The organism is Synechococcus sp. L2F (assembly GCF_024345695.1).
Classification (GTDB): domain Bacteria; phylum Cyanobacteriota; class Cyanobacteriia; order PCC-6307; family Cyanobiaceae; genus MW101C3.
Window position 1 is genome coordinate 114089 of record NZ_JAGQBP010000005.1, and the last position, 53095, is coordinate 167183.

Consider the following 53095-nt stretch of genomic DNA (forward strand, 5'->3'; position numbering starts at 1 on the left):
CAGCTTGTGGCGGGCAGCCTCAGGAGTCAGGGCCTGGGTGTCGTCGTAGGCCTGGCGGGCATCCAGCCAGCGCTCCAGATCCGTGGTCCCATCCTGAGCCGGAACGTGTACGCGGATGGCATCGGTGTCGGTGTCCATGCCGATCAGCAGCAGATCCACCGAAGCGCCGCAACAGAAGCTGTTCTCCACCGCCTGCTGGAAGTCGCGGAGGCGGGCAAGGGCAGAAGCGGCGGCCAGCACATCATTGGAGCCGTGGGCGGCGCAGCCTTCGTGCAGCGGATCGCGGGAACTGAAGTGATACATCGCCACCTTGAGGTAGCGGGTGGGCTCGTGGGCGGGATTCGGCCGACCCTCGCGGTAACGCAGGTGCTCAGTCTTCACCCAGCGATCCACCGTGTTCTCCACATCCAGCAGGGCGCCGGCGTGGGGGCGGCGACGCACGGAGCTGAACGGCAGGCGCAGCGCGTAGGTGATGGCGTGGGCCAGACGCCCATCAGCGCAGGGAGTGACATCGAGCAGATGGAACCCACACGCCAGCAGAAAGGCATTGAAGGCCTCAGCCGCGGCGGTTCCATCCTGGGCTTCGAGTGGGTCTTCACGGAAGAAAGCCCCACTGACCTGTTCATAGGTTTCGAACACGCACCATGCGAACAGAGTGCGCATGTCGAGCTGCTGCACCCAGGCCGATTCCAGGATGGGCAGGGGCAGCTCAAAGCCCAGCTCGGCGGCAGCGTGCTGCTGGGCCTGGGCGATGAAATCGGGTTCGTGCTGAAGCGCCGAGAGCCGTTTGAGTACCGGCACGATCCGGTCGAAGGCCCCCTTCACCTGGGCGTCGTAGGCGTGCAGGCGTTCGTTGGCAGCGGAATCGGTGAGCGGGTGAAGCGCCCCCGCCGGCAGTGGACGGCGGCCGCGCATGGGCCGGGCGGGACGGAACGGGCCGCGGGCACCCGCCTTGGCGCGGGCGAGAGACAGCGGATCGGCAGCCCGGAGGATGGGTTCGGGAGCGAGCGAACGCAACTCCTGTGGAGCCGCCCGCATGAGTGACTCGGGCGCGATCGCCTGGATACCGGTCTGGTCCTGACGGCGCCGCGGAGCCGTGGGAGCCAGAGGCCTCTCAACGGAGGGATAGCGGCGCGAAGAAGCCAACGTCAGCAGTCAAGCGAAGGGACGAAACGAAGCATCAACCGCGGGCACCACCGGAAACGGTGATCAGGGAGCCCTTGTCCGTGCCACCGCTGGAGCCGGTCACGCGGCTCACCGGCTGGGCAATCTCATCGTTGCGCTTCGGCTGAACAGGAGCCATGGCGGACATCGGGCCGGTGCGGGTGGGATTGCGGCGGCGTGCCGAGGCTCCCTCCGTGCCGGTGACACGCTTGCCCCGGTCCCAGTCATCGCCGGTGATGTGCAGCCCGGCAGAGATACCTTCGCCAGTCACCCGTGAGAGCGGGCGTTCGGCTTCTGCCGGTTCAGCGAGCGGGGGAGCAGAAACCACCGCAGGGCCGGGGGCCATGCGCCGGGCCATCGGGATGGTGGCGGCGACGCTGGGGCTGGTGGGGCGGTCGAAGCGGAACTGTTCGGTGCCGGTGACTTTGTCACCGGCCAGATCAAAAGGGCCGGTGATCCTGGCGCTGGTTTCGTAGCGGGTTCCGGTCACAGCATGGCTTCGTTCCCGCTGCTGATGGGCGGCGCGGGCCGGCGACTGAACGCTGAACTGTTGCCAGGGCTGGGTGTCGAGCGGCTGAGGGAAATCGGCCTCATGGCCTTCGGCGGCACCGCAGGCCTCGTTGAACTGGTCGGCGCCCACGTACGGGGTGCCGGTGACTGGCTCACAGGCACCCTTGGAGGCGCCGGTCATGATGCCGCCGATGCCGGGTTGAAGGCCACTGAGGCGAGGTCCTGGGGTGCCCATGCCGACGGGGACTCTCTGGCGGATCGTGCGGACCGCTTCGGGTGCACACCAGCCGGAAGCCTGCTCAAGGCCGGCATAGGGAGTGCCGGTGACGGCCTTGCAGGTGCCGGGCTCATCGCCAGTGACCTTGGAGGAGCGGCCGGTGTTGGTGCCGGAGACGATCTGCTGCTTGCCGGTGAGGCTGAAGCCCACCTTGGCCGCTTCCGGCTCGGGGCGCGCCCCGCAGAAACCTTCGTACTGCTGGCTGCCGATGTATTCATCACCGGTGACCCGGCGGCAGGTGCCCGGCTCGTTGCCGGTGACCTTTTCGGAGCGGCCCACGAGAGTGCCGGTGATGCCCGTGCCCCTGAGGGTGTGCACCTGGCCCACCTTCGGCGGCGCCTGACCGGGGCTGGCGATCGAGTCGTTGCCGACGTACTGGGTGCCGGTGGTGCGTACCGAGGCGCCGTGCTCATCACCGGTGACCTTCTCGGAGCGACCCACCATCACACCGGAGACCGGGCGGCCACCGAGGGTCTGGCTGAGGCCCACCTTGCGGGGACTGGGGGAACCGGTGGTGCCGCAGTAAGCCGCCGCCTGGTTAGCGGAGATGTATTCGGTGCCAGTGATCGACTTGCAGGTACCGGGCTCGTCGCCGGTGACCTTCTCAGAGCGGCCGACTTCGTTGCCGGTGACGCGGTTGCCATGGGTGGTGGCGGTGACGCGCACCTTGGCTGGCTGCAGGGGGGTGGGTTCGTTCTGGCAGAACAGGCGGAAGACGTCGGCGCCCATGTATTCGGTGCCGGTGACCGGCCGGCAGGTGCTGGCCTCGTTACCGGTGGTCTTCTCGGAACGATTGGCCTGGGTGCCGGTGACCACCTGACCTCGGGTGGTTTCACTGGCGCCCACCTTCCAGGTGGCGTCCTGAGCGCCGACGGGCCGGTTGGCACCACGACGGGGACCGCAGGGCCGCGAGGTGCCACCGCAAGGACCCACGGCGCCGGCACCGTTCTTACTCTTGAGGTCGCGAAGGCGCTGGGCGAGTTCGCGGCTGCTCATCTCGGGGTTGCCTTGCCGCACGACGGCGGCTGTGCCGTTGGAGCCATTGGTGGCGGCGGATTTTCCGTGCTTGGAGAGGGCTTCGCGGCGGGCCAGGCCCCGGGCACGGCTGGGGTTGTGCTGGGCCACCCGGCGGTTGCCGGAAAGGCGGCGATCGTCGCTGCGGCTGGCAGAGCTAGTGGAACCAAGGCCGGCGGTGCGGCCGCTGCCGAGTGACCACTGGTCTGAAGCCGCAGGGCGTTCAGCCGCAGCAGCGGCGGCGTCTGTCTTGCCCTTGCACTTGCAATCGGCTGGCTTGGCGGCAGCAGAGGTGGAAGGCGCTTCCTTGCGGGTGCGATCGCGGCTTGTGTCGGCGCGCTTTCCCTTCTTGCTGAGGGCTTCGCGGCGGGCCAGCACCAGATCCCGGCTGGGGTTGGCGATGCGCGACGGAATCGAGCGCTGGCTGGATCCACTGGGAGCGGCGCCGAGCTGTTCAAAGCGAGGCGAGCGGCGCTCGGGAGCGGAGACAACGGCAGCAGGTTTGGGCGGGGCCGCTTCCACAGTGCGGGCTGGGCGAGCTTCGGCAGCACCACGCACCCGGTTGGGGCTGGAGGAATAACGCTTCTCAGCAGACTTTCCGGCGGTGGAAAGTGCCAATCGACGTGCCAGTGCCGCTTCGCGACTGGATTGAGTTGCCATATCCGCCCGGTAAGGAAAGTGCCAGTGAACGTTCGTTGCGCGCAGCGTCAGACCGATCGACCGTGCGATGCGGTACTGAACAGAACTGGGAGCGTTTGGAGTGAAAGGAAGGGGAGGAGGTCCCGCCGAAGCGGGACCCACACCGCTTCAGCGCGCTTCGAAAACCACGAAGCAGGAACCCTGGCTCTGGGTGTAGGCGTCGTAGCCCACCAGACGCACGTGGTGATCGGGGTAGGCACGATGGCAGGCCTCGAGCTCACTCACGATCACGCCCAGATCCTTCTCGCCGAAGAAGGGGAGCTTCCAGTACGACCAGTAGGTGGCCATGGAACGGCTGGGGTGGACATGCTCAACGAGCGGGCTCCAACCCTGGGCAATGATGTAAGCGATCTGGTCGTAGATCTCGTCCTGGGACATCGGCGGAAGAAAGCCGAAGGTCTCCAGGGTGGCGACTGTTTGATAGTCACCCACGGTGCTCTTGAAGGGCATGGGGGTCCTTGAAGTGGAGGGGAAGGTTCAGAGGAGCTCCGCAGTGGCGGTGAAACAGGTTCACCGCCAGAACGGACTGGGGAAAATCAGCCGACGTCGAGCTTGTCGACGGTGTCGAACTCGAACTTGATTTCCTTCCAGGTTTCGAGAGCGATGGCCAGCTCAGGGCTGTGCTTGGCGGCTTCCATGAGGATGTCGCGGCTCTCCTTCTCGATCTCGCGACCGGCGTTGCGTGCCTTGACGCAGGCCTCGAGGGCCACACGGTTGGCGGCGGCGCCAGCGGCGGAACCCCAGGGGTGGCCGTGGGTGCCACCACCGAACTGCAGCACGGAATCGTCGCCGAAGATCGCCACCAGTGCGGGCATGTGCCACACGTGGATACCGCCGGAGGCCACGGCGAAGACGCCGGGCATGGAGCCCCAGTCCTGATCGAAGAAGTTGCCGCGGCTGCGATCTTCAGGAACGAAGGATTCACGCAGCTGGTCGATGAAGCCCAGGGTGGTCTGGCGATCACCTTCAAGCTTGCCCACCACGGTGCCGGTGTGCAGCTGGTCACCACCGGAGAGACGCAGGCACTTGGCCAGCACCCGGAAGTGGATGCCGTGCTTGGGATGGCGGTCGATCACCGCGTGCATGGCGCGGTGAATGTGCAGCAGCATGCCGTTCTTACGGCACCACTTCGACAGACCGGTGTTGGCAGTGAAGCCACCGGTGATGTAGTCGTGCATGATGATCGGCTGACCCAGTTCTTTGGCGAACTCGGCCCGCTCGTACATCTCTTCAGGAGTGGCGGCGGTGCAGTTGAGGTAGTGACCTTTGCGCTCGCCGGTTTCCTGTTCCGCCGATTTCACGGCTTCTGCCACGAACTCGAAACGGTTCTGCCAGCGCTGGAAGGGCTGGGAGTTGATGTTTTCGTCGTCCTTGGTGAAGTCAAGACCGCCGCGGAGGCACTCATAGACCACCCGGCCGTAGTTCTTGCCGGAAAGGCCGAGCTTGGGCTTGATGGTGCAACCGAGCAGAGGACGGCCGTACTTGTTCATCCGGTCGCGCTCGACGCAGATGCCGTTCGGCGGGCCGGGGCAGGTCTTGATGAAGGCCATCGGGAAGCGGATGTCTTCCAGACGCAGGTGGCGCAGGGCCTTGAAGCCGAACACGTTGCCCACCAGGGAGGTGAGCACGTTGGTGATCGAACCTTCCTCGAACAGATCGAGGGGATAGGCAATGAAGGCATAGAAGGATTCCTTGTCGCCAGGAACGTCTTCGATGCGGTAGCAACGGCCCTTGTAGAAGTCGAGATCGGTGAGGAGCTCGGACCACACGGTGGACCAGGTGCCGGTGGAAGATTCAGCGGCCACGGCGGCAGCCACTTCTTCTTTGGGAACGCCTTCCTGGCCGGTGACCTTGAAGCAGGCCAGCAGGTCGGTGTCGAGGGGAACGTAGTCGGGAGTCCAGTACGTATCTCTGTACTCCTTGACCCCGGCGTCGTACTTCTTGCTCATGGGGGAAATCTCGTGGTGGGTCGGGTGGGAAGGGGAAAGCTGGGCAGCCCTCGATTCAGGGGCGGTTCAGCTCTCAGTCCTTGGAGCCCAGACCAAAGCTGCTGTTGAGCGCCGGTTCGACTTCACGGTGCGGGCGGGCAATGATGTGGGCTGCCACGAGGCCGTCGCCGACACGCTCGCAGGCGTCAGCGCCAGCGCGAACAGCAGCGTTGACAGCGCCGGTTTCACCGCGCACCAGCACGGTGACGTAGCCGCCGCCGACGAACTCACGACCGATCAGACGCACTTCTGCGGCTTTGGTCATCGCGTCGGCCGCTTCGATCGCGGGCACCAGGCCGCGGGTCTCGATCATGCCGAGGGCGATGCCCATGGTTTCATTCGCCATTGACGACTCCGGAACTGTGAGGAGGAGGTTCGCTAGGAACACTGCTCTTCGGGGTACCCCTGCGTCAAGCGATTTGGGTGGCCCTTCCCATCACCGTCCATGGTGAACCCGATAAGCGCTGCTCATGGGTTCCAGGTCGTTACGCCCTGTGAAGGAAACCGCTGATGTGGCCAGCTTTCCTCTCTCTTTGACGCCGGACGGATTAACCAGGAAGGGACCAACACCCGTGCCCATGGCCTCGACGCCAACCCTGCCGCCCTTGTTGCGTGAAAGCGGCCAGCGGGAGGTCTTTTGTGGTCTCACCTCGATCGTGTGGCTGCATCGCCGCATGCCGGATGCCTTCTTTCTGGTGGTGGGCTCCCGCACCTGCGCGCACCTGGTGCAGTCGGCGGCAGGGGTGATGATCTTTGCTGAACCCCGCTTCGGCACAGCGATCCTGGGGGAAAGGGATCTGGCTGGCCTGGCCGATGCCAATGAAGAGCTCGACCGGGTGGTGAACGACCTGCTGGAGCGCCGGCCCGAAATCCGCACCCTGTTCCTGGTGGGCTCCTGCCCGTCGGAAGTGATCAAGCTTGACCTGGCCAAGGCCGCGGAGCGGATCAACACCCGCATGCGCGGCCGTGTCCGGGTGGTGAACTACTCAGGCAGCGGCATCGAAACCACCTTCACTCAGGGCGAAGACGGCGCCCTGAGTGCGCTGGTTCCCTTGCTGCCCAGCAGCGATGAAAGCCAGCTGCTGCTGGTGGGAACCCTGGCCGATGGCGTCGAGGACCGCTTCCTCACCCTGTTCGAGCGCCTGGGGGTCGGGCCGGTGCGCAGCCTGCCGCCACGCCAGTCGACAGATCTCCCCGCCGTTGGGCCCGGCACCAAGCTGTTGCTCGCCCAGCCCTTTCTCAGCGACACGGTTCGGGCACTGGAGCGTCGCGGCGCCACCCGCCTCGCCAGCCCTTACCCCCTGGGAGTGGAGGGCAGCCGCGCCTGGATGGCCGCCGCCGCCGCCGCCTTCGGTGTCGACCCCGGCCTCGTGGCGGAGGTGCTTGATCCGCTGGTGGAGCGGGGCCGCCGGGCACTGGCTCCACTGCGGCAGCAACTCGAAGGCAAGCGTCTCTTCCTGATGCCCGACTCCCAGCTGGAGATCCCGTTGGCCCGCTTCCTCAGCCGCGAATGCGGCATGGAGCTGGTGGAGGTGGGCACCCCCTATCTCGATCGCCCCCTGATGACGGAAGAGCTGGCCCTGCTGCCGGAGGGCACGCAGCTCAGCGAAGGCCAGGACCTGGAGCGGCAGCTGGAGCGGGTGCGCGCCGCCCGTCCCGATCTTGTGGTCTGCGGGCTGGGGATCGCCAATCCGCTGGAAGCGGAGGGCATCGCCACGAAGTGGTCGATCGAGCTCGTCTTCAGCCCCATCCACGGCATCGACCAGGCTGCCGATCTCGCCGAATTGTTCGCCCGTCCGCTGCACCGCCGCCAACTCCTGAAATGGAACTGACCCTCTGGACCTACGAAGGCCCCCCTCATGTGGGCGCGATGCGGATCGCCGCCTCGATGGAAGGGCTGCACTACGTGCTGCATGCGCCCCAGGGCGACACCTACGCCGACCTTCTGTTCACGATGATCGAGCGGCGAGATCGCCGTCCCCCCGTCACGTACACCACCTTCCAGGCCCGCGACCTCGGCGGTGACACAGCTGAACTGGTCAAGCGTTCGATCCAGCAGGCGGTGGATCGCTTCCAGCCCGAAGCCCTGCTGGTGGGCGAGAGCTGCACGGCGGAACTGATCCAGGACCAGCCGGGTGCACTTGCCGGTGGGATGAATCTCGGCGTGCCGGTGGTGAACCTGGAACTGCCCGCCTATTCAAAGAAAGAGAACTGGGGGGCAGCCGAAACCCTCTATCAGCTCTGCCGCAGCCTGCTGCGCGAGCAGGTGCCGGCGCCCGGAACTCCGCGGCCCTCACCCGATCGCTGGCGGGCCGAAGGCCGTCGGCCGCGGGTGAATCTGCTCGGACCGAGCCTGCTGGGGTTCCGCTGCCGCGACGACATCAAGGAGATCCGCGGCCTGCTGAGCGAACACGGCATCGATGTGAACGTCGTGGCACCGATGGGCGCCAGGCCTGCCGATCTGTTGCGCTTGCCGGAAGCTGACGCCAATGTCTGCCTGTATCCGGAAGTGGCCGGGCCACTCTGCAGCTGGCTGGAGCGCCAGTTCGGCACGCCGGTGGTGCGCACCGTGCCCATCGGTGTGGGAGCCACGCGGCGGTTTCTTGACGAACTGAGCACCGTGCTCGATCTGGAAGCGCCCGAAGCCAACGAGGCCGACCTGCGCTCCAGGATGCCGTGGTACTCGCGCTCGGTGGATTCCACTTACCTCACCGGCAAGCGGGTGTTCATCTTTGCCGATGCCACCCACGCGATCGCCGCTGCGCGCATCGCCGCCGATGAGCTCGGCTTCACGGTGGTGGGCCTGGGCACCTACAGCCGCGAGCTGGCCCGCGAGGTGCGGGCCGCAGCCAAGGACCTGGGGCTGGAAGCCCTGATCACCGATGACTACCTCGCCGTGGAGAAGGCGATGGGAGAGGCCGCACCGGAGCTGGTGCTGGGCACCCAGATGGAACGCCACAGCGCCAAACGGCTGGGCATTCCCTGTGCGGTGATCAGCGCTCCGCTGCATGTGCAGGACGTGCCGGCCCGTTACGCCCCGCAGATGGGCTGGGAAGGGGCGAACGTGATCTTTGATTCCTGGGTGCACCCGCTGATGATGGGTCTGGAGGAACACCTGATCGGCATGTTCCGCCACGACTTCGAATTCGTCGAAGGGCATCGCAGTCATCTGGCTGAGGGAGCGCCTCCCCGTCAGGCTGCGGCAGCCGAGCCTGTCCTGGCCGCGGTGGCCGGGCCGTCCCTGGCAGCGGCGACCAACGGCGCCGCTGCAGCGGGCGCCACGGCCACACTGGCACCTCCCTCAGTGTCCGAAGGCGTCGCGGTCTGGAGCGCCGACGGCGAAGCCGCCCTGCGCAAGATCCCCTTTTTCGTGCGTGGCAAGGTGAAAACCAACACCGAAACCTTCGCCCGTGAACACGGGTTGGTGGCGATCACCGAAGAGGTCCTCTATGACGCCAAGGCGCATTACAGCAAGTGAGGGAATGAGCGCAGAGCAGCCGGGAGATGTTTCGGTTTGCACCATGCGCGAACACGCCTGGCCGTGCTGACCTTGCATGGAACCAAGCCATTGTTCGGCCCCGTTTCAAGGCAAGGATCGCGCTGATGACAGCCACGCTCACGACTCCCACCAATCGCGTTGAAGACGGCGAAGGCAGCCTGCAGGTGCACCAGGACGCCTCGATGAACATCGAGACCGGCGCCCTGGTGATTGCGGTGTACGGCAAGGGGGGGATCGGGAAATCCACCACCTCCTCCAACCTCTCGGCCGCCTTTTCGAAGCTCGGCAAGCGGGTGCTGCAGATCGGCTGCGATCCCAAGCACGACAGCACCTTCACCCTCACCAAGAAGATGGTGCCCACGGTGATCGACATCCTCGAAACCGTGGACTTCCACAGTGAGGAGTTGCGGCCTGAAGATTTCGTCTTCGAGGGCTACAACGGCGTGATGTGCGTGGAGTCGGGTGGGCCGCCGGCTGGCACCGGCTGCGGGGGTTACGTCACCGGCCAGACGGTGAAACTGCTCAAGGAGCACCACCTGCTGGAAGACACCGATGTGGTGATCTTCGACGTACTGGGCGATGTGGTCTGCGGTGGGTTCGCCGCACCCCTTCAGCATGCCCATTACTGCCTGATCGTCACGGCGAACGACTTCGACTCGATCTTCGCCATGAACCGGATCATGCAGGCGATCAATGCCAAAGCCAAGAACTACAAGGTGCGGCTCGGTGGTGTGATTGCCAACCGCTCGGAGGAAACTGACCAGATCGATAAGTTCAACGAGCGCACGGGCCTGCGCACGATGGCCCACTTCAAAACCGTTGATGCCATCAGGAAATCACGCCTGAAGAAGTGCACCATCTTTGAGATGGAACCCAGCCCGGAAGTGGAGGCGGTGCAACAGGAGTACCTGAGCCTTGCTCAGAAGATGCTCAGCGATGTGGAACCGCTGGAGGCCGAATCCCTCAAGGATCGGGACATCTTCGATCTGCTCGGCTTCGACTGAGTACTGATCGCCGGCGGCACACCCCCTGTCGCCGGCATGACACGTTCCCGCAGCGATGACTCCGCCGGTTCAGACCCGGTTCACACTTCGGCAGCCGCCCGTTCCACCAGGCGGCGGGCCACTGCCTGCACACCCGTGTGGGCATAGGTGTCGGTAAAGGCGTCCAGGAACACGGCGAACTGATCCAGTCGCCCCTGCCACGGTCCCAGCGTTGATTCCATCGCCCGCACGGCAGATTGGCCGGTGAGGGCGAGTTCAGCCGTGAATCCGCCGGCCCAGCCCAGCCACTGGTCCACGCCCCGGCGCAGAAAGCTGAGGTGGGCCTGATCGCCGCGCCCCGGAATCAGACCGGCCATCTGCCGGTAGGAGGGCAGCCGCTGCAGATCTTTCTGGCCAGCCGCCCCCAGCAGGGCATCCAGGCGTTGCAGGGCCTGATCACCGAGCGGCAGCAGGGCATCGAAGCAGATCAAGGCAGCCATTCGCACCCTCGCTTCACCGGCGTAGTCGGCCAGGGCAGCGCCGAAGGCGCCGAAGCTGTCGCCGGGCAGGCCATTGACCTGGGTGAAGGCCAGCAACTCCGCCGCCACCTTCAGGCTCAGATCCACCGCCTGCAGGGTGTCGCCAGGCGGGGTCAGATCGGCCAGGCGCTTGAGCAAGGGCAGACCAGCGCTCACGTTGGCGAGCAGCCGCACCCCACCCGCCGCGTGCTGGGAGCGGTTCACGGCGTCGTACAGGCTGAGCGCACGGCCATAGCCCTCGGCGCGGGCACGGCTCAGCAGATCGGCGCGGGAACGGATGCGGGCGATCAGGGCAGGATCGTCGTCGCCGATCACCTCCTTGATCAGATCCTCAGCGCTGCGGAGGTTGGTCCACCCCCCGGGCACCAGGGTGCTGATGCCCTGGAGCGCCAGCACGGTGAGGCCCCGACGGGGCAGACGCTCAAGGCGCTCAAGCACAGTGGGGCGGGCCATCAGCGCACCAGAGCAAGGGATGGGACCGTGGCGGCAGGGCTTGACGAGGGGCCGAGCCGCCTGGGCCGCACAGAAGCGAGGGCCTTGAGGTCAAAGCTCTCCAGCAGCTCATGGCGCGCCTGCGCATCGAGGCCGACGCCCTGGCCGATCACCTTCACCTGAAAGCGGGCACCCACCAGCACGGCGCTGGCCTGGCTGCCCTGCTCCACCAGGGGCCAGCCGGCCAGGGTGTCAGCAGCGGCGGCGAACTTCTCGCGGGCCTCGGGGGCGGTGGTGGTGTCGGAGATCGCCAACAGCGCCACCACTTCGCCACTGCGCTTCAGCCTGGCCTCGCTGAAGCCACGCTTCTCCTGGCTGAACACCAGCTCTTCGCCCGGCGAGGCCGCCGGGAACAGGCGGTTGAAGGCCGTGCCGTTGACCACCTGCTGGGCGGGCACATCGCCCACCGTGCCGCCGGGGAGCCAGTCGGAGAAGGGGAGCAGCACCACAGCCCCCACCACCAGGGCGGCAGCGAGGCCAAGGGCAAGGATCCAGCGCAGGAAGCGGGGCATCGACAGGCTGGGCGAAGAACAGAGAAGGAAGGGGAAGCGGAGCTGGGCGGCGGCTCAGCTCAGGCCCACCAGTTGCAGGGAAAGGTCCCAGGTCTGGGCAGCGATGGCGGGATCGCTGGCTTTCTCCGAGAGCTCCTGCACGAACTGCTTGCCGCCCTGCTTCTGCCGGTTGCCCCAGCTCCAGTGGGCACCGGACACGGCGAAGGCTGGATCGGCCACCACTTGCGCCACCCTGACGCCGGCCAGCTCCTGGCTGACATAGCCGCCGGTGATGTTCTTCTGAAACCAGGGGAAGATCTTCTGAAAAAGGGGATAGCTGTTGCGGAACAGCGGCGTATCCGCCACACACCCCGGATAGAGCGAACTGAACACGATGCCGGTGCGTTCGTGCATGCGCCGGTGCAGCTCCTGCGTGGTGATCATGTTGCAGAGCTTGCTGTCCTTGTAGGCCTTGCCCGGCTTGAATGGCTTGCCGCTGGCCATGGTGATCGGGGCCTTGAACCCTGCCTTGAAGCCGGAGAGATCGCCCAGATCGGCGGGCGCCGGGATCGGGATCTTGCCGCCCAGCTCCTTGGAGTTCGCCGTGACCGTGCCCAGGATCACCAGGCGGCGCGACGGATGGGTGGAGCGCTGCAGATCCTCGAGCAACAGCTGTATCAGCAGGAAGTGGCCCAGATGGTTGGTGGCCATCGACAGCTCGTAACCCTGGGGCGAACGCAGCGGCTGCTTGAGCAGTGGCAGGTACACCGCCGCATTGCATACCAGCGCATCGAGCGGCCGCCCGGTGGCACGGAACGCCTGCACCAGCCCCCGGACGCTGTCGAGATCGCCGAGGTCCACCTGCAGGTGGGTGACGCTGGCCTCCGGAAGGCCCAGAGCCGTGGCGGCCGCGCGGGCCTTGGCGGTGTCGCGGCAGGCCATCACCACATGCCAGCCGCAGCCCACCAATGCCTTGGCGGCATAAAGACCCACGCCCGACGACGCACCTGTGACCATCACCGTGCCGGGCTGGCCGGTGGTGACTGCGGTGCCGGCCGTTGAAGAGGCGGAGGTCTGCTCTGTCGCCATGGGTTGAAGGGACGCGGTGCGCCTCAACCTAAGGAGGGAGCCTCAGGTCTCCGGGGCTTTACCGGCGAGATTCAACAGAAGGAAACGCGCAACGAGCGCCCCAGGGGAAGGGAGGAAGCAGGGTCAACCGCCTGCTGGAGCGGGCTTCGACGCCGGTGTGGACTGGGCGGCTGATGAATTCTTGAGCTGGGAATCTTCCCAGACGATCCGCAGCCGATTGGGAGCGATCCATTGATCCTGCTCACGAATCAAACGCTGTTCGCCGTCCTTGGAAAAGAGCTGATCGAAGCGTTGCTGAACTTTGCGGAGTTTATTTTTTTCGATATCGAGAATGGCGCTGATTTCGCCGTGGCTGTCAAGCCGCTGCTGGTAAGCCCCAGCCAGGTGGACCAGGCTCACGGAGGCCAGCAGGCCAAAGCCGAGCTTCACCGCCAGGCCGATCACGCTGCAGAGAAGCTCCTGGCGTTCACTCGAGGCCTGCCAGCCGTCGGGGTGCAGGTCTGCGGTGGTGCTGGAGGCGGCGGAGCTCAGGCGGGTGACAACCCCGGCTGGGGCGGCAGATCGTCCGTGGCCAATGCGAGGGAGATCTTTTCCCCCTGCAGGAGGCTTGGCACGGCTGGCCCGGCGCGGGCTATCGGTGGGAGCCTGACGGGAGCGCAGGGCGGAAGCCAATGGGGGCGGCGCAGGGGTTGCCGTCTTGTAGCAGGCGGAACGCCCCCTGCCAAGGCCTGAAGCTTCAGGAGTTGTAGAGGCTGACGCTCAGACGGATGGCCAGCACGCCGGCGTGGGCCGCCACAACCAGCGCGATCAGAACTTCAACCTGGCTCAGAGAGGTGACCATGGCCGACGAAAACAAGCGTTTGACGCCACCATTGTTGGCTCAACCCTGCCATGGGCCCGACCCAACCGTTGGGCTGTCACAGCTCTTGATCTCCTCCGTTCCCTCCCTGCTGCCCATCTCCGCCGATCAGATCCGGGCCCTCGACACCTCACCCCTGATGGCCTGGAGTTCGCTCTCCGCCGCCCAGCTGATCGAGCAGGCGGGCAGCCTGCAGCTCAGTTTCGACTGGCCCCGTCCGCAGGAAGATCCGCGCGAGCTGTCGGAAGTGCCGGAAGTGCGGCTCTGGAACCTGCGGGCCGACGCCCTGCATCCCTGGCTGCCATTCGTGCTCGATCGCGGCAGCGGCCAGCTGTGCCGGCACGTGGCCATGCTGTTGCCCCATGGCTTCAGCCGCAACGAGGGGATTCGCTTCGCGCCGGAGAGCCTGGAGCTCTGGATCACCCACCGGCTTTTTCTGCTCGACGACTGGAGCCGCCGGCACGACCTGCACTGTCGCCAGGGCCTGGGGCAGATGGCGGCAGTGCTCGGCTTTGATCTCGATCCCTCCTTCTGGGCCGCACTGCCGGAGCGCTGAAGCCTCAGGCGAGCAGCAACTGCAAGCCGCGCCGTCCGCTGTCCAGTGCCAGCGCCACCGTGATCGTGCGCAGCATCAGCACCAGGCGGGCCTCGCTCACCGTGTCCAGCCGCGCCGCCGACCAGCGGGCGGCCATGGCGGCTGAGCCCCCAAGCAACAGGGCCATCACCGCATCGGCACGCCCACCGGAGAGCAACTCCACCGAGGCGGCCGAGGCGGAGCAGAGCACCGCCAGGGTGCTGAGCCGGATGGCCGCATGCAACGGCATCCTCAGGCCCTTCACCATCAGCGGCACCATCATCAGCCCGCCGCCCACACCGAGCAGGCCCCCGGCAAAGCCAGCCAGCCCTCCCACCGTCACCAGCCCTGGCAGGGGAACGGGTGGCTCCTCTGCGCCGGCTGAGGCCCCCCGACGGGGTTCGATCGTGAGGGCCAGCACGGCGTACATCAGCGCCTGCAGGGCCAGCAGGTGCCAGCCCTGCAGCAGCCCGCCCAGGCGGCTGAACGCGACGCCGCTGACGGCCGCCGCCACGCCGATCGCCAGGCAGGGCCGCACGGCGAGGTGGCCCTGCCGCAGATGCGACCAGGTCCCACCCAAGGTGGTGGGCACGATCGCCACGGTGCTGGTGGCCAGGGCCTCATGCGGCGGCAGACCGTTCAGCAGCAGCATCGGAGCGAATACCAGCCCACCACCGATGCCGAGCAGGCCCGACAGCAATCCGGCCACCACCCCCATCAGCAGCAGGGGCAGAAGTGGCAGCAGGTCGATCAGCATGGTGACGCCCTGACGCCCAGCCACTGACCCCTGCATCTTCCCTGACGCCCACCCTGCCCACGGATTGGCGCTGGATCCCGCCCCTGACCAGCAGCGGTGATCGCCAGATGGCTATCGATGATCTGCTGCTCGACGGCCTGGTGCAGGGTTCTGGCCAGGGGGTGCTGCGTCTGTACCACTGGGACCGGCCGACCTTGTCCTTGGGGCACCACCAGCACCGGCTGGAACCCCACTGGCAGGCGCTGGTGGATGCCGGCCGCCTGTCCATGGTGCGCCGCCCCAGCGGCGGGAGAGCCGTGCTGCATGACGGCTGCCTCACCTACGCGCTGCACTGGCCAGCGGCCAGCGGAAGCCGCGCCCAGACCTACTGCCGCGCCGTCCAGTGGTTGCGGCAGGCACTGGCGGGCTGGGGCCATCCCCTTCACCCTGGGCAGCAGGCCGCCAGCCGTCAGCGCAGCAGCTGTTTCGCCACGAGCACGGCGGCCGACCTGGTGGAGGCGACTGGGGCCAAGCGGGTGGGCAGCGCCCAGCTCTGGCGGCGTGGGCACCTGCTGCAGCACGGCACGCTGCTGCTGCGGCCCTCAAGCACCCGCTGGCAGGAGGTGTTCGGGCAGGAGCCCCCGGCCGCGCTGGCCCCACTGCCGGTGGAGGGTGAGGCGCTGATCGAGGGCCTGCGGCAAGCCGCCCAGCAGGATCTGGGCGGCAGCTGGAGCAGCCGGCCGCTCAGCGGCAGGGAATGGGACGAGGTGGAGCAGCGCCGCGGCAACTTCGCCGTGCGCAGCGACGGCAGCGGTCGGAAGGCGGCTGAAGCGAAGGGGGCGGAGGCGGCCGTGGTGGTGAGGGATGGGCCTCAGCGCGGCACGTCACCGCCGGCCGATTCCAACGCCATGCCGCGGGCCACCTGAGCGATGGCCATACCGAGCGGGTAAGTGCCCTGACGACGGGCCGCCTCAAGCAGCGCCGGAGGCAGGCGTACCCCCAGACGCTTGAGCACGACTTCAGAAAGCTCAGGCCGCTCGATCGTGCCAGTGGGCAGGCCGGAGACCCCCAGCACCAGCAAGCGATCGACGCCGGGCTCATCCAGTTGGACGGCGGCCTGCCAGAGGGGAGCGTCCTCCCGGATCGAGGGGAGCGTGGAGAGGGGCTGCTGGTGGTCGCCCACCCGTTCCTGATCCCAGCGCTGAACAGGCAACGACTGGAGGGGGTCGTCGTTGATCACGCCCTGCCAACGGCCCTGCTCACAGATCAGCACCCAATCGGCCGGTTGGATTGTTTCCTCCTTGCGGCGCAACTGGCTGAGCTCCCGCAACGAGCAGCTGGACTCGAGCACCCGAAAACGACGCCGGGCGGCTTCACTCACCTTGAGATCGCGCAGGGCCTGCTGCAACGAGAGCAACTGCAGCTGATTGCGGGAGGCACCAAGACCAAACCAGCCCAGCACAATCAACCAGAACGCCCCGAAACCTCCCCCTCGCAGCACCAGCAGGGTGCCCATGCCCACCGCCATCAGGGAGAGGAAGCGGCCGATCGCCGCCGCCACCTGAATGCCGCGCCGCTGGCTGCCGGTGAACTGCCACACCAGCGCCTTGACGATCAGGCCGCCGTCCAGCGGCAGCCCAGGCAGCAGATTGAACAGCGCCAGGATCAGGTTGAGCACCCCGAGCTGGGTGACCATCTCGCCCAGCAGGGGCGACAGATGGGCAGCCGGATGGGCCCCCGCCAGCAGCAGCCCCGCCAGGATCAGACTCACGAACGGTCCGGCAGCCGCCACCTGAAGCGCACCGATCGCGGTGCTGCATTCCCGCTCCACGGTGGCCACCCCACCGAGCAGGAAGAGTGTGATGCTGCGCACCTTGACGCCGTGAGCGATCGCCACCAGCGAATGCCCCAGCTCGTGGAGCAGCACCGATACGAACAGCAGCACGGCCGTTGCAGAGGCCAGCAGCCACAACGCCACTGGGGAGGCGCGCCCCACCAGGGAGACGGAATACTGTTGTTGGAAGCCTGCCGTAGCCAGACCCAGCACGATGAACCAGCTGGGATGGATCCGCAGCGGGATGCCGCGGATCTTGAACAACATCCAACCCTCGCCCACGCCGTTATCCAGTAGTGCCCCAGGGCTGACCCAAGGCCGTCGAAGCCCGATCCTAGAAACCTGGCGGATGGGCAGGCTGCGATGACCCCACTTCTCAAGATCTGCGGACTTCGCAGCCCGGACCAGGCATACGCCGTGGCGGCGTTGGGGGTGGAGGCGATCGGCGTGATCGCGGTGCCAGGGTCACCACGGTGGCTGGAGCCCCAGCAGCGCGCTGCGGTGTTCAGCGCCGCACGCCAGGCCAATCCCGCCTGCCTGGGGGTGCTGGTGGTGGCCGAACCCGAGGACGCGATCCAGGAGCAGCTGGATCCCCTCATCGGTGGGCATCAGTTGCTGCAGCTGCACGGCAACGAGACACCCGAGCGCTGCCGGATGCTCAGCGAAACGCTGGGGTGCCAGGTGTGGAAGGCGCTGCGGATTCGCAGCCCGGAGGATCTGCAGCGGGCCGAGGACTACCGCGAGGTGGTGGCCGCCCTGCTGCTCGATGCCTGGGTGCCGGATCAACTGGGCGGCAGCGGCCGCCGCCTGCCGGTGGCCTGGCTGGAAGGGTTTGCCCCCGGCTGCCCCTGGTGGTTGGCGGGGGGCCTGAGTCCGGGCAACGTGGGTGAGGTGCTGGAGCAGCTTCAGCCCGACGGTCTTGATGCGTCCAGTGGGGTGGAACTCGCACCGGGGGACAAGGACCTGGCCCGGGTGGCAGCTCTGGTGGAGGCCGTGAAGGGAAGCGGAAACGCAGCAGGCGGGAGCTGATGCTGGCGGTTGGCCCCAAAGCGGGCGAGCATCACGGGGTAGCCATCCCCCCTTCCCCTTGAGACCCATTCCATCGTTTTCACTGGCCCCGCTGCTGCTGCTGACGGCCCTGACCGGGAGTCAGGCGGCCGTGGCACAGGGCATGATCGCTGGCTGCCGGTTGGTGGGCGCCGACCTGCAGTGCGTGCCTGGGCTGACCACAACACCTGAGCAGCAGATCCGGATCATGCAGGGTCAGATCAGCGCCGACACGGCCATGGAAGGGGTTGTGGATCAGCAGATCACAGGACTCAGCCAGTTACTGCTGCAGGGGGAAACCGCCATTGGCTCCGTGCTGACTGCTCAGCTGATTGCCACCACCCTGGCCACCCTCAGCACCCCGGAGTTCCACTGGTACGTGAAGCGGCCGGGGGAGAGCACCTGGATCCTGATTCCCGGAGCGCAGGGAGGCGCTTACACCATCAAGCCGGCTGATGCCGGCAGCTTGCTGATGGTGGTAGCTGTAACCACGGAAAACGGGCAGGTGAAGCGCGAAGCGTCGCCCCCACTCGGCCCCTTGGGCCAATGATCTGAGCTCAGCTGGTGAGCATTGACTCCTGCTGCTTCACCAGCTCAAAGAATTCCTGCTTCAAGCTGGGATCGTGGCGAAAATCGCCGCGCACCACGGAGTTCACCATGCTGGTCTGGGGCTCCTTGACGCCGCGCCACTTCATGCAGTAGTGCTGTGCCTTAACCAGGATCGCCAGACCCTGGGGCTGGCAGAGACGCTCAATCTCATCGGCCAGGATCATGACGGCCTCCTCCTGGATGTGGGGACGGGAGAACACCCAATCGGCCACACGAGCGAATTTGGAGAGGCCGATCACCCGATCGCCTGGCTTGATGCCGATCCAGCAACTGCCAAGAATCGGAACCAGGTGATGGGAGCAAGCCGAACGCACCGAGATCGGACCGACGGTGTAGATCTCGTCGAGCTTTTTGACGTTGGGGAAGCTGGCAATCTTGGGCTGCTTGTGATAGCGGCCTTTGAACACCTCGTGTAGGTACATGCGAGCGACACGCTCTGCCGTTTCCTCGGTGTTGTGGTCGTTATCGATATCGATCACCAGACTGCGCAACATCTCGCGCACTTTTCCTGCCACCTCGATCTCGAGCTGCTCAAGCTCCCCCTCTTGGAGATGATCGGCCAGGTTGTCATTAGCGAAGAAGGAGACCCCGGCCTGCTGCAGGCGCTCACGAATGCGCAAGCTGACAGGTGCCGGACCCACTTCAGGCGTAAGGGCACGATCCAGCGGGGTGGAGGAAAATGTGGAGGTCATGGAAGACTCAAAGAACACCGGTTGCGGGCATCAGGGTGAGATCCTCCACCAGTTGAGACGGAGGCTGCTGGGCCAGAAACAGCAGAGCTTCAGCGGCCTGATCTGCTGAAAGCATGGCACGCCGATCGAAGGAAGCGTGGACGGTTTCCGTCCCCCACAGGGGGGTATCCACGGCACCGAGGGTGAGCGTGCTCACCCGGATGCCATGGCTACGTTCCTCTTCGGCGAGGCAGCGGCTGAACGATTCAAGCGCTGCCTTGGTGGCGCAATAAGCGCCCCACTCGGGGAAGGCGCGGCGGGCTGCGTGGCTGCTCACGTTGATGATCTGTCCTCCACCGATCTGACGCATGGCGGGAAGCACCGACTGGCAGACCTGGAAGACGCTGGTGAGATTCAACTGCCACAACCATTGCCAGTGCTCCAGTGTCATGGCGGCAAGCTCGCCGGTGTAAGCCGCGCCAGCGTTGTTGATCAACACGTTCGGCGCCGCATGGCTTGCCAGCAGTGCGGCGACGGCCGGCGCGATGGCGCTGGGATCAGCAAAATCCACGGTGGCAATCCCCACCTGCCTTCCCCTTTGCCGGAAGGGTTCAGCCACGGCTTCCAGATCCTGGAGCGTGCGTGCCATCAGCAGCAGATCCCAGCCAGCGCCGGCAAAGGAGCGAGCTGCAGCAGCTCCGATGCCCCTGGAGGCACCCGTGATCAAAACCGACGGCAAACCGAAACCGCTCCTGCTGAAACCCTAAGAACCCACGGTGGAATCCGTGGTACCGGCACCGAGCACCCGGCCCATGCGACGGAACTTGTCGTAGCGCTGCTGCAGAAGCTCCGCCTCGCTGAGCTGGCCCAGTACGGCCAACTGCTCGATCAAGGCGCTCCGGAGTGTGTCCGCCGCCTGCATCGGCCCCCAGTGATTGCCGCCTGAGGGCTCATTGAGCACAACATCGATCAACCCGAGTTGCAGCAGATCCGCTGCCGTGATCTTCAAGGCGGTGGCAGCGACAGGGGCTTTGGCCGCATCACGCCAGAGGATGGACGCGCAGGCCTCAGGGCTAGCCACGGTATAGACGCTGTGCTCGAACATCAGCAGCCGATCGGCCACGCCGATGCCCAACGCACCACCGGAGCCACCTTCACCGATCACGGTGGCGATCACCGGCACCCGCAGCCGGAACATCTCGCGCAGATTGACGGCGATCGCTTCCCCCTGGCCGAGCTCCTCGGCCAGAACCCCTGCATAGGCGCCCGGAGTGTCGATGAAGGCGAGGATCGGCAGCCGGAAACGATCGGCGTGCTCCATCAGCCGCATCGCCTTGCGATAGCCGCCAGGGGAAGCCATCCCGAAGTTGCGGGCCACGTTCTCCTTGGTGTCGCGGCCCTTCTGATGGCCGATCAGCACCACGGGCTGATCACCGATGCGGCCGACTCCACCCACCAGAGCCTGGTCGTCGGAGCCTCGGCGATCGCCATGCAGCTCCAGCCACTCATCGGTGATCACCTGGATGTAATCCAGGGTGCTGGGACGCTGCGGGTGGCGGGCCACCTGGATCTTCTGCGCCGGAGTGAGGGCGCTGAAGATGTCCTCGCGGCGTCGGGCGGCAAGGGTTTCCAACTGAAGAAGTTGCTGGCTGACATCCACTTCGGAATCCTTTGCCAGCTGCCGGATCTGCTCGATCTGCTCCTCGAGCTCCACGAGCGGCTTCTCGAAATCAAGCAGGGGGCGTCGGGCCATGGGGTAGGGGGAGGCGGGAGTAGCGAGCCGAAAGGGTCAGGCGACGGCGGCGGCCAGTGGCTGCGGGACCACCGGCTCGAGGCCGAGCGGTTGGAAGCCATGGCGGAGGGACGCGTTGCCAATCTGTTCCATCGACTCGACGCTGATGTTGTTGCGGCCCCAGCTGAAGTTGGTATGCCAGCCTTCGAATTCCAGCAGCATCGCCTCTGCGAAACAGGCAAACATCTGGCGCTTGGGATTCTCCATTTCGGCAACTTCCATCATCTGCCAGTCGATGTCGTTGAAGAACTCCACCACGCCACCTTTTAGCACGTGCACACCATCACCGGCCGCCTTGGTGTCGAGGTTCTTTGGGTAGCCGCCATCGATCATTAGACAGGGGTGCTGCAGACGCTCACGATCGATCGTGAGCGTCTGGGGCAGGCTGGCAACCCAGACCACCACATTCGCCTCTGCCAGGGCGTCTTCAAGCGGAAGAATGCGGCCGCCTCCGAGCTCGCTCTGCAGATCCAGCAGGCGTTGACGCTGCCGGGCCACCAGCAGGAGCTCACCCACGCCGGTGCGCTGGCTCAGCCAGCGGCACACCCCACTGCCGATGTCGCCGGTGGCGCCCACCACCGCCACCTTGGCGGTGGAGAGATCAATGCCGAGATGCGGAGCGTTGGTTTCAACCTGGCGGCAGATCACCCAGGCGGTGTGGGTGTTTCCAGTGGTGAAACGCTCCCACTCCAGGGTGGTGGAGCGAATCTGCTGAAACTTGGAGAGATCAAAGTTCTCGAAGATGATCGAGGTGAAGCCGCCCAGCGCCGTGATCGCAATGCCGCTCTTCTGGGCGAGCTCCATGGCGTTCTGAACTTTGCGCGTGGCCGTCTTGAAGCGGCTCAGCATCTCCGGCACGAAGCAGGAGTCGATGTAGACCCCTTGGATGGTTTTGCCCGTGAGGCTGGTGACACAGACCGTTTCCAGCAGCTGAGGCGGCGCGCTGCACCACACGTCCAGATCGCCGGCGGCGAACTCGTCGTAGCCGAGAGCTCCGGCCTTGCGACGCGCCTCTTCGAAGCTGCTGGAGTGACCGATCAGACCGAACATGGGAGATGCGTACCCTCAGGCTGAGGGGAAGGTGGCGGGGGCCACAGGGTTGCGCACGCTACATCGGCGGTTGCGAACCGAGGCAGCTGCAGGGTCCATGTACAGACGGAGGGCCGAACCCCGATCCAGCCACCAGACCCCCTCCTTGAATCAGCCGATCAGGGCGGCAGCGGCCATGCGGGCGATCTCGCGGGTGGAGAAGCCGATCTCGGTGAGCGCTTCCTGGTAGGCGATCAGGAAATCTTCGATCAGGCTTTCTTTCTCCATGCCGAGCACGGCTGCGTCACCAGCAACCTCTTCGAGCATGCGGCGCACGAGAGGGAGATTGTCGCGGTTGGCTTGCTCAAGCTCAGCGCGGGAGGCTTCAAGGTTGGCTTTCAGCCACTCCTGGCCGTAGTTCAGGTGGGTGTATTCATCACGCACCACACCCTCAGTGATCTTGCGGGCGAAAGGATCAGCGACCGGAATGTAAATGTGATAGGCCGAGATAGCGAAGGCCTCAATCAGCAGGGCCTGAATCAGCAGACAGGTCACCACCTTGCCTTCAGCCAGGGCCGCCTGGAAGTTGCCGTGCAGCGGCAGGAAGAAGCTCTTGGCGAAGGGCATGTCTGCCGTGACGCTCAGATTGCGGGCACAGGCCTGGAAGCCCTTCATGTGCTTCAGCTCCATCCGCGCCAGGCGGGCCAGTTCCTCCGCCTCATCGGGAAGCAGGGTGCCAAGGGAGATGTAGTTGTCGTGGGCTTCCTGCTCACCCTCGATCACAATCGCGTTGATGCGGCTGTAGGCGTCTTTGTAGAGGTCGGTGGTGAAGTCCGGCAGTCCGGCAAGATCGGCCCCGGCCTCCTCGCCGGCTCCAAGGGATGACGTCTGAACGTCAAGGCTGGCCGCCGGAGTGTCGAGCGCAGGCATCGAGGACAAATCGTGAAGGCTTCGACTGTAACCACCGCCGGCCATCTCTGGTCTGCCGCCGTTCAATCGCTGCGTAAGCGCCCACGCGGTGGCCACGGGCTGGCCAGCAGGGATTCCAGCCGCTGACACCAGCCCGCCACCAGCCGCTCGAACAGTTGCTCGCCAAGGGCGGCGCTGGCGCCACGTGCATCGCCCACCACCCCCGTGGCCGACACATCCGCCGTGAGCCAGGCGTACGGCACGGCGCCCTCCAGGCTCCAGCCGCTGGGGGGTGGGGGCTGCAACTGACCGTCGCAGGGGCGCTCGGGCCCCACCCACTGCGGCTGCAGGTGCAGCATGAGGCTGGTTTCGGCCAGGCCGGCGTGCAGACCATCGCTGCGTTCGGGTTCAGGCAGCAGGGCGCCGATCCCTTCCGGACCGCTCCAGAGAAAACAGGGCAGCACCGCCAGTGCCGGATGGGCGGCGCGCAGCTGGCGGGCAGCCACCTGCAGCAGGGCGATCTGGCCGCCGTGGGCGTTGAAGAGCACAAGGCGCTGAAAGCCGGCGGCCGCCAGCTGGGCACCGATCGTCATCACCTGGGCGATCAGCAGCTCAGCCGGCAGGCTGCAGGTGCCGGGGAAGGCAGCGTGTTCAGGTGAGAAGCCGAACCAGGACACCGGCAGCCGCCAGATCGGCAGATCGTCCGCCAGGCGGGCAAGCACGGCATCGGCCACCCGATCGGCGAAGAGAGCATCGGTGCCGAGCGGCAGGTGAGGACCGTGCTGCTCGACGGCGCCGAAGGGCCAGAGCACGGTGCTTCCCGGGCGACTCGCCGCCGCACGCACCTGAGGCCAGCTGAGCCGTTCCAGCGCTCGCTCCATGACCCAACCCTTGTGTTCGGCCCTGATCCTTACAGTGGGCAACTGTCTGCTCCCTTGGACCATGGCCGGCTCCGGCAACCAGCAGCCGCGACAGCCCCGGGAAGGAAGCCGGCGTCCCGTGCCCCCGACGGCGCCGCGGCAACCCGCAGGAGCTCCGGTGCGCAAGCCCCCGCAGGTGTTGCACATCAGCCGCAAGGACGACGAGCCGGTGGTCGACACCAGTGCCCCGATCGCCGCTGATCCGCCCACACCGGTGGCTGCTCCCATGGCCGTGCGGCCGGCGCCCCAGGCCCCGGAAGCCGCCGCCATCTCCGACGACGACCGCTTCGAGACCGCCAGCCTCGAAGGACTGACGATGGCCGATCTGCTGGGGCCCGCCCCGGAAACCGGCCGCAAAGCGGCACGCAAAACAGCGCCTGCGGCAGCAGCGGCGCCCGGCCAGCCGGCGGCGCCGGCCCGTCAGGTGGACGATTTCGATTTCGACGAAGAAGCCTTCCTTGCCGCGCTTGACGAAAACGAGCCGGTGGGCGTTTCCGGCGAGGTGGTGCCCGGGGTTGTGATCGGCGTCGAAAGCGATGGGGTGTATGTGGACATCGGCGGTAAGGCGCCGGGCTTCATGCCCAAGAGCGAATGCGGCCTCGGTGTGATCACCAACATCAAGGAACGCTTCCCCAAAGGTCTGGCGGTGGAGGTGCTCGTCACCCGCGAGCAGAACGCCGATGGCATGGTCACGATCAGCGCCCGCGCCCTCGCTCTGCGCCAGAGCTGGGAAAAGGTGCGCCAGATGGAGAAGGAGGGCAAGGTCGTGCAGGTCAAGGTGACCGGCTTCAACCGCGGCGGTGTCACCTGCGACCTCGAGGGCCTGCGTGCCTTCATCCCCCGCTCCCAGCTCCAGGACGGCGAAAACCACGAGCAGCTGGTGGGCAAGACCCTCGGCGCCGCCTTCCTGGAGGTGAGTCCCGACAACCGCAAGCTGGTGCTCTCCGAGAAGCGCGCCTCCACAGCGGCCCGCTTCTCCGAAATCGAAGTGGGCCAGCTGGTGGAGGGTCAGGTGGTGGCGGTCAAGCCCTATGGCCTGTTCGTGGATCTCGGCGGGGTGAGCGGCCTGCTGCACCAGTCGTGCATCACCGGCGGCACCCTGCGCGAACTGCGCGAGGTGTTCGATCAGGGCGATCGGGTCCAGGCAATCGTCACCTCCGTGGACCCCGGCCGCGGCCGCATAGCCCTCAACACCGCCCTGCTGGAAAACCAGCCGGGTGAACTGCTGATCAACAAGGAACAGGTGCTGCTGGAAGCAGGCGATCGAGCCAACCGGGCCCGCCTCACCCTGCGGCAGCAGGAGCAGGCGCCGGAATGAGCGGTCCTGCCACCGCAGCACCCAGCGCCGACTGGGAACTCGACTACTACTCCAGGCCCGTGCTCGAGGCCGATGGCAAGAAGCGCTGGGAGTTGCTGATCTGCAGCACCCCGGCCTTTGGGAACTCCCGGTCGGCGTTCCGGTGGGTCAAGGTCTGTCCGGCCACCAGCGTGAATTCGATCTGGCTGCAGGAGGCGCTGGCCGAGGCCCTCACCGCCGCCGCCGCCGAGGGCCTGGCAGCGCCGCGCCGGTTGCGGTGCTGGCGCGCCTCGATGCGCACCATGGTGCAGCGTGCCGCCGACGCCATCGGCCTTGAAACCGTGCCGAGCCGGCGTTGCTACGCGCTGATCGAGTGGCTGCAGGAGCGGGAGCAGCAGGTGTATGCCATGGAGGAGGGCTTCATGGCAGGTCCGCTGGCGCCTGCCCCGCTGCCGCCCCAGGCGCCGGCCATGCTGCTGCCGGAAGCGGTGCGCGGCGACAGCTGGAGCTGGGCCACCCTCAGCGTGGCCGACCTGCGCGAAGCCGCCGGCTGGGACGTGGGCTTCGATGGGCTGGTGCCCCTGCCCGCCCAGCTCAGCGACACGGCATCCGTACCTGGCATCCGGGTGTTCAGTGCCCGACGCTCCCTGGCGATCGCCGGCTGGGTGGCCGGGCTTGAGCCCGTGCGCCTGCGTCTCGATGCGGGCGCACTGGTGCTGGAGGCGGGGCTGGAGAACAGCTGGCTGCTGGGTCGCCTGGACCCCGCCGAGGCGGAAGCCGCCCAACAGGCCTTCGTGGCCGCCCGGGACGAGGCCGGTGGGTTGCAGTTCCTCGCCATCCAGAGCGACGAGCGCTCAGAGCGGTTCGAAGGCTTCTGGCTGCTGCGCGATCTCCCTGCCGGCTGAGCGCCACTCCATGGCCGAAGCCACCACGCCCCCCTTTGATCGCACAGACCTGGGCTTCAATGCCCTCGCCGGCTGGACGTGGGTGGGCACCTACGGGGGCTATTACCTGCAGGCCGATCTGCTCTCCGGCTTCGAGCACGGCTTCTTCAGCCGCCAGTGGAGTGGCCGGGGGCCCGACGAGTTGGCCGGCTTCATCAGCGCCGGGGTCAGCGTTCACCGCACCCGTCAGATTCACGGCGCAGCGGTGGTGCCTGCCGCGGCGGCCATCGCCGAGCCCTGGCCCGAGGCTGATGGGCTGGTGAGCGATGCGGGCGGCCAGAGCCTGTGGGTGTGCGGCGCCGATTGCACGCCCGTGCTGATCGCCGATCTGGGCAGCGGTCAGGTGGCAGCCTGCCACGCCGGCTGGCGGGGGGTGGCGGGGCGGATCGTGCCGGCGGCGATCGAGCGGCTTGAAGCCGGCGGCAGCCGGCGCCACGACCTGCGGGTGGCCCTGGGCCCGGCCATCAGCGGCCCGGCTTACCAGGTGCACCGCTCCGTCTCCCTGCAGGTGGCCGCAGCGGTCTCTCCTGCTCCCTTGCCCAGCGAGACAGCCCTTGAGCAGCTGGCGCAAGCCGGTGCCCGCCAGGCCGATGCCCACCCCGATCACGACCGCCTCGACATCCGCCGCGCCACCGCTGCCCAGTTGCGTGCGGCCGGACTGCATGACGAGCAGATCAGTGTCTGCCCGCTCTGCACCAGCTCGGAGCCGCTGCTGTTTCACTCCTGGCGCCGGGACCAGGTGAAGGCGGTGCAGTGGAGCGGCATCGTGTCCCAGGGCTACGGCCACAGCTCCAGCTGATCGGGATTGACCCGGCCGCTCGAGCCCCGCCGGTGGCGCGACGCAGCCGCCGGGCGCGTGGGGCCCGGGCGCACCCCAGGGCGAAACCAGCTCTCGAGCGCAACCTGCGCTGGTGGGTCGAGTGCGGCGAGCTCCAGCGGTGGCGGGAACAGCTCGGCCCGCTCCTGCTGGGCCCAGGCCACCACCGCCGCAGGGAGGCGATCGGCCCCGAAGGGCACCGGCTGGCCCGGCATCGCCGCCATCTGTCGGGCGGGGTTCAAGGCCGGATCCGCCGCCTCGCGCCGTGCCGCCAGCTGGCGGATCCGCTCGCGACGGGCCTGCTCGTAGCTCAGGATCGGGGCAGGGTAAGCCGCCATCGGCGGCGGACAGGCCAGCTGGTCATTGGTGAGCTCGGCCAGCTCGGGCAGCCAGCGGCGGATGAACAGCCCCTGGGGATCGCAGCGCTGCACCGCCACCGCCCCCGGGTGGTAGATGCGGGTCCAGGCCTGCGCCTCCCGCTGGGTGACACCGGCCTGCATCGCCCACTGGTAGTGATCGATCGGGCAATCGCCATCGATCAGGTGGCGCATGAAGTGCAGGGCCCCGAAGCGCCAGTCGATGCCGCAGAGATTGGCCAGGAAGCTGGCATAGATCGCCCGGCTGCGGAAGTTCAGCTCCTGCCAGCCGCCTGAACCGCGCAGGCAGCGGGCAGCGGCGTCAACCATGGGAAAACCGGTGCGCCCCTCTTTCCAGGCGGCATAAAGCTCCTCGTTGAACGGCCAGGGTTCCTGATCGAAGCAGCGCCAGAGGGAGCGCAGCTCCAGCTGAGGCAGATAGCGGAAGCGTTGGGCCATCGATGTGCCCCAGCGCAGGCGGCTGATCAGCTGCCGGGCACTGCGCTGCCGGCGATCGTCAGGGTGAGCGACCAGGGGGGCCAGCCGGGCCACCACCTGGCGCGGGCTCAGCACGCCGAACTTGAGATGGGGACTGAGGCCGCTGGTGACCCTGGCCGAGGGCACGCTCAGCTCCCAGTAGTAGGTCTGAGCCGCCGGACCTTCGAGGAAGGTGCGGAGCAGGGACTGGGCCGCCGCGCTGCCGGCCGGCGGCAGCGGTTTGCCATCGGGCTGCAGCCCCAGCGCTTCAAGGCTGGGTACCGGCAGATCCGCGAGCGGATCGGCGGGATCGGTAGGCCGGTCGGGATCGGCTGGAGCCGGCACCATCAACTGCCTGGGCGCCGGTAGGGGCGTGCGGGCCACTGCCTGCTGCCAGAGCTGGCGATAGCGGGGATAGGGAACCAAGGCGTCCACTGCTCCCACCGGCTCGACCCAGCGGATCGGCACAGCGGCGGCGGCCAGCAGGCGATTGACCCGGGCGTCACGCACACGCCCCACGATCCGCTCGCTGTCGGTGTGGGCCATCACGCCAGTGGCGCCGCCCTCCCGAACCAGCCGCAGCAGCTCAGCGGCCGGATCACCGAAACGCACCAGCAAGCGGCCGCCCCGTCGCCGCAGGTCTTGGTCGAAGGCCTGCAGCGTGGCCAGCAGGAAAGCAACGCGGGCCACACCGGTTTCCGGATGAAACAGGAGCTGACGGTCCAGAACGAACAACGGCAGCACCGTGCCGAGGCGGCTGGCCTCCAGCAGCGGCTGGTGATCGCTGCAACGCAGATCACGGCGGAACCAGATGATCGTGCGGGTCAAACTCGAGGGGGAAACGACAAGCCACAGCGTGGGGCATGGGAACCACCAGCCGCGAATCCTCACGGTGCATGGGCGAGATAGCGATGAGCATGACCAGATGAGGTGGTCGATGCGCCCTGAAGGACCGCAAAAACCCTTGCATCAAACAAACGTTTATCAGATAATGAGAAGGTTCTGGGTGAAAGGCCAATGTTGAGTGGCGCCGACCTTCTCGCCAAAGTCAAGGAGATGGGGGATGCAAGCAAATCCGACATCGTGCGGGCCTGCGGCTATGTCTCCACAAAGAAGAACGATAGTGAGCGCCTGAATTTCACAGCCTTCTACGAGGCACTGCTCAATGCCAAGGGGGTGGATTTCGGGGCCAATCCAAAGGTAGGAAAAGGCGGTCGCAAGCTGAGTTTCACCACAAAGGTTCAGTTCAACGGCAACCTGATGGTGGGCAAGGCCTATACCGCCCTGCTCGACCTGAAACCGGGGGATGATTTCGAGATCAAGCTGGGGCGCAAGCAGATCCGACTCATCCCGCTGGGCTCCGACGACGAAGACGAGTGAGCGCAACGGCTTCGGCCACTTTGATGCCGTCGATTGCCGCAGAGAGGATCCCCCCGGCGTAACCAGCCCCTTCCCCTGCCGGGAAGAGCCCCGCAATGTTGAGGCTCTGGAAATCATCCAATCGGGGAATTCGAACCGGCGATGAGGTGCGCGTTTCCACCCCGGTCATGACGGCCTCGGGTGCCGCAAAGCCGGGAATGGAACGCTCGAACGCCGGCAGGGCCTCCATCAGCGCCTGCACGGCGAACGGGGGCAGGCAGGCGCGCAGATCGCCGTAGCGCACCCCCGGCGCGTAGGAGGGCTGGGGGGCCGTCGCCGACAGGCCAGACGCCGGGCCAGGCGGGTGAGAATCCGGGGCAGAAGGAGCAACGGCCAGGTCGATCTCTTCCGCTCCGCTGGCCAGGAAATCGCCCAGGCGCTGGGCGGGGGCGTGGTAGGTGGAGCCCGCCGCGTGGAAGGCCGCCGCCTCCCAGTGGCGCTGAAACGCGACCCCCGCCAGGGGGTCGCCGGGCGCCTTGCCATAGGGCGCCAGGTCTTCGAGGCCTACCGTCACAACGATGGCGCTGTTGGCGTTCCGTTCGTTGCGGGAGTGCTGGCTCATGCCGTTGGTCACCACGTGGCCCGGCTCCGAGGCGGCGGCCACCACGAGCCCGCCGGGGCACATGCAGAAGCTGTAGACGCTGCGGCCGGCGCTGCCGTGATGCACCAGCTTGTATTCGGCTGGTCCAAGACGCCGGTGGCCGGCGAAGGGCCCCCAGCGGGCCCGATCGATCAGCTCCTGGGGGTGCTCGATCCGCACGCCGATCGAAAAAGGCTTGGCTTCGATCGCCACCCCCACAGCCTCCAGCATCGCGAAGGTGTCCCGGGCGCTGTGTCCCACCGCCAGCACCACGTGGTGGGCCGGCAGCACGGAACCATCGGCCAGCACCACCCCAGAGATGCGCTGCTGCCTGCCACCCTCACCGTCACAGGGCTCCAGCACGAGGCGATCGACGCGGCTCTGGAAGCGGATCTCACCCCCCAGCGCCTCAATGCGGGCCCGCAGCCCACGCACCACGGTGGCCAGCTTGAAGGTGCCGATATGGGGGCGCTGCAGGGTGAGAATCTCCGCATTCGCTCCGCAGGCCACCAGCTCCTCCAGCACCTTGCGCCCGTGGTGCAGGGGATCACGCACCTGGCTGTAGAGCTTGCCGTCGGAGAAGGTGCCGGCGCCACCCTCGCCGAACTGCACATTGGATTCCGGGTCGAACGGACGCTGATGGCGCCAGAAGCCGAAGGCATCGGCAGTGCGTTCCTTCACCGGTTTGCCGCGCTCCAGCAGCAGCGGCCGAAAGCCCATCTGGGCCAGCAGCAGGGCCGCGAAATAGCCACAGGGACCGGCGCCGATCACGATCGGGCGATCCTGGGGGTCGGCGGCGTCAGCCTTGCCCACGAAGCGGTAGGTGGTGTCCGGGGTGGGCCGCAGGTGCGGATCGTTGCGGAAGCGGCGCAGCAGCGGTTTCTCGTCGGCCAGCTCCAGATCCACGCTGTAGCTGAAGCGGATCTCCGCCTTGCTGCGGGCATCCACGCTGCGCTTCACCACGCGGTGGCCGAGCAGAGCGGCCGCGGGAAGCCCCAGCCGCCGCAGGATCGCCTGGCGCAGATCCTCCTCCCCGTGATCGAGAGGGAGCTTGACTTCGCTAAGCCGCAACACAGGATCTGCCACCGCGCCTGGCGCGGCCTGACGCACCCCCTCATTCCAACAGTCCGTGCCCCGCTCGCACAGGCCGAGTCGCGCCGGCCCGGCCGGCCGGTTGCCGCCGGAAGGGTTGCAAAGCTGTGCGCCCCAACCCATCCACCACCAACCGAGACCAAGCGGTGCCAGGGTGGGGGGACTTCCCGCTTTCGCATGGGACTCACCCACTGCCCCCTCTGCGTCGCTCTGGCGGTGTTCAGCGCGGTGCGCTTCAGCGCCCATGCCGTGCTGCTGTGGCAACTGGTCCGCCCCGCTCCCGCGGCATCTGGTGGGCGCCCCTCGCGCCTGCGCTGGCAAGGCGTCTAGCGTCCGGGGCCAGCCGCTCGCCCGCCTCCATGGCCCTGCATGCCACCTATCTCGGTGCCAATGGCTGGTTGCTCGAGTTCGGTGCCCTGCGCGTGCTGGTGGATCCCTGGCTCACCGGCCCCCTGGAGTTTCCACCTGGCCCCTGGTTTTTCCGTGGCAAGTTGCCGCAGGAGCGTCCCGCTCCCTTGCCGGTCGATCTGCTGGTGCTCACCCAGGGGCTGCCCGACCATTGCCATCCCGCCAGCCTGGCGCTGCTCCCGCCGACCACTCCGGTGGTGGGGTCTCCCGCGGCGGTGGCCCGCGCGCGCGCGCTTGGCTTCACCCAGCTCACCGCCCTGGCGCACGGCGAAAGCCACTGCCACGAGCAGCTGCGCCTCACGGCTTCGCAGGGGGCTCCGGTGCCGCAGCCGGAAAACGGCTACCTGTTCGACCATCCAGGCGGCCGTCTCTACCTGGAACCGCATGGTTTCCTTGATCCCAGCCTGCCGGAGCAGCCGCTGGACGCCGTGATCACGCCTGTGGTGGATCTGGGTCTGCCGCTGGTGGGGGCGTTCGTGAAGGGCCAGCAGGTGCTGCCCCAGCTGGTGGAGCGTTTCAAGCCCCTCACCGTGCTGGTGAGCACCACCGGCGGGGATGTGCGCTTTGAGGGTGCCCTGAACCGGCTGCTCTGGCTAAGGGGATCGCTGCAGGCCGCGGCGGCGATGCTGCCCGAGGGGTGCCGGCTGATCGATTCAAGGGCCGGCGAGCGCTACCGCCTGGAGCAACGCCAGCCAGCCGCCGCCGTGGCCCATGCTGGTGGTGCCAGTTCAGGCACCGCCGCCAGCTGACGCGACCAGTGAGCTCAGCCGGCGGTGATGAGCAGCATTTCCGCCAGCAGCGCGGTGCAGGCTCCCAGCAGGAGGCAACGAAACCCCTTGCCGAGCAGGCTGTTGAGCAGGATCGCTTGCATCGGGATCATGGTGGGGCCTCGAAGGGAAAGGGGGCGGGCGCGGGGGTCAGGCGGCAGCGGCGCGCAGGCTGATCACAGCGGCAATCGGCACAGCGAACGGGGGCGAGCCGCTGCGGGTGAGCGGCCAGCGGCGCACCCAGCAGCGGTCGTCGATGTCATCGACGCTCACCACCTGGAAGCTGGTGCCGGCCTGGCTGGCCAGAAGCACAAATTCACCGGGTTGAACAGACATCAGCAGAAGAGGGGAACGGGAACGCAGGCCTCGCTGGTGAGCGACGGCGTGAGCCAACACAGAAGGGAGAAGGTTGACCCCCGAAATGTATCGGAAGATTGCGAACAGTTGACAGCCAGTCACATCGCAGTCGCATGAGTCGGCAAATGCGGATCATGACTGTCGGCCGATCGCGGCACTGGCACACTGGCGCTTGACCCAGTGCCTGCCCAGCCCAAGCAACGCCAGCGGCTGTAGATGCGCCTGTCCAGCCTTGCCGGTACCCGGCAGTCAGCGCTCGGGTCAGCTGTCTGGCTCGTCTTCCAGCAGCAGCGAATGGAACTCGCGATACAACTGCTCGTGCTCGCGGATGGCGGCGGCAGCGGGGGCGCCCGCCAGGGGGGTCCGGGGCGTTCGGGCGGGGCCAAGGCCCCCAGGAACCGCCGCTGCTGCTGCTGCTCCAGCAGGCGCACCCGCCGGCGGCTGCTGGCGCTGACGCTCCCGCCTGGCGGTCTCGAGCGTCGCAAGACGCTCCATCAGATGGGGCGGCACCAAGCCATCGGGGCTCGCTTTGATCAGCTCATGAAACAGCTTGTCCGGGTCCTGCTCGGTTTCCACCGCATGCAGCCGCTGCTGCGGCGCGGCAGCGGGGCGGGCCTGCGGGGCCGGCAAGGGCTGGGGAAGCTGGCGGCCCAGCTCCCGAAGCCGCTCAAGGCTGCGGGGATCAAAGCTCATGGCACGGAAGGAGGACCATCAGGCGCAGCCGAGGCTGGCGCGGGTGGAGCGGCCGGTGACGGGGTTGGTGCCGGTGGCATCGAGGCAGAGCTTCTTCAGCACATCGGCCCGGAAGGGAACATTGGTGAAATCAGCGCCATCGATCTTCACCGCGTTGAACTTGGTGTTGAACGCAAAGGCATCTTCCAGTAAGGCGTCGCGCAGGTCGGTGCCATCGAGCACCGCGGAGTCAAGAGTGGCCTCACGCAGGTCGGCGCCATGGAGATCAGCATCCTGCAATTTCGCGCCGAACAGGGTGGCCCCCCGCAGATCGGCACCGGAAAGATCGGCCTCGCGCAGGTTGGTGAGGCTGAAGGTGACGCCGCGCAGATCGCTGCCATGAAAATCGGCGCCGATCAGCACCTGCTTGGCATAGTCCATCGCCGCCTGGGCAGGCGCCGCCGGCAATAGCGCCACGCCCAGCGCCAGCACCAGCACCAGCAGCAGCGAAGCGAGCCAGGAACGGCAAGGAAGTCCGGCGCGGCAGCGCAGCGGGGAGGCCATGGCAGCAAGGGACAGAGAGGGAACCCTAGGAACACACGCCTTGGCCGTTCGTGGAAGGAGCCCGACCGCAACAGAGCGCCGACCGGGCGCGCAGCCGTTGCACCGTGCCCGGCCGCTGGGCGGAGCAGCGGGCGCTGCGGCTGCTGCAGACGCGAGGCTGGCGGCTGCTCTCTCAGCGGTGGCAGTGCCGATGGGGCGAACTCGACCTCGTGCTGCTGAAGCCGGGCCGGTTGCTGCTGGTGGAGGTGAAGGGCCGGCGCCGCAGCGGTGCCGATGGCTGGGGCAGGGCCAGCGTGACTCGACGCAAACGGCAGCGGCTGGCGGCCGCCTGGTCGTGCTGGCTGTGCGAACACCCCTGTTGGAGGCACCTGCCGGTGGAAGCGGTGTGCGCGCTGGTGCCGCTGCCACCGGCCCGGGCACCGGTGTGCTGGCTGCGGCTCGAATGGTGAGCGCGGGTGGTCCGCTCAGGGGCTGGACAGGCCAGCGGGGGCGGGCGTGCTCGTGCCGGGAACCGACGGATCGGGAACGGTGAACTCCACCGTGCAGCGGTAGCGGGTGTTGTCCATTCCCACCGAAAAGTCTTCGCAGCGCGTGCTGGTGACCGTGGCGCCCGCCGGCACCTGCTGCATGGCCCTTTGTTTGGCGTTGTCACGGTCCCAGACGGAATCGGCGGTGGCGCTGCCAGCCAGCGCCGGACCACTCAGCAGGGGCATGGCCAAAGCGCCGATCCAGCCGACCCAGGCCAGTGAATGACGGCCAGGGTGCGCTATGTGCCGCGCCCGGCTTCGGATGAGCGCTGCAGGGCTCACGGCAGCCGGCGGGACGCCAGCGGACCTTGAGGTCAGCGGAATCACAACGGCCTCAGGGAAGCCAGTCGTGGCCGAAGCCGCCGATGCCACTGGCTCCACCCGCTCTGCGGGCTCAGCGTGTTCAACGGGTGCCATGGGTTCAACGCGTACCAATGCAGCCATCGCCCGGTCCCCGTCACTGCACCTTCTCTAGCCGCACCGGAAGGCAATGTGGGAGATCTCACGCCCAGGGTCATGACCTTCAGCGGCCACAGGGCCCGCAAACGCTTCGGCCAGCACTGGCTCACCGATGCCGGCGTGCTCGATCGCATCGTGCGGGCGGCCGAACTCGACGTCCACGACCGGGTGCTGGAGGTGGGGCCGGGCCGGGGGGCGCTGACCGAACGGCTGCTGCAAACCCCCCTGGCCAGCCTCACGGCAGTGGAACTCGACCGCGACCTGGTGGTCGGCTTGCGCCAGCAGTTTGGCGGCGATCCCCGCTTCTGCCTGCTGGAGGGGGATGTGCTTGAGCTTGAGCTGCCGTTGGCCACCAAGGTGGTGGCCAACATCCCGTACAACATCACCGGTCCGCTGCTGGAGCGGCTGGTGGGCCGGCTCGACCGCCCTGCCACTACGGCGTACTCGCGGCTGGTGCTGCTGGTGCAGCAGGAGGTGGGGGAACGCATCCGCTGCCGTGCAGGCAGCAGCGCCTACAGCGCCCTGAGCGTGCGCATGCAGTTGATGTCCCGCTGCAAGGGCGTGTGCGCCGTGCCCCCTCGCTGCTTTCAGCCGCCGCCCCGGGTGCACTCGGAGGTGATCGTGATCGAGCCCTTGCCACTGGCGGAGCGGCTGCCCGTTTCCGTGGCCGCCACGGTGGAGCGGCTGCTGCGGCGCTGCTTCGCAGCCCGGCGCAAGATGCTGCGCAACACCCTGGCGGGCCTGCTGCCGGCGGAGGCACTCAGTGCCCTGGCCGCTGCCGCCGGCATCGATCTGCAGCAGCGCCCCCAGGACCTGGAGCCCCAGCGCTGGGTGGCGTTGGCGGAGGGCTTGAATCAGGCCGAAGCCTCGGCGCCAGCCGCCCCTCTCAGCGCAGACAAGGCGAGCCTCCATCCCGATCCGTAGCCCAACGCAACCCATGGCAGCACTGAGCCGCAGCCTCACCGTTCTCGCTCCCGCCAAGATCAACCTGCACCTCGAAGTGCTCGGGTTGCGGCCGGATGGCTTCCACGAGCTGGCGATGCTGATGCAGAGCATCGATCTGGAAGACCGGCTGGTCCTGCACGAACGGGACGATGGCCGCCTCCAACTGAGCTGTGACCGCCCGGGACTGCCCACGGACGGCACGAACCTGATCAGCCGCGCCGCCCTGCTGCTGCAGCAGCGGCTGGAGGGGCCGCTGCGGGGCGCCGACATCCACCTGGAAAAACGCATCCCGATCGGAGCCGGGCTGGCGGGAGGGTCGAGCGATGCGGCTGCCGCCCTGGTGGGCCTGCACCAGCTCTGGAACATGAATCTCCCCCCGGCGAGCCTGCTGGAACTGGCGGCGGAGCTGGGCTCCGATGTGCCGTTCTGCCTCGCCGGGGGGAGCCAGCTGTGTTTCGGGCGGGGAGAGCAGCTGGAGCCGGTGCCGGCGGCAGCCGATCCCCTGGCCGTGCTGCTGATCAAGGATCCAGCGGTGAGTGTGTCGACGCCGTGGGCCTATGGGCGCTGCCGGGAGTTGCGCGGCGACTTCTACCTCGACTGCGAGGCCGACTTCGAGCAACGCCGGGAGCACCTGCGCGGCGGGCCGCTGCTGGCCGCCCTGCGGGGAGAGCGCGGATTGCCGCCCCTGCGCAACGATCTGCAGGCCGTGGTGGAGCCGGAGCAGGCCAGCGTGCGCGAGGGCCTGGCTCTGATGCGCGGCCTGGCCGGCACCCTCGGCGTGGCGATGAGCGGATCCGGGCCCAGCCTGTTCGCTCTGTTCAGCAACGCCGCTGAAGCCGCTGCGGCCCAGCAGCAGCTCGCTCCGGCCCTGCAGGCCGCGGGGTTCGACGCCTGGTGCTGCCGCTTCACGCCGGCAGGTGCCAGGGTCATCAGCGATCAGGCCATGCCCCCGGCCGGCTCCGTCCCCGATCCCGACGCCCCACGATGAGCGACCCCCAGCAGACCGACCCCGGCAGCGCCTCCGGCAACAGCTCCAGCAGCGGCATGCCAGCGGCCGCCGCCTCACCCACCGCTCCGCCCCGCAAGGGGCCGCTCAGTTTCCTCTCCGGTGCCGTCACCAGCGGCGCCCTGGCCTGGGTGAGCCTGCTGCTCAGCCAACGGGTGGTGACCTACTTCGCCCTCCATCCGCCGCACTACAGCAAACCGTTCGCCCAGAGCATCGGCACCGCCATGAAGACCCTGATCGTGGGCATGAGCTTCCTGGCCACCTTCAGCTTCGCCTTCGTGGGCCTGGGCCTGTTCCTCGTGTTCATTCGCAGCCTCTTGCCCGCCAGCTCCACCGAGCCTTCCTAAGGTTGCTGCCACCACCGGTTCCCCCACCGCTGCGATGACCCCTCACGATCTCGGCCTGCTGGCCCTGCTGCTCTCGCCGGGGATGATCCTGTCGGTGCTCCTGCTCGCCACCTTCGCGGCCGGCGGCTGAGCGGCACCGGCTTCACCCTGGCAGCCCTCAGACCAGCGAGCCTGCACCTCCCCTCCAACGCAGCGAGGCTGCGACTGGCGGGCCTGAGATAAGTTGGCCCCACTTCCGGCACCTGCGCCGGGTCCGCATCTCCCCTGTGGCAGAAACCCTTCTGTTCAACGCCCTGCGCGACGCCATCGACGAGGAGATGGCAAAAGACCCCACCGTCTGCGTGTTCGGCGAAGACGTGGGTCAGTACGGCGGCTCCTACAAAGTCACCAAGGACCTCTACGAGAAATACGGCGAGCTGCGCGTGCTCGACACCCCGATCGCGGAAAACAGTTTCACGGGCATGGCCGTGGGCGCCGCCATGACCGGCCTGCGGCCGATCGTGGAGGGCATGAACATGGGCTTCCTCCTGCTCGCCTTCAACCAGATCTCCAACAACATGGGGATGCTGCGTTACACCAGCGGCGGCAACTACACGATCCCCACGGTGGTGCGCGGCCCCGGCGGAGTGGGGCGTCAGCTCGGGGCTGAACACAGCCAGCGGCTTGAAGCCTATTTCCATGCCGTGCCCGGCATCAAGATCGTTGCCGTCAGCACCCCCACCAACGCCAAGGGCCTGATGAAGGCCGCCATCCGCGATAACAACCCCGTGCTCTTCTTCGAGCACGTGCTGCTGTACAACCTCAGCGAGGAGATCCCTGAAGGCGATTACATCTGCGCCCTTGATCAGGCCGATGTGGTGCGTGAAGGCAAGGACGTAACCATCCTCACGTATTCCCGCATGCGCCACCACTGCCTCAAGGCAGTGCAGCAACTCGAAGCCGAGGGTGTTGATGTGGAGCTGATCGATCTGATCAGCCTCAAACCCTTCGACATGGAGACGATCAGCCGATCGATCCGCAAGACCCATCGGGTGATCGTCGTGGAGGAGTGCATGAAAACCGGTGGCATCGGCGCCGAGCTGATCGCCCTGATCACCGAACACTGCTTCGACGATCTCGACGCCCGTCCCCTGCGCCTCTCCAGCCAGGACATCCCCACCCCCTACAACGGCGGTCTGGAGAACCTCACGATCATTCAGCCCAGCCAGATCGTGGAGGCCGCCCGGCGCCTCAAAGCAGGCACCCTCTGAGATGGCACGCCAGCAAGGATGGGTGGCCCTGATCCTGGCCCTGGCGATTGCCGCCGGGGTTGTCCTGGTCACGTTTCCGCTTCAGCTCGGCCTCGATCTGCGCGGCGGCAGCCAGCTCACCCTCCAGGTGATGCCGGCCGGCGCGATTCGGCAGGTGCAGGCCGAGCAGCTGGAAGCGGTGCAGGAGGTGCTCGATCGCCGCATCAACAGCCTCGGGGTGGCCGAATCCACCCTGCAGCGCGTCGGCGATGACCAACTGCTGCTGCAGCTGCCCGGTGAGCAGGATCCCAGCCGCGCCGCCAGGGTGCTGGGCACCACGGCCCTGCTGGAGTTCCGGGTCCAGAAACCCGGCACAGAGCAGGAAATGCAAGGGTTGCTGCGCCTGAAAACCCAGGCCTCCGCCGTGCTCGCCCGGCTGAAGAACAGGCGCCCGGCTGATCCTTCCACCCCCGGGCTCCCTCCGGGCGCCACGCCCCCGCCAGCCCCCAGCTTCCCCGCTGAGGAAATGGCCAAGGCCTTCAGCGCCCTGGGCCTGGAAGTCCAGGCGGGAGCCAGCGAAGCCGACCAGCTCGAACTGCTGCTGGCCGAAGTGAACAAGCGGATCGTGGCTCTCTATGAACCGGCCGCCTTCACGGGCCGTGATCTCACAGGAGCCGGTCGCCAACAGCAGACCAACGGCCCCGGCTGGGATGTCACGTTGAACTTCAACCGCGCCGGAGGGGAAGCCTTCGCACGCCTCACCCAATCGATCGCGGGCACCAACCGACTGCTCGGCATCGTGCTCGATGGACGCTCGATCAGCGAGGCCAGCGTGGGCGAACAGTTCAAGGCGGCTGGGATCACCGGTGGCGCCGCGAGCATTTCCGGCAACTTCACCGCCGAAGAAGCCCGGGATCTGGAGGTGCAACTGCGCGGTGGCTCCCTGCCCCTGCCGATCAAAATCATCGAAGTGCGCACCGTGGGGCCCACGCTCGGGGCCGAGAACATCCGCTCCAGCCTGGTGGCGGCCCTCGGCGGCCTGGCGCTGGTAGCCCTGTTCATGGTGGTGGTCTATCGCCTGGCCGGCTTCGTCTCGGTGCTGGCCCTGCTCCTCTATGCCCTGTTCAACCTCGCGGCCTACGCCCTGATTCCGGTCACGCTGTCGTTGCCGGGCATCGCCGGCTTCATCCTCAGCGTGGGCATGGCGGTGGATGCCAACGTGCTGATCTTCGAGCGGGTGAAGGAGGAGCTGCGCGGCGGCAACACCCTCATCCGCTCGATCGACACCGGTTTCTCGCTGGCCTTCTCCTCAATCATCGATGGCCACGCCACCGGCCTGATCAGTTGCGTGGCCCTGTTCGCCCTCGGCACGGGCCTGGTGAAAGGCTTCGCCGTCACCCTGGCGATCGGCCTGGTGCTGAGCCTGTTCACCGCACTCACCTGCACCCGCACCCTGCTGCGGCTGCTGATGAGCTACCCCTCGCTGCGACGCCCCACCTACTTCCTCCCGGGCAGCGAGCTTCCCTCCCCTGCCGCCTGAATTCCCATGAGCCCCACAGCCGCGGATTCAGTTCCGGCGATCCGTTACTTCCGCATCAATCGCCATCGCCGTCTCGCCTGGGCCGCCTCAGGAGCGGCTTGCCTGCTGAGCCTGATTGGCTTGCTGCTCAGCTGGCTGAATCCGTCGATCGGCCTGCCGCTGAGGCCAGGCCTCGACTTCACCGGTGGCACCCGCATCCAGCTGGAGCGGGCCTGTGGTTCCAGCTGCACTCCGCTCACGGCGCCGCAGGTGGAAGAGCAGCTTGCCCGGGTGAAGCTGCCCGAGGAGGCCGGGGTGGCCGCACCCCAGCTCGAGCGCGCCCCTCTGCAGGTGCTTGATGGCGGCCTCTCGATCGACCTGCGCATGCCCACCCTCAGTGCCGATCAGAGCACGGCCCTGATCGACCAGCTCAGCAGCCGGATTGGCCCGTTCCTTCCGGGAGACACCTCGGTGGAAACGATCGGTCCCACCCTGGGTGTCCAGCTGCTGAGGAGCAGTCTGGTGTCCCTGCTGGTGAGTTTCGCGGCCATCGCCGTCTACATCAGCTTCCGCTACGACCGCCTGTTCGCCTCCCTGGCCATCCTCTGCCTCGGCCACGATGTCCTGATCACGGCCGGGCTGTTCGCCTGGCTGGGCCTGGTGCTGGGCGTGGAGGTGGACTCGCTGTTCGCGGTTTCGCTGATCACGGTGGCTGGCTATTCCGTCAACGACACCGTGGTGGTGTTCGATCGCATCAGGGAGCAGAAATCCCTGCTCGGCCACCTTCCCATCGAGGATCAGGTGGATGTGGCCGTGGATGCCACGCTCACCCGTTCGCTCTACACCTCGCTCACCACCCTGCTGCCGCTGCTGGGCATGATCTTCTTTGGCGGCAGCAGCCTGTTCTGGTTTGCCGTGGCGCTCGCCACTGGAATCGCCGTCGGGAGTTGGTCGAGCATCGGCGTGGCGCCCACCCTGCTCAGCCTGATCACAGCATCGAACCGGGCGCGCAGCCCGCTGGCATGAGCCGCATTCCCTTTGTGCCGGTGGTGCTCGTGCTGCTGGCGCTGCTTGAACTCAGGACCGAATTCCTGCTGCTCAGTGATCACTTCACCATGGCCGCCGTGATCGCCGCGGTGAGCCGCCATCCCCTGCCGATCGGTGTGCTGGTGCTGGCGCCTGAGCTGTTCAACCGCTTCCGCTGAACGCAGCAAGCGTGTGGATCGCAGCGATCCGTGGGTTGGGCAGCGATCACAGCCACACTTCGCCCCCTGCCTGGGAAACCAGCTAAGAGGCTTCCAGCGTCCAGCGGTCCATCACCTGTTCCACCAGCACCTTCTGGCAGATCACCTGCAGCACCACCACCAGCGGCAGGGCCAGCAGCACCCCGGGCAGGCCCAGCAGCGCGCCCATGCAGAGCTGGGCCATCAGTGCCACCGTGGGCAGCATGTTGACCGTACGGCTGAGCAGCACGGGCGTGAGCACGAAGGCTTCCAGGTTCTGAAGCAGCAGGCGCAGCAGCAGCACCTGCAGCACCTTGGCCGGGGAAATCAGCAGGGCCACCGCCAGTGGCAGCAAGGTGGCGGCCGTGGGACCGATCGTGGGCACAAAGGTGAGCAGGCCACACACCAAGGCGCTGAGCAGGGCCAGCGGCACCCTCAGCAGCGCCAGGCCGGCCCAGGTGAGCAGAAAAACGGTGACGGCGGAGATCGTCATGCCAGCCAGCCAGCCGCCCATGGCCTGACGGCAATCGTGCAGCAGGCTCTCCATTCCGGGGCGGGCAAAGCGCGGGGAAACGGCAAGCAGCAGGCGCTGGTGGCTGCGGGGATCGAGCGCGAGCAGCAAAGCCAGCAGCACCATCAGCAGCACCTGGATGGTGGTATTGGCGGTGCTGCCTGCCACCCCCAGCAACTGGGTGCCGAGCGGTTGCAGCCTGTCCAACGTGGTGAAGCTGGCGAACTGCTGCTCGAGGCTTTGGAACCCCTTGATCCCACCGGCCAGTTCCCCCAAGCGCTGCACCAGCTCCGGCACCAGGCGCGTGAATTCACCGGCCTGCTCCACCAGCTCGGGCAACAGCAGCTCCGACACCTTCAAGCCCAGCAGCACCAACACCACGAGCACCGACAACAGGGCGGTGGGCCGGTTGATCGGCAGCCGCCGGCGCAGCTGGGTGACCGGCACATCGAGCGCTACGGCCAGCACCACGGCTCCGAACAGCACCAACAGCACCCAGCGGAGCTCCCAGAGGAGCAGCCCCAGCACCACGAGGCCCAGGAGTCCGAGCACAGCGCGAGGCTTCATGAAAGCCGACGCTGAAGCTGCCAGGGGTTGAGCACGTCGTGGATCAGTACTTCACGAATGATCACCTGTAGACACACCGCCAACGGCAGCGCCAGCAACAATCCGATCGGTCCGAACATCACCGTGAACAGGAACTGGGCGCACAGGGTGAGGCCGGGCAGCAACTTGAGCTGGTGATGCATCACCGAAGGAGTGATCACATAGCTCTCCAGATGCTGGATGACCAGATAGAGGCCAAGCACCGCCACCGCTTTCCAGGGGGCATCGAGCAGCGCCACCGACATCGGAAAGATGGTGCTCAAGGTGGGTCCCACATTGGGGATCACGTTCAGCAGGCCGGCCAGCAACGCATTGGCCATCACAAGATTCACCCCCAGCAGCCAGAGGCCGATGCCTGAGAGCAGCGCCACGAAGCAGGAGCTGATCAACACCCCCACCATCCAGTCGCTGAGGGCGGTGCCGCAGAGTTCGAGCACGCGGCGGAAGCGGCGACGGTAGAAGGAGGGCACCAGCAACACCGCCACTTCCCTGTAGGCGGTGGGTTGCACCGCCACCATCAGGCTCACGGCCACCACGAACAGCAGCTGCACAGCGCCGCTGCCGAGATTTCCCGCCAGACCCAGGAGCCGCATTGCCCCCTGGCCGATCCCGCCGGCCAGGGCGGCGGTGCTGTCCCCGCCGGCCGGCAACAGGGAGGTCAACCACTCGAAATCAAGGCGGGTGTCCTGCTGGCCGTAGATCATCGCCCCCCCCCAGGAGAGGGTTTCGCGGCCCATCTTCAGCAGCAGCGCGGCGGCGGCGGGCACCTTGGTGAGCAGCAGTCCGAACTGCTCGGCGAAGGGGGGGATGAGCACCGCGATGGCCACGGACAGCACCACCACCAGCCCGAGCACGCTCACCAACAGCGCCAGCGAGCGGTTGCAGCGCAACCGTTGCTGCACGAATCCCACCAGGGTGCAGATCGCCATGGCCAGTACCACGGCGGCAAAGACCTGAATCACCACACCGCGCAGGCTCCAGAGCAGTGCGGCAGCGGCGATGGTGGCGGCGAACCCAAGCCAGTTCCCGAAGTTCAAGCCGGATCCGACTCCGCAGCAGGGGCTCCAGCGTCAGCCTCGTCGTCCTGGCCGGCGAAGCCAAGGCCGTGGCCCGCGGCATAGCGCTCCGCGAAACGCATGAAGCGCTCGAAATCTTCTTCGTTCTTCCAGGTGTAGGTGGCTTCGATGGCGCTGGCGCGGCCGTTCACGAAGCGAGCCTTCACCTCACGGGTCACGAGCTCCCCCTCTTCATCAAGGAGGAACATGCCGGTGATGTCACCAATGCTTTCGGGGGCCAGTGCTTCCGGCTCCTCGAACACGAACATCGCCTGGCCGGTGCGGCCGTCGCGGGAGCGGGTCAGCCGGATGTCGGGAATCACGGGTTCGTCCACCCCGCGGAAGAACTGAATAGCCGTCATCGCAGAGGGGTGGAAAATTCGATCCTAGGCAGAGCCGGATCGGCGCTTCACGGTGCGTCGTCTCCGACCCGTAGGGCTCGGCTGACATAGTGGGCAACACGCTGGCCCTGCTCTGGCTGGCTGAACGCCATGCTTTCCGGACCACCCGCCTCTGCCACGGTCACAGCCGATCAGCTGCTGGAGCGGTTCCTCAGCGCTTCCCCACGGCAGCAGCGCAGCCTGCTGGCCCAGCTGGAGGCACGTCGCACCGAGCTGCGCCCTCTGCTGATCGATCGCTTAGCGGGGCTTGATGCCAGCGGCGACGACTGGGTGCCGGGCGCCTTGATCCACTGGCTGTTGAGCGAGACCGACCCCCTGGCTGCCGATTTCCGCGGCCGGTACCCCCAGGGGTGGCTGGAAACCCCTACCGGCAGCGGCATCGACTACCAGCCTCTGCAGGCGGCCCTGAGCGAGCAGGCCTTCGAGCTGGCCGATCGCTGCACGAGCTCGATCCTGCGCCAGCTGGCCGGGCCCGCCGCCGAGGCCCGCGGGTACGTCTATTTCAGCGAGGTGCCACCGATCAGCGGCATCGATCTGCAGACCCTCGACCGGCTCTGGCTCTGCTACTCGCGCGGACGCTTCGGCTTCTCCGTACAGGGGCGCCTGCTGCAGGCCTGCGGCGGCCGCTGGGAGCGGTTGTGGCCCAAGCTCGGCTGGAAGGAGGAGGGCCTCTGGACCCGCTACCCCAAGGCTTTCACCTGGTCGCTGGAGGCACCGGATGGGCATATGCCCCTGATCAACCAGCTCCGGGGCGTGCGGCTGATGGATGCGCTGCTCAGCCATCCGGCGCTGCAACAGCGCGTGAAGGGTGTCGCTGAGGGCAACGGCGCACGGCGTTAGGGTCAAGCCAGAGCGGAAAGCGGAGTCGATGCCCCGGCCATTGGTCCCATCCCTGCGCTGGACCGATTTCATCACCCCTTCCACCCTGCAACTGGCGCCGCTCCTGGAGCTGCTGTTGGAGCCGATGCGCAGGGCCCACAACCTGGCCCAGCTTCAGCTCGGCTTGCAGGAAGCCTTGGTGAACGCCGTCCGCCATGGCAACGGCGGCGATCCGGGCAAGTGCCTGCGCATCCGTCGCATCCAGACCCCGCGCTGGATGATCTGGCAGATCCAGGACGAAGGCACGGGCGTGCCGACAGCGCGGCGCACCAGCGCCCTGCCGGAGGAACCCGGCTCCTGCTGCGGCCGTGGTTTCTTCCTCATCCACCACTGCTTCGACGACGTGCGCTGGAGCGACCGGGGCAACCGCCTGCAGCTGGCGGTGCAGATCCGGCCCGAACGGGGCTGAGTGCTCAGCAGGATCCTTGGTTGGTGCCCACGACCTGAGGATCACTGCCTGCGGATCGCTGCCGGATCAACACGACCGGATGATCCCTACCGGGAGCCGTGCCCATGGCTCGGGCAGCCGGGGTCGCTTCGCTCCCCTTTCAGCCAGCCCAGGCCGTGCTCCAGCAAGGCGATCGCCTCCGCATGGGCGACAGGGTCGCGGCGGTGGGCCGGACTGGCCTCGCTGAGCAGATGCACCAGCGCCGAGGTGATCTGCTCGGCCGCGCGCCTGGGCTTCTGGCTCTTGTGCGCATGCCAGTCGCGGCCATCGATCACCAGCAGACGCTGCAGCTGCTCGGCCAGCTCACGGCTGCCCGGCGGCCATCCGGTTGCGGGGCCAGTGCCGGAGGAGGGCTCTGTGCTGGTGGCGGGGTTGGTGCCGGTGCCGGTGGAGGGGCCGGTGGAGAGGGCAGAGCTGCCGGAGGGCATCGGCACTGGACGAAACCAAGGGGAGGGATCCATCCTGGCGGCATGACAAGCGGTTTGACCCCTCGCAGCCGTCCCTCCAGTCGCCAGGCGGGGGGATGGCTGCACAGCCTCTCACGCATGCTGGCAGTGGCCGCCCGGGCCGAGCGGCTCAAGCCGGACGACAACAGCAGCGGCGCCCGGCGCCTGCGCCAGCGGCTTGAACTGGGCCAACGCCTGCTCGACCCGCTGCCCAAGGCCCTGCGCACCTCCAACTGGCCGGAGGAAGTGGTGTGGAAAGCCCTGCGCTGGGGGGGAGCCGGAATGCTGCTGGCACTGTGGTTGAAGCGCTGAGCAGCCGTCTCAGGCCGTCACCGCTGCCTCGCGAGGGCGTGTGGCGCACCAGACCCGGGTCATGAAATGCGTCTGGGCCGTGACCGCCTCGAAACCGGCCTGTTGCAGCCGGGCCTCGATGTCGTCGCCCACGTAATCGCGGTAATAGGGCTCGTGGAACACACGGCGGAAGTTCTCCATCGCTGCAGAGAACTGGGGCGAGTCGGCCAGCTGGATCGAGTCGGCCAGCAGTAGGACCCCACCTGGCTCGAGCACCTTGAAGCAGGCGTTGATCACGTTCTGCCGCGCCTCGGCGGGAAGTTCATGGAGCAGGAACACGCAGGTGACGGCCTGGAAGGAGCCATCGGCGAACGGAAGGGCCTCAGCATTGCCCTGCACCAGCTGGGGCAGCTCACCCGGCAGCTGGCTCAGGCAGCGGTTGGCTTCACGGAGATAGGCGGCCGAGAGGTCGAGGCCCACCAGCTGCACCCCGGGCAGGGCCCCGCGCAGCTGGCGCAGGGTGCGGCCCGTGCCGGCGGCCACATCAAGCACCCGCAGCTGACCCGGACGACGATCGGCGAAGGCCCGCAGGCCCCGCTGAAGCGGCGCCAGCAGACGGCGACGCATCGGATCGGCGGTGCCGTTGAACAGGATCTCCACCTGCAGGTCGTAGAGCGCGGCGGAGTGGTCGCTCAGGTAGCCGTCGGTCTGGTGGTGGAAGTTCTGCAGGTAATAGCCGGGGTAGTTCTCCGGCTCCACATCCCGAGGCAGGTCGCGGACATTGCGCTGGCTGCGCCGGCTCCAGATGTTGGGCAGGTCGAGCCAGACCAAGGGGTAGCGGGTGGCCCAGTCAAGCCAGGGGGCATCGAACAACAGCGAGGCGGGATACACCCCCCGCTCCGCTTCCTGCCAGTCGAGTTCCAGCAAGCGGTCCATGGAGGCGCGCAGCTGGTTGAGCATCTCCGGTGGCACCGGTACGGTCTTCGGGCCCCCGTCGGCGGCCAGCAGCTGCCCCAGACGGGTGCTCAGCTCCTTGTGCGCCACTCCCACCAAGCTCTTGCCTTGCTGGAGGGTCTGGTACGCGAGCTTGCTCACGGCATCGGGCATGGCGGCGCGGGAACATCCCTTCACATCGGCTTCATTCCAGCGGATCGCCGCGGAGGTCGCGAGCCCCACGCGCCCGAATCTTCCGGCGAAACCGGTCCGATCGCGGGCTCAGACCGACCGGAACGGCTCCCCTTGAGGTGGGGCCAGCGGCAGTCGCCGCCGCTGTCGCTCGATCCAGAAGGCAATCCAGGCACTGCTGAGCACGTCACCCTCCAGCAGGAAGGCATGGTCCGTGGCCAGAGCCTCCAGCGCGGCGAGCGGGTGCGTGGGCAGCGGCGGGAACGGGTCTGGCTGGGCCTCCGCCGGCGGATGGGAGGGATCGAGCACCTGGATCCCGCCGGGATCGATCTGGCGGCGGATGCCATCGAGGCCCGCCAGCAGCAGGGCGCTCCAGGAGACGTAGGGATTGGCAGCGGCCTCAATGGCCACGAACGCCAGTCGCTGGCTGGCCGGCGTGGGCCGGGCCACCGGCAGACCTACCACGGTGCTGCCAACCCCTGGCGCGTAGGCCCGGCGCAGTGGCGCAGCGCTGCCTGCGCCCCCCCAACCGCCATCGATCGACGCACCGGTGCCGGTGAGGGCAAGCAGGGCCGGGGCATGCAGCAACAGCCCACCGATGTACCAGCGGGCCGTCTGGGAGAGATCGGCGCGGGTGCCTTCGCCGTAGAACAACGGCAGGCGGGCCTTGCGAAGGCTCTGGCTCACCGGCAGGCAGCCGGCCGCCTCCGCCGGCCGCTCTGCCGCCACCAGGGCCGCTGACAGCCCGCAACAGGCGGCCAGATGATGGGCGGTGTAGCCGAGCCGCATCAGGCCATCGGCAGCGGGAAGCAGCTCCGCGGCCTGCAGGGGGGCAGGCGTGCCCAGCAGCGAGAGCAGTTCGCTGCGGAAGGCCAGCGACCGCTCCGGCAACGCTGCTGCCTGTCCGTGCTCCCCCAGGGGGATGCGGCCGGCGGAGCGGTCACCGGCGCCACGCAGCAGCAGATGCGGAGCCACCTGGAACAGGGCCGTGTCCGCCAGGCCAGAGCTGGCCAGCGCCTCGGTGGCGCGGCTGGCCAGCGAGCGGGCGCAGCCGGGATGGCCATCGGAGCGGCAGCGCATCCAGCCGAACAGGCTGAGCGGTGCGGTGGGGAGGAACGGATCACGCCAGGCACTGGCGGCATCGAGCACCACCGCCGCTTCCGGCAGATCCCCTGCCGCGAGCGACTCCCCGCCGAAGCCAGCGGCGGGCAGGCCTGCAACGGACACACCTTCGCTGAAACTGGACGGCTGGATCAGCTCGGCGGCCACGGTGAGGTGATGCCAGCGGCCGGACAGGTCGCAGAGGCCGAGATCGACCCGTTCAATCGCCTGATCGCGCAGCCGGCGCAGGACGTCATCGACGGTCAGAGCCATGGGCGAAGGGGAAGGAAGAGGAGCGCAAGTGGGAACCAGCAGACCAGCATGACCCCGGCCCCCGTGGCGCCGGCGGGACCCAAACAGGCCGAACGGCCTGCGTAACCGTTTCTGTCAGATTCGGCAGATCCCTCAGCTGGACAGGGTTCTGGGCATTTCACAGTGCTAGCTTCCAGCCCAGGTGCGTCGATTTCAACGTCATGCGCGATGCCATCACCGGTCTGATCGGCCGGTATGACCAGCTGGGGCGCTATTTCGATCGGAACGCGATCGATCGCATCTCCGCCTACCTGGCGGAAGGCGAACAACGGCTCATGGCTGTGGAAATCATCAACCAGGGAGCCACCGACATCGTGCGGGAAGCCAGCCGGCGCCTGTTCGAGCAGGATCCCGAGCTGCTGCTGCCCGGCGGCAATGCCTACACCACCCGGCGCCTGGCGGCCTGCCTGCGGGACATGGACTATTTCCTGCGCTACGCCAGCTACGCCCTGATCGCCGACGACGCCACGATTCTCAACGAGCGGGTGTTGAACGGTCTCGACGACACCTACAAGAGCCTGGGAGTTCCCACGGGCCCCACGGTGCGCAGCATCATGCTGCTGGCCGATGTGGTGATGGAGCGGCTGGCCGAAGCCGGTTTTGATCCGGCTCCGCTCGTGCGGGTCCCCTTCGATCACATGGCCCGTGGCCTGTCTGCGCTCGACGTGCGCTGCCGCTGAATCCGCTCCAAGCCGTGTCTGCCCAGGGCCAGCTCTGGCCTCTGGGTAGGCTGCAACCCACTTCTTCGACGCCCTGCTGGCCTTGGTCACACAGTCTTCCGATCTCCCGGTGAACGATCGTCATCGGCTCCCCCTGGAACCGATCGCCACCCCCGATCGCCTGCTGCTGGGCCCAGGGCCGTCGAATGCCCATCCCACGGTGCTGGCTGCGCTGGCACGCACACCGATCGGTCACCTCGATCCGATCTACATCGAGCTGATGGGCGAGGTGCAGGAACTGCTGCGTTACGCCTGGCAGACCGACAACCGCCTCACCATCCCGATGAGCGGCACCGGCAGTGCCGCCATGGAAGCCACCCTGGCCAACACCATCGAACCGGGTGACAAGGTTCTCGTGGCCGTGAAGGGCTATTTCGGCCTGCGGCTCGTCGACATGGCCCAGCGCTACCGCGCTGAGGTGGTCACGATCGAGCGCCCCTGGGGGGAAGCCTTCAGCCTCGAAGAGCTCGAAGCGGCGATGGCGCTCCACAAGCCGAAGATCCTGGCGCTTGTTCATGCCGAAACCTCCACCGGTGTGTGCCAGCCGATGGAAGGCATCGGCGATCTCTGCCGCCAACACGACTGCCTGCTGCTGCTCGATACGGTCACATCGCTCGGCGCCGTTCCGGTTCATCTCGACGCCTGGGGAGTGGATCTCGCCTACAGCTGCAGCCAGAAAGGGTTGAGCTGCCCTCCCGGCCTTGGTCCCTTCACCATGGGCCCTCGGGCTGAAGCCAAACTGGCTGCCCGCAGCGGCAAGGTGCCCAACTGGTACCTGGATGTGTCACTGCTCAACCAGTACTGGGGTAGCAACCGGGTGTACCACCACACGGCGCCGGTGAACATGAACTTCGGCATGCGCGAAGCGTTGCGCCTGCTGGCGGAGGAAGGCCTGGAGCACGCCTGGGCCCGCCATCGCAGCAACGCCGAGCGCCTCTGGAGCGGCCTGGAGCGGCTCGGCCTTGAGCTGCTTGTGCCACAGCCCCTGCGCCTGCCCACGCTCACCACGGTGCGCATTCCCGAGGGTGTGGATGGAAAGGCCTTCAGCCTCCATCTGCTCAACCGCCACGGCATCGAAGTGGGCGGCGGGCTCGGCGCGCTGGCCGGCTCGGTGTGGCGCATCGGCCTGATGGGCTACAACAGCCGCGCCGAAAACGTCGATCTGCTGCTCAATCTGCTGGAGACGGAGCTGCCGGCGTTCCAGTCGGGCCGCACGGCCGTCGCTGTCGCCGCTGCCTGAACCAATCCGCCAGGAGCAGGTTGGCCTGCACCTCCAGCAAGCCACCCTCCACCTCCATGCGGTGGTGAGCGCTCGGGTGCCGGGCCAGGTCCACGCTGCCACCCAACCCTCCGCGTTTGGCATCTCCGGCGGCGAACAGCACCCGCCCCATACGGGCCTGCACCAGGGCGCCAGCGCACATCGGGCAGGGTTCGAGCGTCACGATCAAGCTGCAGTCGTTGAAACGCCAGCTGCCACGCATGGCCGCAGCCTGGCTCAACGCCACCAGCTCGGCATGGCCGAGTGGATCCTGATCCAGCTGCCGGCGGTTGCTGCCCCAGCCGAGGCAGCGCCCTTCCCCATCCAGCACCACCGCCGCCACAGGGATCTCTCCCCTGTCACCGGCGCGGCGGGCCTGGCGCAGCAACCGCTCCATCCACAGGCGCTGCTGGGCGGCAGGAACGGGCGGAGGGCTCAGCACAGCGCAGCGGTGGCCGGGTCGGGCACCCAGCGTGTCAGTGCCTCCATGCTGAGGGACGGCAAGGGAGAATGAAGCCCCTTCCTGCACCGCCGTTGGCCGTCACGCCACACCTGCACCAGGCGCTTGAGCCGTTGCCGTTCGCAGCGCCAGGGCAGGCCGATCCGCTGCTGGAAGCGTTTCTCAACGGGGCGGTGCAGCAGCTCTGCCAGTGGCTGGGCACAGCCACCAGCCGCCCGCCGCTGCCAGGGCTGAGCCTGTTGCCGGAACTGGAGCCCCGCCGCCACGGCCTGGATGGCACCACGCTGCTGGCCGACCTGCAGGTGCTGATGGACGGGGCCTACAACCCCAACCACCCCGGCGCCCTGGCCCACCTCGATCCGCCGCCGCTCACCGCTTCGCTGGTGGGGGATCTGGTCTGCGCCGGTCTGAACAACAACCTGCTCTCCGAAGAGCTGTCCCCCTCACTCAGCCGCCTGGAGCGGGGCCTGTGCGGCTGGCTGGCCCGTCGCATCGGGCTGGGAGACGCCGCTGGCGGCATCCCAGCCAGCGGCGGCAGCCTCAGCAACCTGATGGCGCTGGTCACGGCGCGCCAGAGCCGCGGCCTGCAGCACCGCCCAGACGTGGTGGTGCTGACCAGCACCGACGCCCATGTATCGCTCGACAAGGCGGTGCTGGTGATGGGACTGCCGCCTGAGGCCTTGCTGCGGCTGCCCACCGATGCAGAGGGGCGGCTGGATCCGCAGCGGCTGGAGCAGGCGCTCACTGACCTGCAGCGGGCCGGCCGGCCCGTGCTGGCCGTGGTGGCCACCGCCGGCACCACGGTGCGCGGCGCCGTGGATCCGCTGGAGCCCCTGGCCGAGCTGTGCCAGCGCCATGGCCTCTGGCTGCACGTGGACGGGGCGATCGGTGGCGTGCTCGGCCTCAGCACCGTGCACTGCGGGGGTGTCGCAGGGCTGGGCCGGGCCGATTCGGTCACGTTGAACCCCCAGAAGCTGCTTGGGATCACCAAAACCTCTTCGCTGCTGCTGCTGGCCGAGCCCGACGCCCTGCATCAGACCTTCGGCACCGGGCTTCCCTACATGGAACCCAGCTGGGGAGGCGCCCATGGCGGCGAGTGCGGGCTACAGGGAAGCCGCAGCGCTGAGATCCTCAAGCTCTGGCTTGGCCTGCGTCAGCTCGGGCTCGAGGGGATCGACCAGCTGGTGGGCGAGGCGATCGCCCGCCGCCAGCGGCTGGAGCAGCTGCTGCACGCCGCGGCCCCGGCCGGGGCCCTCAGCCTGGTGGGTGGCCCGTTGCACCTGCTGGCCTTCCGGCCCAGCGGCGCCGATGCCCAGGCCTGCGCCCAGTGGTCGCAGCAGTGCCGTGCGGCGCTGCTGGCGGAGGAGTTGATGCTGTCCCGGCCGCTGCATCAGGGCCACCATCACCTCAAAGCGGTGCTGGGCAACCCCCACACCCAGGGCGAACATCTGGAGCGGCTGGCCGCCGTGGTGGCCCGCTCGCTGCCCGTGCCTTCCGCGCTGCTGGTGCCTACCCATGGCTGATTCCGACAAGCGCGGCCGCTGGGTGGCCATCCTCACCGGGGCGATCTCGATTCTGATCGGGGTGCTCTACCTCGGGCTGATCACGGTGCTCGACGCCCGCGGCCCCCTGCTTCCCCCTCCCCCCGAGGCCCTGGGCGTGGCGGCAGCTGGGGGTCCTTCCGCCGCTGCAACGGCTCCACCACCCGGTTGAAGGCCGCCTGCAGGAAGTCCTTGAGGGCCCCCTCGCGGCGGTTGAGGTCGTAGAGGCGGCGCACCACCTCCTGCATGCCGCCATCACCCCAGTCCTGCCCCTGCTCGAAGTAGGTGAGAAAGCTCTGACCGGCAATGCGGGTGAACCAGGCCGCACTCACCCCCTGCACTGCCTTGCTCACAATCAGCGCCGGCAGGTTGAGGGTGAGGGCGGAGCCGATCAGGGCCAGCCCGCCCTTGATCACGCCAAGACCGGCCAGCGTGCGCCCCACCGACAGGGCCAGATCCTGGCCGGCCTCCCGCGTGAGGGTGACGCCATAGACCTTGCCCAGCTCCACCACCATCTGGGCGTTCACCGCCGCGGTACCAAGCAGATCCACCACGGGCAGGGGCGTAACCACGAGCACCCCGGCACCGATCCACATGTAGCGATCCACGATGCGTTCGCCGTCGCTGCGGCGCTGGGCGCTGAGCAGGGCCCGGCTGGCCTCGCTCAGCCGGCGGCTCTGCAACAGGATGTTGTCCGCCAGCAGCTCCTCACCGTCCTGATGCAGCACGGTGGCGATCCGTCGCAGCAGGGCATCGATCTCCGGCAGCGGCTGGTGCGGGCGGCCCCCGGGCAGCGGTACCGACTGGGGGGCGGTGCTGGCAGGCAGCACGTCCTCGTCGGCGAGGCGGCCGGAACAGCGGCGGCGCAGCAGCTCAAGCAGGCGGCGCTCCTCCTCCTGGCCGCGCAGATCGCACTTGTTGAGCACCAGCAACAGGCGCTTGCCGAGGCTGGCGAGCGCCTCGAACACCTCCAGTTCAGCGGCGCGCAGGTCGCCGTCGACCACGAAGAGCAGCAGATCGGCGCGGGCGGCCCGTTCCCGCGCCGTGATCTCCCGTTGGCGGCCATCACTGCCTGCTTCCAGAATGCCGGGGGTGTCCACCAGCCGCAGACCGCGGCGCAGTCCCTTGAGCCGCAGGCGGTAGACGCGGCAGTCGCCGGTGGAGCCCATCGCGGCACCCACCTCCCCCACCACTTCATCCAGCAGGGCACGG

At 67.5% G+C, this 53095-nt stretch carries 59 protein-coding genes (2 of these 59 cut by a window edge); 27 read left to right on the top strand and 32 right to left on the bottom strand.

Annotation, left to right across the window (positions count from 1 at the left end; translation table 11 throughout):
* The 5 genes from KBZ19_RS13000 to KBZ19_RS13020 all read right to left on the bottom strand — a co-directional run.
* Window positions 1-1038, bottom strand: the 5' portion of a protein-coding gene (locus tag KBZ19_RS13000) for a carboxysome shell carbonic anhydrase (RefSeq protein ID WP_399220344.1). It extends 522 nt beyond the left edge of the window; 1038 of the gene's 1560 nt are visible here — the first part of the coding sequence; the start codon lies at window positions 1036-1038; its stop codon lies beyond the left edge, outside the window.
* 142 nt (window positions 1039-1180) lie between these two features.
* The gene (locus KBZ19_RS13005) at window positions 1181-3625 is read right to left on the bottom strand and encodes a CsoS2 family carboxysome shell protein (protein ID WP_255101231.1); all 2445 of its coding nucleotides are present in this window, start codon (window positions 3623-3625) and stop codon (window positions 1181-1183) included.
* A 147-nt stretch (window positions 3626-3772) separates the two neighbouring features.
* Window positions 3773-4114, bottom strand: coding sequence for a ribulose bisphosphate carboxylase small subunit (locus KBZ19_RS13010; RefSeq protein ID WP_094513225.1), 342 nt, complete (start codon window positions 4112-4114; stop codon window positions 3773-3775).
* 86 nt (window positions 4115-4200) lie between these two features.
* Window positions 4201-5613, bottom strand: a complete 1413-nt coding sequence (locus KBZ19_RS13015) for a form I ribulose bisphosphate carboxylase large subunit (RefSeq protein WP_094513223.1) — start codon at window positions 5611-5613, stop codon at window positions 4201-4203.
* 73 nt (window positions 5614-5686) lie between these two features.
* On the bottom strand, window positions 5687-5998 hold the full coding sequence (locus KBZ19_RS13020; RefSeq protein ID WP_015107695.1) for a BMC domain-containing protein: 312 nt from the start codon (window positions 5996-5998) through the stop codon (window positions 5687-5689).
* A 232-nt stretch (window positions 5999-6230) separates the two neighbouring features.
* On the opposite strand from KBZ19_RS13020, the gene KBZ19_RS13025 reads away from it, so the two are divergent.
* The 3 genes from KBZ19_RS13025 to bchL all read left to right on the top strand — a co-directional run bounded on the left by KBZ19_RS13025 (window position 6231) and on the right by bchL (window position 10155).
* A complete protein-coding gene (locus KBZ19_RS13025; protein WP_255101232.1) occupies window positions 6231-7484 on the top strand; it encodes a ferredoxin:protochlorophyllide reductase (ATP-dependent) subunit N in 1254 nt (417 codons plus the stop codon).
* Entirely contained in the window at window positions 7475-9130 is a 1656-nt protein-coding gene (locus KBZ19_RS13030) for a ferredoxin:protochlorophyllide reductase (ATP-dependent) subunit B (protein ID WP_255101233.1), read from the top strand. Before KBZ19_RS13025 ends, KBZ19_RS13030 begins: the two co-directional genes overlap by 10 nt.
* Before the next feature lie 125 nt (window positions 9131-9255).
* Complete coding sequence (gene bchL / locus KBZ19_RS13035) at window positions 9256-10155, top strand: ferredoxin:protochlorophyllide reductase (ATP-dependent) iron-sulfur ATP-binding protein (RefSeq protein ID WP_094513214.1); 900 nt, start codon at window positions 9256-9258, stop codon at window positions 10153-10155.
* 80 nt (window positions 10156-10235) lie between these two features.
* Here bchL and KBZ19_RS13040 read toward each other — a convergent pair whose 3' ends face one another.
* From KBZ19_RS13040 to psaM, 5 genes are all read right to left on the bottom strand, one after another.
* The gene (locus KBZ19_RS13040) at window positions 10236-11126 is read right to left on the bottom strand and encodes a hypothetical protein (RefSeq protein WP_255101234.1); all 891 of its coding nucleotides are present in this window, start codon (window positions 11124-11126) and stop codon (window positions 10236-10238) included.
* A complete protein-coding gene (locus tag KBZ19_RS13045) occupies window positions 11126-11677 on the bottom strand; it encodes a hypothetical protein (RefSeq protein ID WP_255101235.1) in 552 nt (183 codons plus the stop codon). Before KBZ19_RS13045 ends, KBZ19_RS13040 begins: the two co-directional genes overlap by 1 nt.
* A 54-nt stretch (window positions 11678-11731) precedes the next feature.
* A complete protein-coding gene (locus tag KBZ19_RS13050) occupies window positions 11732-12745 on the bottom strand; it encodes a protochlorophyllide reductase (RefSeq protein ID WP_399220293.1) in 1014 nt (337 codons plus the stop codon).
* Between the two features lie 123 nt (window positions 12746-12868).
* Window positions 12869-13189, bottom strand: coding sequence for a hypothetical protein (locus KBZ19_RS13055; RefSeq protein WP_233133039.1), 321 nt, complete (start codon window positions 13187-13189; stop codon window positions 12869-12871).
* Between the two features lie 292 nt (window positions 13190-13481).
* Complete coding sequence (gene psaM, locus KBZ19_RS13060; protein ID WP_094513206.1) at window positions 13482-13586, bottom strand: photosystem I reaction center subunit XII; 105 nt, start codon at window positions 13584-13586, stop codon at window positions 13482-13484.
* Window positions 13587-13671: 85 nt separating this feature from the next.
* Here psaM and KBZ19_RS13065 point away from each other — a divergent pair, with 85 nt between their 5' ends.
* Window positions 13672-14160 (top strand): CRR6 family NdhI maturation factor, encoded by a 489-nt coding sequence (locus KBZ19_RS13065; RefSeq protein ID WP_261346604.1) that lies wholly within the window; start codon window positions 13672-13674, stop codon window positions 14158-14160.
* A 4-nt stretch (window positions 14161-14164) separates the two neighbouring features.
* Here the strand turns inward: KBZ19_RS13065 and KBZ19_RS13070 are convergent, their stop codons facing one another.
* Window positions 14165-14935 (bottom strand): sulfite exporter TauE/SafE family protein, encoded by a 771-nt coding sequence (locus tag KBZ19_RS13070; RefSeq protein WP_255101316.1) that lies wholly within the window; start codon window positions 14933-14935, stop codon window positions 14165-14167.
* Window positions 14936-15042: 107 nt separating this feature from the next.
* Between KBZ19_RS13070 and KBZ19_RS13075 the strand changes: the two genes are divergently transcribed.
* Window positions 15043-15840, top strand: a complete 798-nt coding sequence (locus KBZ19_RS13075; RefSeq protein ID WP_255101236.1) for a lipoyl protein ligase domain-containing protein — start codon at window positions 15043-15045, stop codon at window positions 15838-15840.
* Here KBZ19_RS13075 and KBZ19_RS13080 read toward each other — a convergent pair.
* A complete protein-coding gene (locus KBZ19_RS13080) occupies window positions 15786-17030 on the bottom strand; it encodes a site-2 protease family protein (RefSeq protein WP_094513196.1) in 1245 nt (414 codons plus the stop codon). The two genes, KBZ19_RS13075 and KBZ19_RS13080, sit on opposite strands and share 55 nt — an antisense overlap.
* 81 nt (window positions 17031-17111) lie before the next feature.
* On the opposite strand from KBZ19_RS13080, the gene KBZ19_RS13085 reads away from it, so the two are divergent.
* Together KBZ19_RS13085 and KBZ19_RS13090 are read left to right on the top strand one after the other, a co-directional pair.
* A complete protein-coding gene (locus tag KBZ19_RS13085) occupies window positions 17112-17777 on the top strand; it encodes a phosphoribosylanthranilate isomerase (protein ID WP_255101237.1) in 666 nt (221 codons plus the stop codon).
* 58 nt (window positions 17778-17835) lie between these two features.
* Entirely contained in the window at window positions 17836-18345 is a 510-nt protein-coding gene (locus tag KBZ19_RS13090) for a hypothetical protein (RefSeq protein ID WP_255101238.1), read from the top strand.
* Window positions 18346-18352: 7 nt separating this feature from the next.
* Here KBZ19_RS13090 and folE read toward each other — a convergent pair whose 3' ends face one another.
* From folE to KBZ19_RS13120, 6 genes are all read right to left on the bottom strand, one after another.
* The gene (gene folE / locus KBZ19_RS13095) at window positions 18353-19096 is read right to left on the bottom strand and encodes a GTP cyclohydrolase I (RefSeq protein ID WP_094513189.1); all 744 of its coding nucleotides are present in this window, start codon (window positions 19094-19096) and stop codon (window positions 18353-18355) included.
* Between the two features lie 7 nt (window positions 19097-19103).
* Window positions 19104-19814 (bottom strand): SDR family oxidoreductase, encoded by a 711-nt coding sequence (locus KBZ19_RS13100; protein WP_255101239.1) that lies wholly within the window; start codon window positions 19812-19814, stop codon window positions 19104-19106.
* A gap of 24 nt (window positions 19815-19838) precedes the next feature.
* The gene (locus KBZ19_RS13105; RefSeq protein ID WP_255101240.1) at window positions 19839-20828 is read right to left on the bottom strand and encodes an acetyl-CoA carboxylase carboxyltransferase subunit alpha; all 990 of its coding nucleotides are present in this window, start codon (window positions 20826-20828) and stop codon (window positions 19839-19841) included.
* A gap of 36 nt (window positions 20829-20864) precedes the next feature.
* Complete coding sequence (locus tag KBZ19_RS13110) at window positions 20865-21917, bottom strand: long-chain acyl-[acyl-carrier-protein] reductase (RefSeq protein ID WP_255101241.1); 1053 nt, start codon at window positions 21915-21917, stop codon at window positions 20865-20867.
* A 150-nt stretch (window positions 21918-22067) separates the two neighbouring features.
* The gene (locus KBZ19_RS13115) at window positions 22068-22826 is read right to left on the bottom strand and encodes an aldehyde oxygenase (deformylating) (RefSeq protein ID WP_094513179.1); all 759 of its coding nucleotides are present in this window, start codon (window positions 22824-22826) and stop codon (window positions 22068-22070) included.
* 62 nt (window positions 22827-22888) lie between these two features.
* Complete coding sequence (locus KBZ19_RS13120) at window positions 22889-23686, bottom strand: creatininase family protein (protein WP_094513176.1); 798 nt, start codon at window positions 23684-23686, stop codon at window positions 22889-22891.
* A gap of 61 nt (window positions 23687-23747) precedes the next feature.
* On the opposite strand from KBZ19_RS13120, the gene KBZ19_RS13125 reads away from it, so the two are divergent.
* The 3 genes from KBZ19_RS13125 to pgeF are packed head-to-tail and all read left to right on the top strand — an operon-like array spanning window position 23748 to window position 26765.
* The gene (locus KBZ19_RS13125) at window positions 23748-25043 is read left to right on the top strand and encodes a S1 RNA-binding domain-containing protein (protein WP_255101242.1); all 1296 of its coding nucleotides are present in this window, start codon (window positions 23748-23750) and stop codon (window positions 25041-25043) included.
* Window positions 25040-25927 carry a Tab2 family RNA-binding protein gene (locus tag KBZ19_RS13130; protein ID WP_094513170.1) on the top strand — a complete coding sequence of 296 codons (888 nt, stop codon included), beginning with the start codon at window positions 25040-25042 and terminating at the stop codon, window positions 25925-25927. Before KBZ19_RS13125 ends, KBZ19_RS13130 begins: the two co-directional genes overlap by 4 nt.
* Window positions 25928-25937: 10 nt before the next feature.
* Complete coding sequence (gene pgeF, locus KBZ19_RS13135) at window positions 25938-26765, top strand: peptidoglycan editing factor PgeF (RefSeq protein WP_255101243.1); 828 nt, start codon at window positions 25938-25940, stop codon at window positions 26763-26765.
* On the opposite strand, the gene KBZ19_RS13140 is transcribed toward pgeF, so the two are convergent.
* Entirely contained in the window at window positions 26744-28444 is a 1701-nt protein-coding gene (locus KBZ19_RS13140; protein ID WP_255101244.1) for an FAD-binding domain-containing protein, read from the bottom strand. The two genes, pgeF and KBZ19_RS13140, sit on opposite strands and share 22 nt — an antisense overlap.
* A gap of 189 nt (window positions 28445-28633) precedes the next feature.
* Here KBZ19_RS13140 and KBZ19_RS13145 point away from each other — a divergent pair, with 189 nt between their 5' ends.
* Window positions 28634-28996 (top strand): AbrB family transcriptional regulator, encoded by a 363-nt coding sequence (locus tag KBZ19_RS13145; RefSeq protein ID WP_094513159.1) that lies wholly within the window; start codon window positions 28634-28636, stop codon window positions 28994-28996.
* Here KBZ19_RS13145 and KBZ19_RS13150 read toward each other — a convergent pair.
* Window positions 28962-30689 carry an NAD(P)/FAD-dependent oxidoreductase gene (locus tag KBZ19_RS13150; RefSeq protein ID WP_255101245.1) on the bottom strand — a complete coding sequence of 576 codons (1728 nt, stop codon included), beginning with the start codon at window positions 30687-30689 and terminating at the stop codon, window positions 28962-28964. The two genes, KBZ19_RS13145 and KBZ19_RS13150, sit on opposite strands and share 35 nt — an antisense overlap.
* Window positions 30690-30884: 195 nt before the next feature.
* Here KBZ19_RS13150 and KBZ19_RS13155 point away from each other — a divergent pair, with 195 nt between their 5' ends.
* Both KBZ19_RS13155 and KBZ19_RS13160 read left to right on the top strand, forming a co-directional pair.
* Window positions 30885-31037: a hypothetical protein gene (locus KBZ19_RS13155; RefSeq protein ID WP_198948298.1), complete on the top strand. Its 153-nt coding sequence runs from the start codon at window positions 30885-30887 to the stop codon at window positions 31035-31037.
* A 29-nt stretch (window positions 31038-31066) separates the two neighbouring features.
* Window positions 31067-31864 (top strand): MBL fold metallo-hydrolase, encoded by a 798-nt coding sequence (locus tag KBZ19_RS13160; protein ID WP_255101246.1) that lies wholly within the window; start codon window positions 31067-31069, stop codon window positions 31862-31864.
* Between the two features lie 168 nt (window positions 31865-32032).
* On the opposite strand, the gene KBZ19_RS13165 is transcribed toward KBZ19_RS13160, so the two are convergent.
* From KBZ19_RS13165 to KBZ19_RS13175, 3 genes are all read right to left on the bottom strand, one after another.
* Window positions 32033-32218 (bottom strand): hypothetical protein, encoded by a 186-nt coding sequence (locus KBZ19_RS13165; protein WP_094513153.1) that lies wholly within the window; start codon window positions 32216-32218, stop codon window positions 32033-32035.
* 282 nt (window positions 32219-32500) lie between these two features.
* Window positions 32501-32932: a hypothetical protein gene (locus tag KBZ19_RS13170; RefSeq protein WP_255101247.1), complete on the bottom strand. Its 432-nt coding sequence runs from the start codon at window positions 32930-32932 to the stop codon at window positions 32501-32503.
* An 18-nt stretch (window positions 32933-32950) separates the two neighbouring features.
* Window positions 32951-33475, bottom strand: a complete 525-nt coding sequence (locus KBZ19_RS13175) for a pentapeptide repeat-containing protein (RefSeq protein ID WP_255101248.1) — start codon at window positions 33473-33475, stop codon at window positions 32951-32953.
* A 50-nt stretch (window positions 33476-33525) separates the two neighbouring features.
* On the opposite strand from KBZ19_RS13175, the gene KBZ19_RS13180 reads away from it, so the two are divergent.
* Window positions 33526-33924 (top strand): YraN family protein, encoded by a 399-nt coding sequence (locus KBZ19_RS13180; protein WP_255101249.1) that lies wholly within the window; start codon window positions 33526-33528, stop codon window positions 33922-33924.
* Between the two features lie 15 nt (window positions 33925-33939).
* Here KBZ19_RS13180 and KBZ19_RS13185 read toward each other — a convergent pair whose 3' ends face one another.
* A complete protein-coding gene (locus KBZ19_RS13185; RefSeq protein WP_198948297.1) occupies window positions 33940-34188 on the bottom strand; it encodes a hypothetical protein in 249 nt (82 codons plus the stop codon).
* 330 nt (window positions 34189-34518) lie between these two features.
* Here KBZ19_RS13185 and rsmA point away from each other — a divergent pair, with 330 nt between their 5' ends.
* The 7 genes from rsmA (at window position 34519) to KBZ19_RS13220 (ending at window position 40712) form a co-directional block, all read left to right on the top strand.
* Complete coding sequence (rsmA, locus tag KBZ19_RS13190) at window positions 34519-35385, top strand: 16S rRNA (adenine(1518)-N(6)/adenine(1519)-N(6))-dimethyltransferase RsmA (RefSeq protein ID WP_255101250.1); 867 nt, start codon at window positions 34519-34521, stop codon at window positions 35383-35385.
* 13 nt (window positions 35386-35398) lie between these two features.
* Complete coding sequence (gene ispE, locus KBZ19_RS13195) at window positions 35399-36394, top strand: 4-(cytidine 5'-diphospho)-2-C-methyl-D-erythritol kinase (protein WP_255101251.1); 996 nt, start codon at window positions 35399-35401, stop codon at window positions 36392-36394.
* 56 nt (window positions 36395-36450) lie between these two features.
* Window positions 36451-36759, top strand: a complete 309-nt coding sequence (locus tag KBZ19_RS13200; RefSeq protein WP_094513478.1) for a DUF3082 domain-containing protein — start codon at window positions 36451-36453, stop codon at window positions 36757-36759.
* Window positions 36760-37025: 266 nt separating this feature from the next.
* Window positions 37026-38009 (top strand): pyruvate dehydrogenase complex E1 component subunit beta, encoded by a 984-nt coding sequence (locus KBZ19_RS13205; RefSeq protein ID WP_255101252.1) that lies wholly within the window; start codon window positions 37026-37028, stop codon window positions 38007-38009.
* Window position 38010: 1 nt separating this feature from the next.
* Window positions 38011-39528, top strand: coding sequence for a protein translocase subunit SecD (gene secD / locus KBZ19_RS13210; RefSeq protein WP_255101253.1), 1518 nt, complete (start codon window positions 38011-38013; stop codon window positions 39526-39528).
* A 6-nt stretch (window positions 39529-39534) separates the two neighbouring features.
* Window positions 39535-40533: a protein translocase subunit SecF gene (secF, locus tag KBZ19_RS13215; protein ID WP_255101254.1), complete on the top strand. Its 999-nt coding sequence runs from the start codon at window positions 39535-39537 to the stop codon at window positions 40531-40533.
* Complete coding sequence (locus KBZ19_RS13220; protein WP_255101255.1) at window positions 40530-40712, top strand: hypothetical protein; 183 nt, start codon at window positions 40530-40532, stop codon at window positions 40710-40712. Before secF ends, KBZ19_RS13220 begins: the two co-directional genes overlap by 4 nt.
* Window positions 40713-40794: 82 nt before the next feature.
* Here KBZ19_RS13220 and KBZ19_RS13225 read toward each other — a convergent pair whose 3' ends face one another.
* The 3 genes from KBZ19_RS13225 to psb28 are packed head-to-tail and all read right to left on the bottom strand — an operon-like array spanning window position 40795 to window position 43264.
* On the bottom strand, window positions 40795-41808 hold the full coding sequence (locus KBZ19_RS13225; protein WP_255101256.1) for an AI-2E family transporter: 1014 nt from the start codon (window positions 41806-41808) through the stop codon (window positions 40795-40797).
* Window positions 41805-42884, bottom strand: coding sequence for an AI-2E family transporter (locus KBZ19_RS13230; protein ID WP_255101257.1), 1080 nt, complete (start codon window positions 42882-42884; stop codon window positions 41805-41807). The genes KBZ19_RS13225 and KBZ19_RS13230 overlap by 4 nt, the downstream gene beginning before the upstream one ends.
* Window positions 42881-43264, bottom strand: coding sequence for a photosystem II reaction center protein Psb28 (psb28, locus tag KBZ19_RS13235; protein WP_094513137.1), 384 nt, complete (start codon window positions 43262-43264; stop codon window positions 42881-42883). Before psb28 ends, KBZ19_RS13230 begins: the two co-directional genes overlap by 4 nt.
* 129 nt (window positions 43265-43393) lie before the next feature.
* Between psb28 and KBZ19_RS13240 the strand changes: the two genes are divergently transcribed.
* Window positions 43394-44143: a GUN4 domain-containing protein gene (locus KBZ19_RS13240; RefSeq protein ID WP_255101258.1), complete on the top strand. Its 750-nt coding sequence runs from the start codon at window positions 43394-43396 to the stop codon at window positions 44141-44143.
* 28 nt (window positions 44144-44171) lie between these two features.
* A complete protein-coding gene (locus KBZ19_RS13245) occupies window positions 44172-44591 on the top strand; it encodes an ATP-binding protein (RefSeq protein WP_255101259.1) in 420 nt (139 codons plus the stop codon).
* A gap of 86 nt (window positions 44592-44677) precedes the next feature.
* On the opposite strand, the gene KBZ19_RS13250 is transcribed toward KBZ19_RS13245, so the two are convergent.
* Window positions 44678-45091 carry a DUF6439 family protein gene (locus KBZ19_RS13250; RefSeq protein ID WP_255101260.1) on the bottom strand — a complete coding sequence of 138 codons (414 nt, stop codon included), beginning with the start codon at window positions 45089-45091 and terminating at the stop codon, window positions 44678-44680.
* Between the two features lie 9 nt (window positions 45092-45100).
* Here KBZ19_RS13250 and KBZ19_RS13255 point away from each other — a divergent pair, with 9 nt between their 5' ends.
* Entirely contained in the window at window positions 45101-45388 is a 288-nt protein-coding gene (locus KBZ19_RS13255; protein WP_255101261.1) for a hypothetical protein, read from the top strand.
* Window positions 45389-45397: 9 nt separating this feature from the next.
* Here KBZ19_RS13255 and KBZ19_RS13260 read toward each other — a convergent pair whose 3' ends face one another.
* Window positions 45398-46474 (bottom strand): class I SAM-dependent methyltransferase, encoded by a 1077-nt coding sequence (locus KBZ19_RS13260; RefSeq protein WP_094513476.1) that lies wholly within the window; start codon window positions 46472-46474, stop codon window positions 45398-45400.
* 108 nt (window positions 46475-46582) lie between these two features.
* Window positions 46583-47866: a hypothetical protein gene (locus KBZ19_RS13265; RefSeq protein WP_255101262.1), complete on the bottom strand. Its 1284-nt coding sequence runs from the start codon at window positions 47864-47866 to the stop codon at window positions 46583-46585.
* A 200-nt stretch (window positions 47867-48066) separates the two neighbouring features.
* On the opposite strand from KBZ19_RS13265, the gene KBZ19_RS13270 reads away from it, so the two are divergent.
* Together KBZ19_RS13270 and KBZ19_RS13275 are read left to right on the top strand one after the other, a co-directional pair.
* Window positions 48067-48585 (top strand): allophycocyanin subunit beta, encoded by a 519-nt coding sequence (locus KBZ19_RS13270; RefSeq protein ID WP_255101263.1) that lies wholly within the window; start codon window positions 48067-48069, stop codon window positions 48583-48585.
* A gap of 109 nt (window positions 48586-48694) precedes the next feature.
* Complete coding sequence (locus KBZ19_RS13275; protein ID WP_255101264.1) at window positions 48695-49864, top strand: alanine--glyoxylate aminotransferase family protein; 1170 nt, start codon at window positions 48695-48697, stop codon at window positions 49862-49864.
* Here KBZ19_RS13275 and KBZ19_RS13280 read toward each other — a convergent pair.
* Window positions 49794-50324, bottom strand: coding sequence for a nucleoside deaminase (locus KBZ19_RS13280; RefSeq protein ID WP_399220308.1), 531 nt, complete (start codon window positions 50322-50324; stop codon window positions 49794-49796). The genes KBZ19_RS13275 and KBZ19_RS13280 overlap by 71 nt on opposite strands.
* 68 nt (window positions 50325-50392) lie before the next feature.
* On the opposite strand from KBZ19_RS13280, the gene KBZ19_RS13285 reads away from it, so the two are divergent.
* Window positions 50393-51865 carry a pyridoxal phosphate-dependent decarboxylase family protein gene (locus tag KBZ19_RS13285; RefSeq protein ID WP_399220310.1) on the top strand — a complete coding sequence of 491 codons (1473 nt, stop codon included), beginning with the start codon at window positions 50393-50395 and terminating at the stop codon, window positions 51863-51865.
* Between the two features lie 80 nt (window positions 51866-51945).
* On the opposite strand, the gene KBZ19_RS13290 is transcribed toward KBZ19_RS13285, so the two are convergent.
* Window positions 51946-53095 carry the 3' portion of a YcjF family protein gene (locus KBZ19_RS13290; RefSeq protein WP_255101266.1) on the bottom strand. 440 nt of this gene lie beyond the right edge of the window, so 1150 of the gene's 1590 nt are visible here — the last part of the coding sequence; its start codon lies off the right edge, out of view — the gene reads right to left on this strand; its stop codon occupies window positions 51946-51948.

Bases quoted from the DNA above. Each gene is read 5' to 3' on its own strand.
- KBZ19_RS13005 (WP_255101231.1), bottom strand. From the start codon at position 3,625: ATGGCAACTCAATCCAGTCGCGAAGCGGCACTGGCACGTCGATTGGCA.
- KBZ19_RS13010 (WP_094513225.1), bottom strand. From the start codon at position 4,114: ATGCCCTTCAAGAGCACCGTGGGTGACTATCAAACAGTCGCCACCCTG.
- KBZ19_RS13015 (WP_094513223.1), bottom strand. From the start codon at position 5,613: ATGAGCAAGAAGTACGACGCCGGGGTCAAGGAGTACAGAGATACGTAC.
- KBZ19_RS13020 (WP_015107695.1), bottom strand. From the start codon at position 5,998: ATGGCGAATGAAACCATGGGCATCGCCCTCGGCATGATCGAGACCCGC.
- KBZ19_RS13025 (WP_255101232.1), top strand. From the start codon at position 6,231: ATGGCCTCGACGCCAACCCTGCCGCCCTTGTTGCGTGAAAGCGGCCAG.
- KBZ19_RS13030 (WP_255101233.1), top strand. From the start codon at position 7,475: ATGGAACTGACCCTCTGGACCTACGAAGGCCCCCCTCATGTGGGCGCG.
- bchL (WP_094513214.1), top strand. From the start codon at position 9,256: ATGACAGCCACGCTCACGACTCCCACCAATCGCGTTGAAGACGGCGAA.
- KBZ19_RS13040 (WP_255101234.1), bottom strand. From the start codon at position 11,126: ATGGCCCGCCCCACTGTGCTTGAGCGCCTTGAGCGTCTGCCCCGTCGG.
- KBZ19_RS13045 (WP_255101235.1), bottom strand. From the start codon at position 11,677: ATGCCCCGCTTCCTGCGCTGGATCCTTGCCCTTGGCCTCGCTGCCGCC.
- KBZ19_RS13050 (WP_399220293.1), bottom strand. From the start codon at position 12,745: ATGGCGACAGAGCAGACCTCCGCCTCTTCAACGGCCGGCACCGCAGTC.
- psaM (WP_094513206.1), bottom strand. From the start codon at position 13,586: ATGGTCACCTCTCTGAGCCAGGTTGAAGTTCTGATCGCGCTGGTTGTG.
- KBZ19_RS13070 (WP_255101316.1), bottom strand. From the start codon at position 14,935: ATGCTGATCGACCTGCTGCCACTTCTGCCCCTGCTGCTGATGGGGGTG.
- KBZ19_RS13075 (WP_255101236.1), top strand. From the start codon at position 15,043: ATGGCTATCGATGATCTGCTGCTCGACGGCCTGGTGCAGGGTTCTGGC.
- KBZ19_RS13085 (WP_255101237.1), top strand. From the start codon at position 17,112: ATGACCCCACTTCTCAAGATCTGCGGACTTCGCAGCCCGGACCAGGCA.
- folE (WP_094513189.1), bottom strand. From the start codon at position 19,096: ATGACCTCCACATTTTCCTCCACCCCGCTGGATCGTGCCCTTACGCCT.
- KBZ19_RS13105 (WP_255101240.1), bottom strand. From the start codon at position 20,828: ATGGCCCGACGCCCCCTGCTTGATTTCGAGAAGCCGCTCGTGGAGCTC.
- KBZ19_RS13110 (WP_255101241.1), bottom strand. From the start codon at position 21,917: ATGTTCGGTCTGATCGGTCACTCCAGCAGCTTCGAAGAGGCGCGTCGC.
- KBZ19_RS13115 (WP_094513179.1), bottom strand. From the start codon at position 22,826: ATGCCTGCGCTCGACACTCCGGCGGCCAGCCTTGACGTTCAGACGTCA.
- KBZ19_RS13120 (WP_094513176.1), bottom strand. From the start codon at position 23,686: ATGGAGCGAGCGCTGGAACGGCTCAGCTGGCCTCAGGTGCGTGCGGCG.
- KBZ19_RS13125 (WP_255101242.1), top strand. From the start codon at position 23,748: ATGGCCGGCTCCGGCAACCAGCAGCCGCGACAGCCCCGGGAAGGAAGC.
- KBZ19_RS13130 (WP_094513170.1), top strand. From the start codon at position 25,040: ATGAGCGGTCCTGCCACCGCAGCACCCAGCGCCGACTGGGAACTCGAC.
- pgeF (WP_255101243.1), top strand. From the start codon at position 25,938: ATGGCCGAAGCCACCACGCCCCCCTTTGATCGCACAGACCTGGGCTTC.
- KBZ19_RS13145 (WP_094513159.1), top strand. From the start codon at position 28,634: ATGTTGAGTGGCGCCGACCTTCTCGCCAAAGTCAAGGAGATGGGGGAT.
- KBZ19_RS13155 (WP_198948298.1), top strand. From the start codon at position 30,885: ATGGGACTCACCCACTGCCCCCTCTGCGTCGCTCTGGCGGTGTTCAGC.
- KBZ19_RS13160 (WP_255101246.1), top strand. From the start codon at position 31,067: ATGGCCCTGCATGCCACCTATCTCGGTGCCAATGGCTGGTTGCTCGAG.
- KBZ19_RS13165 (WP_094513153.1), bottom strand. From the start codon at position 32,218: ATGTCTGTTCAACCCGGTGAATTTGTGCTTCTGGCCAGCCAGGCCGGC.
- KBZ19_RS13170 (WP_255101247.1), bottom strand. From the start codon at position 32,932: ATGAGCTTTGATCCCCGCAGCCTTGAGCGGCTTCGGGAGCTGGGCCGC.
- KBZ19_RS13175 (WP_255101248.1), bottom strand. From the start codon at position 33,475: ATGGCCTCCCCGCTGCGCTGCCGCGCCGGACTTCCTTGCCGTTCCTGG.
- KBZ19_RS13185 (WP_198948297.1), bottom strand. From the start codon at position 34,188: ATGCCCCTGCTGAGTGGTCCGGCGCTGGCTGGCAGCGCCACCGCCGAT.
- rsmA (WP_255101250.1), top strand. From the start codon at position 34,519: ATGACCTTCAGCGGCCACAGGGCCCGCAAACGCTTCGGCCAGCACTGG.
- ispE (WP_255101251.1), top strand. From the start codon at position 35,399: ATGGCAGCACTGAGCCGCAGCCTCACCGTTCTCGCTCCCGCCAAGATC.
- KBZ19_RS13200 (WP_094513478.1), top strand. From the start codon at position 36,451: ATGCCAGCGGCCGCCGCCTCACCCACCGCTCCGCCCCGCAAGGGGCCG.
- secD (WP_255101253.1), top strand. From the start codon at position 38,011: ATGGCACGCCAGCAAGGATGGGTGGCCCTGATCCTGGCCCTGGCGATT.
- secF (WP_255101254.1), top strand. From the start codon at position 39,535: ATGAGCCCCACAGCCGCGGATTCAGTTCCGGCGATCCGTTACTTCCGC.
- KBZ19_RS13220 (WP_255101255.1), top strand. From the start codon at position 40,530: ATGAGCCGCATTCCCTTTGTGCCGGTGGTGCTCGTGCTGCTGGCGCTG.
- KBZ19_RS13225 (WP_255101256.1), bottom strand. From the start codon at position 41,808: ATGAAGCCTCGCGCTGTGCTCGGACTCCTGGGCCTCGTGGTGCTGGGG.
- psb28 (WP_094513137.1), bottom strand. From the start codon at position 43,264: ATGACGGCTATTCAGTTCTTCCGCGGGGTGGACGAACCCGTGATTCCC.
- KBZ19_RS13240 (WP_255101258.1), top strand. From the start codon at position 43,394: ATGCTTTCCGGACCACCCGCCTCTGCCACGGTCACAGCCGATCAGCTG.
- KBZ19_RS13245 (WP_255101259.1), top strand. From the start codon at position 44,172: ATGCCCCGGCCATTGGTCCCATCCCTGCGCTGGACCGATTTCATCACC.
- KBZ19_RS13250 (WP_255101260.1), bottom strand. From the start codon at position 45,091: ATGGATCCCTCCCCTTGGTTTCGTCCAGTGCCGATGCCCTCCGGCAGC.
- KBZ19_RS13255 (WP_255101261.1), top strand. From the start codon at position 45,101: ATGACAAGCGGTTTGACCCCTCGCAGCCGTCCCTCCAGTCGCCAGGCG.
- KBZ19_RS13260 (WP_094513476.1), bottom strand. From the start codon at position 46,474: ATGCCCGATGCCGTGAGCAAGCTCGCGTACCAGACCCTCCAGCAAGGC.
- KBZ19_RS13265 (WP_255101262.1), bottom strand. From the start codon at position 47,866: ATGGCTCTGACCGTCGATGACGTCCTGCGCCGGCTGCGCGATCAGGCG.
- KBZ19_RS13270 (WP_255101263.1), top strand. From the start codon at position 48,067: ATGCGCGATGCCATCACCGGTCTGATCGGCCGGTATGACCAGCTGGGG.
- KBZ19_RS13285 (WP_399220310.1), top strand. From the start codon at position 50,393: ATGAAGCCCCTTCCTGCACCGCCGTTGGCCGTCACGCCACACCTGCAC.